At 35.6% G+C, this 57,671-nt stretch carries 47 protein-coding genes and 1 rRNA gene (1 of these 48 running past the window's edge); 21 read left to right on the forward strand and 27 right to left on the reverse strand.

What is annotated here, in order from left to right:
- The 6 genes from rrf to C1631_RS22220 form a co-directional block, all read left to right on the forward strand.
- Window positions 1-72: ribosomal RNA gene (gene rrf / locus C1631_RS25130) — 5S ribosomal RNA — on the forward strand; the annotation flags it as partial.
- A gap of 299 nt (window positions 73-371) precedes the next feature.
- Window positions 372-1,538, forward strand: coding sequence for a T9SS type A sorting domain-containing protein (locus C1631_RS22200; RefSeq protein ID WP_109714291.1), 1,167 nt, complete (start codon window positions 372-374; stop codon window positions 1,536-1,538).
- A gap of 125 nt (window positions 1,539-1,663) precedes the next feature.
- Window positions 1,664-4,315: a 4-alpha-glucanotransferase gene (locus C1631_RS22205; protein ID WP_103247584.1), complete on the forward strand. Its 2,652-nt coding sequence runs from the start codon at window positions 1,664-1,666 to the stop codon at window positions 4,313-4,315.
- Between the two features lie 140 nt (window positions 4,316-4,455).
- Window positions 4,456-5,487 carry a hypothetical protein gene (locus tag C1631_RS22210; RefSeq protein ID WP_109714293.1) on the forward strand — a complete coding sequence of 344 codons (1,032 nt, stop codon included), beginning with the start codon at window positions 4,456-4,458 and terminating at the stop codon, window positions 5,485-5,487.
- Between the two features lie 179 nt (window positions 5,488-5,666).
- Entirely contained in the window at window positions 5,667-6,113 is a 447-nt protein-coding gene (locus C1631_RS22215) for a hypothetical protein (RefSeq protein WP_109714295.1), read from the forward strand.
- A 127-nt stretch (window positions 6,114-6,240) separates the two neighbouring features.
- Complete coding sequence (locus tag C1631_RS22220) at window positions 6,241-6,750, forward strand: ferritin (RefSeq protein WP_103247586.1); 510 nt, start codon at window positions 6,241-6,243, stop codon at window positions 6,748-6,750.
- A gap of 76 nt (window positions 6,751-6,826) precedes the next feature.
- Here C1631_RS22220 and C1631_RS22225 read toward each other — a convergent pair whose 3' ends face one another.
- Window positions 6,827-8,116, reverse strand: coding sequence for an MFS transporter (locus C1631_RS22225; protein ID WP_228441448.1), 1,290 nt, complete (start codon window positions 8,114-8,116; stop codon window positions 6,827-6,829).
- Window positions 8,117-8,191: 75 nt separating this feature from the next.
- On the reverse strand, window positions 8,192-11,332 hold the full coding sequence (locus C1631_RS22230; protein WP_109714297.1) for a UvrD-helicase domain-containing protein: 3,141 nt from the start codon (window positions 11,330-11,332) through the stop codon (window positions 8,192-8,194).
- Between the two features lie 183 nt (window positions 11,333-11,515).
- On the opposite strand from C1631_RS22230, the gene C1631_RS22235 reads away from it, so the two are divergent.
- From C1631_RS22235 to C1631_RS22245, 3 genes are all read left to right on the forward strand, one after another.
- Window positions 11,516-12,262 (forward strand): hypothetical protein, encoded by a 747-nt coding sequence (locus C1631_RS22235; RefSeq protein WP_103247588.1) that lies wholly within the window; start codon window positions 11,516-11,518, stop codon window positions 12,260-12,262.
- A gap of 5 nt (window positions 12,263-12,267) precedes the next feature.
- Entirely contained in the window at window positions 12,268-13,056 is a 789-nt protein-coding gene (locus C1631_RS22240; protein WP_103247589.1) for a carboxypeptidase-like regulatory domain-containing protein, read from the forward strand.
- Window positions 13,057-13,173: 117 nt separating this feature from the next.
- Window positions 13,174-13,911, forward strand: coding sequence for an SIMPL domain-containing protein (locus tag C1631_RS22245; RefSeq protein WP_109714299.1), 738 nt, complete (start codon window positions 13,174-13,176; stop codon window positions 13,909-13,911).
- 151 nt (window positions 13,912-14,062) lie between these two features.
- Here C1631_RS22245 and C1631_RS22250 read toward each other — a convergent pair whose 3' ends face one another.
- The 5 genes from C1631_RS22250 to C1631_RS22270 form a co-directional block, all read right to left on the reverse strand.
- Complete coding sequence (locus C1631_RS22250) at window positions 14,063-14,575, reverse strand: GNAT family N-acetyltransferase (protein WP_103247591.1); 513 nt, start codon at window positions 14,573-14,575, stop codon at window positions 14,063-14,065.
- Between the two features lie 2 nt (window positions 14,576-14,577).
- A complete protein-coding gene (locus tag C1631_RS22255) occupies window positions 14,578-14,799 on the reverse strand; it encodes a PspC family transcriptional regulator (protein WP_002981826.1) in 222 nt (73 codons plus the stop codon).
- A 148-nt stretch (window positions 14,800-14,947) separates the two neighbouring features.
- Entirely contained in the window at window positions 14,948-16,207 is a 1,260-nt protein-coding gene (locus C1631_RS22260; protein WP_109714302.1) for a DUF2851 family protein, read from the reverse strand.
- A gap of 386 nt (window positions 16,208-16,593) precedes the next feature.
- On the reverse strand, window positions 16,594-17,742 hold the full coding sequence (gene bshA, locus C1631_RS22265; protein WP_103248064.1) for an N-acetyl-alpha-D-glucosaminyl L-malate synthase BshA: 1,149 nt from the start codon (window positions 17,740-17,742) through the stop codon (window positions 16,594-16,596).
- 10 nt (window positions 17,743-17,752) lie between these two features.
- Window positions 17,753-19,471, reverse strand: coding sequence for a glycoside hydrolase family 3 protein (locus C1631_RS22270; RefSeq protein WP_109714304.1), 1,719 nt, complete (start codon window positions 19,469-19,471; stop codon window positions 17,753-17,755).
- Between the two features lie 116 nt (window positions 19,472-19,587).
- On the opposite strand from C1631_RS22270, the gene C1631_RS22275 reads away from it, so the two are divergent.
- The gene (locus C1631_RS22275) at window positions 19,588-20,130 is read left to right on the forward strand and encodes a hypothetical protein (protein WP_109714306.1); all 543 of its coding nucleotides are present in this window, start codon (window positions 19,588-19,590) and stop codon (window positions 20,128-20,130) included.
- 166 nt (window positions 20,131-20,296) lie between these two features.
- Here the strand turns inward: C1631_RS22275 and ribA are convergent, their stop codons facing one another.
- The 8 genes from ribA to C1631_RS22315 form a co-directional block, all read right to left on the reverse strand.
- A complete protein-coding gene (gene ribA, locus C1631_RS22280; RefSeq protein ID WP_103248067.1) occupies window positions 20,297-20,893 on the reverse strand; it encodes a GTP cyclohydrolase II in 597 nt (198 codons plus the stop codon).
- 19 nt (window positions 20,894-20,912) lie between these two features.
- The gene (locus tag C1631_RS22285) at window positions 20,913-21,371 is read right to left on the reverse strand and encodes a hypothetical protein (protein WP_103248068.1); all 459 of its coding nucleotides are present in this window, start codon (window positions 21,369-21,371) and stop codon (window positions 20,913-20,915) included.
- Complete coding sequence (locus C1631_RS22290) at window positions 21,368-21,982, reverse strand: DUF4254 domain-containing protein (protein ID WP_103248069.1); 615 nt, start codon at window positions 21,980-21,982, stop codon at window positions 21,368-21,370. The genes C1631_RS22285 and C1631_RS22290 overlap by 4 nt, the downstream gene beginning before the upstream one ends.
- A 15-nt stretch (window positions 21,983-21,997) precedes the next feature.
- Window positions 21,998-22,210: a twin-arginine translocase TatA/TatE family subunit gene (locus C1631_RS22295; protein ID WP_103248070.1), complete on the reverse strand. Its 213-nt coding sequence runs from the start codon at window positions 22,208-22,210 to the stop codon at window positions 21,998-22,000.
- Between the two features lie 31 nt (window positions 22,211-22,241).
- Complete coding sequence (locus C1631_RS22300; protein ID WP_103248071.1) at window positions 22,242-23,804, reverse strand: peptidoglycan DD-metalloendopeptidase family protein; 1,563 nt, start codon at window positions 23,802-23,804, stop codon at window positions 22,242-22,244.
- A complete protein-coding gene (gene lolB1 / locus C1631_RS22305; RefSeq protein ID WP_109714308.1) occupies window positions 23,801-24,643 on the reverse strand; it encodes a lipoprotein insertase outer membrane protein LolB1 in 843 nt (280 codons plus the stop codon). Before lolB1 ends, C1631_RS22300 begins: the two co-directional genes overlap by 4 nt.
- A 112-nt stretch (window positions 24,644-24,755) precedes the next feature.
- Window positions 24,756-25,772 (reverse strand): sugar phosphate nucleotidyltransferase, encoded by a 1,017-nt coding sequence (locus C1631_RS22310; RefSeq protein ID WP_103248073.1) that lies wholly within the window; start codon window positions 25,770-25,772, stop codon window positions 24,756-24,758.
- Between the two features lie 149 nt (window positions 25,773-25,921).
- Window positions 25,922-27,349, reverse strand: a complete 1,428-nt coding sequence (locus tag C1631_RS22315; RefSeq protein ID WP_109714310.1) for an oligosaccharide flippase family protein — start codon at window positions 27,347-27,349, stop codon at window positions 25,922-25,924.
- Window positions 27,350-27,556: 207 nt separating this feature from the next.
- Here C1631_RS22315 and C1631_RS22320 point away from each other — a divergent pair, with 207 nt between their 5' ends.
- Together C1631_RS22320 and C1631_RS22325 are read left to right on the forward strand one after the other, a co-directional pair.
- Window positions 27,557-28,894 (forward strand): dihydroorotase, encoded by a 1,338-nt coding sequence (locus C1631_RS22320; RefSeq protein WP_103249985.1) that lies wholly within the window; start codon window positions 27,557-27,559, stop codon window positions 28,892-28,894.
- A 261-nt stretch (window positions 28,895-29,155) separates the two neighbouring features.
- On the forward strand, window positions 29,156-30,103 hold the full coding sequence (locus C1631_RS22325; RefSeq protein ID WP_123966766.1) for a tetratricopeptide repeat protein: 948 nt from the start codon (window positions 29,156-29,158) through the stop codon (window positions 30,101-30,103).
- A 145-nt stretch (window positions 30,104-30,248) separates the two neighbouring features.
- On the opposite strand, the gene C1631_RS22330 is transcribed toward C1631_RS22325, so the two are convergent.
- Complete coding sequence (locus C1631_RS22330) at window positions 30,249-32,546, reverse strand: GH92 family glycosyl hydrolase (protein ID WP_103246969.1); 2,298 nt, start codon at window positions 32,544-32,546, stop codon at window positions 30,249-30,251.
- Window positions 32,547-32,672: 126 nt separating this feature from the next.
- On the opposite strand from C1631_RS22330, the gene C1631_RS22335 reads away from it, so the two are divergent.
- From C1631_RS22335 to C1631_RS22345, 3 genes are all read left to right on the forward strand, one after another.
- Window positions 32,673-33,554, forward strand: a complete 882-nt coding sequence (locus tag C1631_RS22335) for an SDR family oxidoreductase (RefSeq protein ID WP_103246968.1) — start codon at window positions 32,673-32,675, stop codon at window positions 33,552-33,554.
- A gap of 79 nt (window positions 33,555-33,633) precedes the next feature.
- On the forward strand, window positions 33,634-35,835 hold the full coding sequence (locus tag C1631_RS22340; protein ID WP_103246984.1) for a M1 family metallopeptidase: 2,202 nt from the start codon (window positions 33,634-33,636) through the stop codon (window positions 35,833-35,835).
- A gap of 106 nt (window positions 35,836-35,941) precedes the next feature.
- Window positions 35,942-36,769, forward strand: a complete 828-nt coding sequence (locus C1631_RS22345; protein WP_103246967.1) for an endonuclease/exonuclease/phosphatase family protein — start codon at window positions 35,942-35,944, stop codon at window positions 36,767-36,769.
- Window positions 36,770-36,773: 4 nt separating this feature from the next.
- On the opposite strand, the gene C1631_RS22350 is transcribed toward C1631_RS22345, so the two are convergent.
- Window positions 36,774-37,460 (reverse strand): response regulator transcription factor, encoded by a 687-nt coding sequence (locus C1631_RS22350; protein WP_103246966.1) that lies wholly within the window; start codon window positions 37,458-37,460, stop codon window positions 36,774-36,776.
- Window positions 37,450-38,811, reverse strand: coding sequence for a sensor histidine kinase (locus tag C1631_RS22355; protein ID WP_109714314.1), 1,362 nt, complete (start codon window positions 38,809-38,811; stop codon window positions 37,450-37,452). Before C1631_RS22355 ends, C1631_RS22350 begins: the two co-directional genes overlap by 11 nt.
- A 210-nt stretch (window positions 38,812-39,021) precedes the next feature.
- Here C1631_RS22355 and C1631_RS22360 point away from each other — a divergent pair, with 210 nt between their 5' ends.
- Both C1631_RS22360 and C1631_RS22365 read left to right on the forward strand, forming a co-directional pair.
- Entirely contained in the window at window positions 39,022-41,391 is a 2,370-nt protein-coding gene (locus C1631_RS22360) for an outer membrane beta-barrel family protein (RefSeq protein ID WP_109714316.1), read from the forward strand.
- Between the two features lie 108 nt (window positions 41,392-41,499).
- Window positions 41,500-43,365, forward strand: coding sequence for a M1 family metallopeptidase (locus C1631_RS22365; RefSeq protein WP_103246963.1), 1,866 nt, complete (start codon window positions 41,500-41,502; stop codon window positions 43,363-43,365).
- Between the two features lie 40 nt (window positions 43,366-43,405).
- Here C1631_RS22365 and C1631_RS22370 read toward each other — a convergent pair whose 3' ends face one another.
- From C1631_RS22370 to clpB, 9 genes are all read right to left on the reverse strand, one after another.
- Window positions 43,406-44,791: a phosphatase PAP2 family protein gene (locus tag C1631_RS22370; RefSeq protein WP_109714318.1), complete on the reverse strand. Its 1,386-nt coding sequence runs from the start codon at window positions 44,789-44,791 to the stop codon at window positions 43,406-43,408.
- Window positions 44,792-44,925: 134 nt separating this feature from the next.
- Entirely contained in the window at window positions 44,926-45,927 is a 1,002-nt protein-coding gene (locus C1631_RS22375; protein WP_109714320.1) for a zinc metalloprotease, read from the reverse strand.
- 426 nt (window positions 45,928-46,353) lie between these two features.
- A complete protein-coding gene (locus C1631_RS22380) occupies window positions 46,354-47,376 on the reverse strand; it encodes a zinc metalloprotease (RefSeq protein WP_109714322.1) in 1,023 nt (340 codons plus the stop codon).
- A 235-nt stretch (window positions 47,377-47,611) separates the two neighbouring features.
- Window positions 47,612-48,253 (reverse strand): response regulator transcription factor, encoded by a 642-nt coding sequence (locus tag C1631_RS22385; RefSeq protein ID WP_103248396.1) that lies wholly within the window; start codon window positions 48,251-48,253, stop codon window positions 47,612-47,614.
- Window positions 48,250-49,035, reverse strand: a complete 786-nt coding sequence (locus tag C1631_RS22390; RefSeq protein WP_103248397.1) for a sensor histidine kinase — start codon at window positions 49,033-49,035, stop codon at window positions 48,250-48,252. The genes C1631_RS22385 and C1631_RS22390 overlap by 4 nt, the downstream gene beginning before the upstream one ends.
- Window positions 49,014-49,628, reverse strand: coding sequence for a hypothetical protein (locus C1631_RS22395; RefSeq protein WP_228441451.1), 615 nt, complete (start codon window positions 49,626-49,628; stop codon window positions 49,014-49,016). Before C1631_RS22395 ends, C1631_RS22390 begins: the two co-directional genes overlap by 22 nt.
- Before the next feature lie 59 nt (window positions 49,629-49,687).
- Complete coding sequence (locus C1631_RS22400) at window positions 49,688-50,215, reverse strand: hypothetical protein (RefSeq protein WP_103248399.1); 528 nt, start codon at window positions 50,213-50,215, stop codon at window positions 49,688-49,690.
- Window positions 50,216-50,403: 188 nt separating this feature from the next.
- A complete protein-coding gene (locus C1631_RS24245) occupies window positions 50,404-50,556 on the reverse strand; it encodes a hypothetical protein (protein ID WP_165828357.1) in 153 nt (50 codons plus the stop codon).
- A 139-nt stretch (window positions 50,557-50,695) separates the two neighbouring features.
- Complete coding sequence (gene clpB / locus C1631_RS22405) at window positions 50,696-53,290, reverse strand: ATP-dependent chaperone ClpB (RefSeq protein WP_109714324.1); 2,595 nt, start codon at window positions 53,288-53,290, stop codon at window positions 50,696-50,698.
- A gap of 391 nt (window positions 53,291-53,681) precedes the next feature.
- Here clpB and C1631_RS22410 point away from each other — a divergent pair, with 391 nt between their 5' ends.
- The 4 genes from C1631_RS22410 to paaA all read left to right on the forward strand — a co-directional run.
- A complete protein-coding gene (locus C1631_RS22410; protein WP_103247227.1) occupies window positions 53,682-54,260 on the forward strand; it encodes a TetR/AcrR family transcriptional regulator in 579 nt (192 codons plus the stop codon).
- 266 nt (window positions 54,261-54,526) lie between these two features.
- A complete protein-coding gene (locus C1631_RS22415; RefSeq protein WP_109714326.1) occupies window positions 54,527-55,843 on the forward strand; it encodes a phenylacetate--CoA ligase family protein in 1,317 nt (438 codons plus the stop codon).
- Window positions 55,843-56,928: a 2Fe-2S iron-sulfur cluster-binding protein gene (locus C1631_RS22420; RefSeq protein WP_103247225.1), complete on the forward strand. Its 1,086-nt coding sequence runs from the start codon at window positions 55,843-55,845 to the stop codon at window positions 56,926-56,928. Before C1631_RS22415 ends, C1631_RS22420 begins: the two co-directional genes overlap by 1 nt.
- Window positions 56,929-57,004: 76 nt before the next feature.
- Window positions 57,005-57,671: the 5' portion of a 1,2-phenylacetyl-CoA epoxidase subunit PaaA gene (paaA, locus tag C1631_RS22425; RefSeq protein WP_109714328.1), read on the forward strand. 272 nt of this gene lie beyond the right edge of the window; the window shows 667 of its 939 coding nt (coding positions 1-667); its start codon is at window positions 57,005-57,007; its stop codon lies off the right edge, out of view.

A 57,671-nucleotide genomic window follows, 5' to 3' on the forward strand; every position in this document is an offset into this window, starting at 1 on the left:
TTCCGAACACAGAAGTTAAGCCCACCAGCGCCGATGGTACTGCTAACGCGGGAGAGTAGGCCGCCGCCAGTTTTTATTTTATTTTTAAAAAGTCCTTTATCGAATGATAAAGGACTTTTTTTGTTTTTATCCCTACCCCTAAGAAATGAATAATGAATCACCCGGCATTATCCATTTTCAATTCTCAATTATCAACTTTCAATTATTCTTATCTCCGGTATTCCTGATATATTCTTCCTTATGGATCTACATTACAATTAATAGTAGAGAACAGGCGAATTTGTTAGATGATCTGTTTATTTTTTCTTTTTAATTTGAAAATTATGTAACTTAGTCATATCAAAATAATTACGAATCTAAAAATATTTATTATGAAAAAACTTTTATTCCCTCTTTTCTTGTTGGTATTAGGTATGAATGCTCATGCACAACAGGATTTTTTTGCAATTACAGGAAAAGATACTCAAAGTATTACTTTCAATGATGTCCGTACTTTAGATGTGGCAAATGGAGTTTCAGGTGAAAAGATATTTACTGCAGATTCTTCTTTAAGGGTTTTTTCACAAGCTAGAAAGGGGATTGTTAATGAGGATAAGAATTCTTACAACAATTCTCAAGCTGTTACAATGGCAGCATTGGCTTATGACCCTTCTAACAATAATCTGGTATACATGCCTATGTTTTCTTCTAATATTTATGTTTTAAATCCGCAAACAAAAGATATTACATTAATTGATAATAATGTAGGAAAAATTTCTTCTTGTGACATCAATTCCCATATAACCAGGATGACAACAGGATATGATGGAAATATCTATGCTGTTAATAATTCGGGTACACAATTTTTGCAGATTAGTAAAAAGGGAGGACAATATGTAGTAAATGATTTGGGAATTATCAAAGACGATGCTGCTAATGGTAAAAACTCTTTCACTGAGATACAAACAGGTTTTGGAGGAGATATGATTGCTGATGCTGATAATAATTTCTATGTTTTTGCTGCTTCCGGAAATATATTCAAGGTTTCAACTAAGGAATTAAAAGCAAAATTTGTAGGAAAAATCGCAGGCATACCAGACCAGTATTCTGTAAACGGTGCTGCAGTAAATGCACATGGAAAAGTTGTTATAGCCAGCGCAAAGGGAGCTTCAATGTATGAGGTGGATCTTTCTACTTTACAGGCAAAACAAATTCCAGGTGAAGAGAAGCTGCATATCTATGATTTGGCTAGTAAATACTTTGTTAATGACAGAAAGTCTTTAACAAATACTTTAGCCGGGAATCTTGAAATTTATCCTACCAGAGTTAATGAACATTATATCAATATTGATGGTGGTGAAAATTTAAAAGGGAATAGTAAGCTAAGTATTTTTGATATGTCGGGTAAAAATGTAATGACTCAGAATCTGTCTTTAAAAAATAATTCTTTGGATCAAAAAATAGATCTTAAAGGTCTTGTGATTGGAGCATATGTTGTGAGTATTGCTGACGAATCCGGCAAAGTATTGCTCAATAAAAAGATTCTTATAACCGAATAAAGAATAACTGGAATTTCAAGTATATAAGACCTTTTCAAATCATTTGAGAAGGTCTTTTAATGATAATTTGATATGCATAAATTTTATTTTTCAATATTAAAATGTAATTTTAAAAAAAAATATAGATGAAGCTATACTTTAATGTAGGATATGTTGTAAACGCTGGAGAAAATCTGGAGCTGGTTATTGGTGAGGAAGGATCTGCTAATCAGATTCACACCATGTTTTGTGGCGAAAATGGATTATGGAGATGTGAGGTTGATTATTTTTCAAAGGCTATTTCTTATCATTATCGTGTGGCAGGTGTTAAAGGAAATACGTTAAGAGATGAGTTGGTTAAACATCATCTTAATTTTCCTCATAATTACAAAGAGTTTATCATTTTTGATGAATGGAATAATAAAAACTTCCCGGAGAACTATTTGAATAATAAGATTCTTTACAATAAACTTCATGATTTTATCCCTGAGAAGTTAACCATTTTAAAAAGGCATACTCATTTATTTAGAATAGAAGCTCCTATTTATAATCCGGACTGGAGAATTGTCCTGTTTGGGAGTACAGCTTCTTTGGGAGAATGGAGTTATGAAAGAGTGATTCATTTGTCTCAGACCAATTTTGGAGTTTGGGAAGCTTCTGTTGAAATTCCCGAAAATGAATTTATCCAGTTTAAATATTGTATTTATGATGTTATCGAGAATAGAGTAATTGATGTTGAGACGGGTGAAAACAGGTTTACGATTGCCAATCCTATACAGGATGTTTTACAGATTGTTTCTAATCATTATTTTAGATTTAAAGGATATCAGATGTATCATGATGCAGGGGTGGCAGTTCCTGTATTTTCTTTGAGAAGTGAAGATGGGTTTGGAGTAGGAGAGTTTGCAGATATCAAAAAACTGGCTGACTGGACCAAGGAGACCCATCTTGGAATTATTCAGATTTTACCGATTAATGATACTACTGCTAATTATTCATGGACAGATTCTTATCCTTATGCGGCAGTATCCGTATACGCATTACATCCTCAGTATATTTCATTAGAAAAACTTGATTTTCCATTACCGAAAGAATTAGTTGAATTGTACGGTGTTGAAAAAAAAGAACTTAATGATCTTGAACTCATTGACTATGAAAAAATGATTTCTGGTAAATGGAAGTATTTAAAAGCTATTTTCACGGCTGAAAAGGATAAGATATATAAGGATCGGAATTTTAAAAAGTTTATTAAAGATAATGAGCATTGGTTGGTTCCATATGCTGCCTTCTGTGTTTTAAGGGATAAATATAGTACTCCAAATTTCAATGAGTGGAAAACTCATAAAAAATATATTGCGGGAAAAATTGCTCAGTTTTTTACCACAAAGACTAAAGACTATGATACTTCAATGCTTCATGCCTGGGTACAGTATCAGTTGCATTGTCAATTGAAAGATGCTGTAGAATATACCCATAGTCTTGGGGTTTCATTAAAAGGAGATTTACCCATCGGTATTTATAGATATTCTGTCGAAGCATGGACCGAACCACAATTGTTTGGAATGGATTTTCAGGCAGGTGCTCCACCTGATCAGTTTACCGAACTTGGGCAAAACTGGGAATTTCCAACTTACAATTGGGAAGCGATGAAGGCTGACGATTACAGATGGTGGAAAAACAGATTTAAAGCATTGGAACAGTATTTTGATGCTATGAGGATTGACCATATTCTGGGCTTTTTCAGGATCTGGAGAATGCCTATTTCTGCTGTTCAGGGAATATTGGGATACTTTTATCCTGCTGTTCCTATCGTTTTGGAGGAATTTAAAGCATGGCAGATTCCATTCAGTTTTGAGAGATATTGTAAGCCATTTATCAACAGTAAAATCTTATGGGATTATTTCGGGGAGGAGAGTGAGAAAGCACTTGAATTTATGAGTAATAATGAGGATGGAACTTACTCATTCAAAAAGGAATTTGATACACAAAGGAAATTAGCTGATTATTTCAGGAAAAAGCCACATGGAGCCCTTGAGGAACAATTGATTTCACTTTGCGCAAATGTTTTATTTTTAACGGAAGAAAGGAAAGGAGAAACAGTTTATCATCCAAGGTTTAACGTGTATCATACTGAATCATATAAATCTCTTCCGGAATCTGTGCAGAAAAGTATTTACGAGTTGTATCACGACTATTTCTTCAGAAGACAGGATCATTTATGGTCTGAGAAAGCTATGGAGAAACTACCGGTCATCCTGAATGCTACTAAAATGCTGATTTGCGGAGAGGACCTGGGAATGGTTCCTGCCTGTGTACCTGTGGTAATGGATGAACTGGCAATTATTGCTTTAAAAGTTCAAAGGATGCCTTCGGAAAATATTCCGTTTTATAATCCTAAATATGCTCCTTATATGAATGTGGTTACTGCATCTTCTCATGACAGCTCTACATTGAGGCAATGGTGGAGAGAAGATCGTATACTTACACAAAGGTATTTTAATCAACAATTGATTCAGTATGGAAAAGCCCCTGTGGAACTGAGCCCTGATCTTGCTGAGATTATTATGAAACAGCATCTCTATAATGAAGCAATGTTGGCCATTTTTCCGATTCAGGAATTCCTTGCTACAGATGCTGAACTTACCAATAAAAAAATTGATAATGAAAGAATTAATAATCCTGCCGTTTTTCCACATTATTGGCGCTATAGAATGCATATAAAACTTGAAGATTTAAAAGGAAAACACTCTTTCAATGAAAAAATTGCTTTTTGGGTGAAAGATAGTGGGAGAATGTAAAATTTATAGATTGATTATCAATTGATTACAAATATTTTAAAAGAAGTTTTATCTTTGGATTTAACTTCTTTTTTTAATTTGTATCAAAAAGATAGAATGAGGATATTCTGCTATATATTAACCAATTAACGACTAGAGAGATGAAAAAAATATTTTTGGGATTAGCTTTTGGGCTGGGCGTCTTGACGTCGGCTCAGCAATATCCGAATAATGGCTGGGGAGATGATGGTTATTATCAGAATGACGGAGGTTACTATGGAAATGAAGATGACAGAAATAATTTTCCTGATGATTATTATTACAATTATCCTCAGGATTATTATCCAGGTGATTACTATCAGAATTATTACAACGATTATAGAAATAGTATTGTCAATATCAATTGGAACGGATTTTTTGTACAAAACAGATTAAGTCGTTGGCAGATTGATCAGATTCTAAGATTAAATAATCTTTATGCCAGCTTCACAGCCTGGGATAATTTTTACAGATACAATCCGGACAGATGGTACTATGACAGATTTTATGCGTTGGAAAGAATATTAGGACCAAGGGTTTTTGTAGTTTTCAGAAACGATTATTATCGCGGTATGAACCCGGTGGTTTATTTCCAAAATTACAGAAGAACATATTATGTTCCAAGATATGCGGTAATGCCAAGATACAGAAATGTAAATATCAATATTTACAGGGTAGACAGGTCAAGATTCCGTAGAATGGATAACCCGACGTTTGATATTATCAGAAGAGATGACAGAGCCAATAATAATGGTTTTAGAGGTCCTGTAAGAGATGGTAGCAATAATTCCGGAGGTTTTCGTAATGATAATGTTGGAGGAAGAGAAAATTCCAATAACGGAGGTTTCAGAGGAGATTCGGGTAACAATGGCAGTTTTAGAGGAAATGCAGATAATAACAATGGAGGTTTCAGAGGAAATAGTGATGTGAGAAGAGATGCTCCTAAAAGACAAGATAACGGAGGATTCCGTGGTAATGAAGGCGGAGGTTTCAGAGGAAATAATGAAGCGAGAAGAGAAGCTCCTAAAAGACAAAATAACGGTGGTTTCCGTGGTAATGATGGGGGAGGTTTCAGAGGAAGATCCGAAAATTCAGCTCCAAGACAAGAAAACCATGGTAATGGAGGCTTCAGAGGGAGTTTAGTTAGAAATTAATTTTCATATATTATATTTAAGTGGTGTGAAGGACAGGTTTTTATTAATCTGTCCTTTTTTTATTGTTGAATTTAATTTTATTTAGTTAAAATTTAACATTATTTATGAATTTGTTAATTTAACTTAGGTTTTAATTAGGAATCAAAAAGATATAAACAATTAATTAAAATTTAAAAGAAATGAAAAAATTAGTTTTAGCAATAGCATTTATCGGAATGGGAAGTTTTGCAATGGCACAACAAACTACTCCACAGGACAGAGAAGCAAGGAGAGCAGAAATGCAACAGAAAATGCAACAAAAAGAACAGGAACGTTTGGCACAGATGCAAAAAGATCTTAATCTTAACCAGTCTCAGGTTGCACAGATACAATCACTTCAGGACAAAAGAAAAGCTGAAATGAAAGCTGAGTTTGAAAAGAATAAAATGGACAGACAAGCTAAGATGGATGCAATGAAGGCCAAAAGAACACAAATGGATGCTGATATGAAGAAAATTCTTACTCCTCAACAATATGATAAATGGCAGGCTGACAGAGAGGCGAAAATGGAACAGAGAAAGGTGGCAATGAAAGAAAGAAGGATGATGAAAAAGCCTATGAATACTGGAGCCGTTGAAACAAAATAGGCGCTTATAATTTCAATTTTTGAATGTATAAAGGATGGAGCTTTTTCCATCCTTTTTGTATTAATTTTAAGTAAAGCTTTTGTTTTCGGGCATATATTCCTTATTTTTGACTATAAATTTAATACTTATGGTTAGCGAAAAAATTGCAAAATTAATTAATGAACAAATAGCTCACGAACAATATGCCGCTCAATATTATCTTTCAATGTCTGCCTGGTTTTCAGGAAAGGATCTTGACGGAATTGCCAACTACTTCAGAGTACAAAGCAAAGAAGAATTGATGCATGCAGATAAAATGTTTGATTATTTGAATGATGTAGGTGGAGAAATCATCATCGGGGAAATTGCAAAACCGCCACATGAGTTCGAAAATGCTACGGATATTTTCGAGAAAGCATTAGCACATGAGAAAATTGTAACTAAAAGTATTTTCAATATTGTAAAGAATGCCAATGAAGAAGGAGATTTTGCAACGACATCTTTTCTACAGTGGTTCATCAACGAACAGGTAGAAGAGGAAGCAAGTGCTTCTCAGTATGTGACAAAGATTAAAATGGTATGCGATAACCCATCTGCATTATATCTTTTTGACCAGGAACTGTCTCAGAGAGTATTTACTCCTGATCCAACTGCCTAAGGTTAAGAACCCCTTTGCAAAAAATATAAAAAGAACCGCTATTCAATGAAATAGCGGTTTTTTATTGGTAGAAATTTTACTTCTTATTTTTTTTAATAGTGCGAAAACCCAGGTACACTCCCAGTATAGCAAGAAATAATACATAAAATACTATTCCCTGCGGGTAATCTTTTGCCATGAGAATGATAATCATCGGAGTGATACCTCCAAAAATAGCCTGACCTAAATTGTATGAGAATGAGATACCGGAAATCCGTACGGAAGCCGGAAATCTGTGGATCATGATATAAGGAATACATCCCAGCACCCCGCCGGCAAACAACCCTGTTGTAGCGTATAATACTGATAAACCTTCAGGTCTCATATGGATGAGCTTTTGTAAAAAGAACCAACTGCAGATCCCAAAACACATACTCCATAGAATGAGCATCCGGCCCGCTCCTTTTTGATCACACATTATCCCTCCCAGGACAGCTCCAAGACTAATGGTAATCAAGGTATAGCTTTGCATGGTGATTGCTTCCTTCCTTGGAATATTAAAAAAATCACTCATTAAGTTGGGAATCATCAGGGTAAGAAGGATAGAACATCCTGTAAAAATCCAGGTCAGCAGAATTGAAAAACTGATATCCGGCAAATGAGATTGAAAGATCTTTTGCAATGGTATTTTTTCACTTAGAGTCTTCTTCTCTTTCATTTCAATGAAAACAGGAGTTTCTTTAAGATACCTTCGGAGAAAGATGGTGACGATGCCAAATATGCCACCCAGAATGAAGGGATACCTCCAGGCCCCGCTAGAAATTTCTTCCGCAGAAAAAGAGGTGTTGATATAAAGAGTAATGGCAGAGCCCAATAATACACCCATAGAAAGACTGGCGGTAATCATGGAGTCTGCTAGTCCAACACGGTTTCTTGGGACGTGTTCGGCCACAAATACCCATGCTGCAGGAATTTCTCCACCAATAGCAAATCCTTGTAAAATTCGTACAACAAGAAGTAGTATGGGGGCTAAATAACCGATTTGATGATAGGTTGGCAAAAAGCCTATGGCTAATGTTGGAAACACCATCAGAACAATGGATAAGAAAAACATTTTTTTCCTTCCGAAAAGATCTCCGAAATGTGCCATTACCATTCCTCCTATTGGCCTTACAAAAAAACCTACTGCAAATGTCCCGTAAGTATTCATCGAAGCCCAGAAAGAATCTAAGGTCGGCGGAAAGAAATGATCTCCTATAATTTTGGCGAAGAAAATAAACACCACAAAATCATAAAATTCCAGCATTCCCCCAAAAGAAGATAGAATTAAAGTTCTGATATCATGTTTGTTCAATTGCCTCGATCGGGTAAAAGTGGGCATCTCCATAGTAATTTGGTATCTCTATATTTTAATCTAAGATATACAAATTATAAAATACCATTGCTATGGCCGGATTAAAAGTTAAAGATAAATAACCTGTGTTTTCAGAACTGTTCTACCCAGGCGTTCCAGAATATTCTTATACCTTTCAACCTGCGCTTCATCTTTCATTTTTTCCTCCCCGGTTTTAAAATCAACAATAATATATCCTTCATCACTTTTTAAAATACGGTCGGGTCTTGAAATATAACTTTTACCATTTTCGGAGATCATAATATCTTTTTCGTTGATGACCTCCCATTTTTCGTCAAAGAATTCAGCATAAGTTCTGACAATTTCCTCCAGTTTGTCCTGAATTTCACTCTTTTCTTCCAGAGTAATCTGCCCCTCTAAAGCATAGCCTTCCAATACTTTGGAAATATCTTTTTCGGTATTGATTTTGGAAAGAAGTTCGTGAACGAAAAGTCCGATTCTTACTTTTTCATTTCTTACCTGATAATTTTTTGAGGGAGTAGCAATTTTTATGGAAGTACTCTTTTCATTTACATTTTTCAGGTTTTGAATATTTTGTGTTTTAAATGGTGAACTTTTATCCCGGGAATGTTTCTTCAACATCTCAGGATTCACTTCATACAAATCAAACTCATTGGCTTCTTCAGTATTTTTTGTCTGAAGGAATTCCAGTAATTCCAGGTTATTGGATGTTTTGTTGGCTTTTTGAATATAGAAAAACAGCTGCTCCACAGGTCGGGTGGTGGCAACATATTGCAGACATAGCCGATCAATAAGGTTTTTGTACGAGTTTTTCTTGTTGAATACCTGAATTTCTTCGTCATACGCTTCCAGGTTTTTGCTGAACTGGTTGATATTCACAGATTTTAAAGCAGCACTTTCACTCGTGTCAAACCAATTGGTAAATTCACTGTCGCGATTCTTATTCATCATAGGAATAAAGACAACGGGAAACTCCAGTCCTTTAGACTTATGAATGGTCATAATCTGGATGGCATCAATATTTTCAGACGCCTGAATGGTGTAAGATGAAGCTTCTTCATCCCAATATTTCAAAAATTCCTTCGTACTTGCTCCTGCATTTTGAGTGAAGTTAAAAAGCATTTCCATAAAATTGAGAAGGAAATCGGTTTCTTTATTTTCAACAGAAAATTCATTGATATAATATTCTATAAAATTGTACAGGTTAAATCTTGGGAAATTGTCCTGTTTAAGCTGTAACGAGTACTTTTGCTGAATAAACTGAAGAATTTCTTCATGGCTTTCAATTTCCAGAACCTCTTTCATTTCCAACGTGAAATCTGCCATGTGAATTTTACCCAGTGTATTCAGATAGTACATCATCATGATCAGACACGACTTATTTTTAGGATTGATTTCCCATCTCAGAAATTCTATAACTCCTTTCAATGTATTGGAAAGCTCCAGAGTAAGTCCTTTGTCAGAAATTGTTTTAATATTGGTTTCTTCGCCTCGATACTTTACTTTCAGATTACCCAGTTTTTGAGAATAGCTGAAGATGTCAAAATTTCCGCGGCAGAGAATGGTGATGTCAGAAAACGTAAAGCCATTGTCCAGACATTCCTGAATATCCTTACCCATTCTTTCTGAAGTATCATCATAAAACTCTTCGTTGGTAAGATTCTCAATCAAGTTTACTTTTACCCGTCCTTCCAGTTGAGATTTTGGACTTTGCTCAGCATCGGTTCCAAAAATATTTTTATGTTCTTCCTCCAACCCTTCGGAATGAAATCTATAGAGCTCATTATTAAACTTTACGATATTTCTGGCACTTCTCCAGTTATCTTTTAAAACAAGAAGATCTGCTTCTTTGGGCGAAAATTCTTTCTTATTAATAATATCCAGCATCAGCTTACTCTCACCACCCCGGAATCTGTAGATACTTTGCTTAGGGTCACCCACCAATGTAAATGAAGTGTATTCCGAAGAAACACTATGATCTCTCAATGGAACAAAATTTTGCCATTGAAGCTCCGAAGTATCCTGAAACTCATCAAAGAAATAGTGCTGAAATTGTGAACCTACTTTTTCATAAATAAAAGCAGAAGGCTCATTTCTAAGATTTTCATTGATCAGGATATTAAATTTGGACAACAGCACAAGATCATTTTCTTCCTCAATTTTTTTAAGTTCATCCTGAATATCTTTATTGACCTTCAGGGGAAGAAGAGCAGATAAGACTTTCTCCTTCTTCTGGGTTTCAATATACGTAAGGATAAGCTGCATTCTGTTCTCAAGAAGCTGATCAAGGATTTCAAAAATTTCCGTTTCTTTATGTTTGGATTTTGAAGAAGCTCCCTTTCTGTAATTGTTAACTACAGATTCTTCCTGTGTGGTTGGAAAAGGAAATCCGGCTCTTTTCTGTTGATAAAAATCAATAACTTTCGTAAAAAATCCTCCGATACCGTTTTTTCCCTGGGCGAAATCTTCAATTTCGATATTCCTTGACTTAAATAGGTCGATAGATTTTGCAGCAAGTTCTGCTGCTTGTTTTTTATTCTGAACAATCTCTTTACGGAGTGTATTTTTTATATTTTCGTAATGAACATCATCAAAGTCGCTGTTATTTTTCAGATGCTCATAATGAATATCTTTTACAAATTCTTTTGCAGAATCATAAAGGTTTTTGTTGAGATTAATTCTTTCATTATTTTCAAGACTATAATCTACATAATCCATGAAAGAATTGGAAATTGTTTCGTTTTCACCAATCTGATCAAGCATTTTATCTACAGCTTCAATCAGGAATGGTTCAGCTTCAATTTCAAGATTGAAATTTTTTGCCAATCCCAATTCGTAAGAAAAACTTCTTACCAGTCTTGAATTAAAACGGTCAATCGTTCCGATATTCAACGTAGAGTAATTATGAAGAATATAGTCAAGCAGTTTTTTTGAACGAACATGAAGTTCGTCAATTGTAATTTTCAACCCTTCAGCTTCAAAGGCTTTCTGTATATTTTTAAGATCTGTATTCCCGGCGAAATCAGAGTTAGAAAAGTTTCCCAGCCAGGATAAAATTCTTTCTTTCATCTCATTCGCTGCTTTATTGGTGAACGTAAGCGCGAGAATATTCCTGATCGATTGTTGTTGATTAGGATAACGGAGACAGATCATCAGAAGCCTTTGGACCAGGGCATATGTTTTTCCTGATCCTGCAGATGCATTGATGACTGTATAAGAATTTTGCATTGTAAAAGGTCGAATTGAGACTGCAAGTTAACTAAAATTTAAAATAAAATTTAACAATTTGAATAGGCTATTTAACAGTTTCAAAGAGAAAAACAGAAAAGAAATATTAAAACACGTTAACTGTGGTTAAACTTATGGTATAATGTAAAAATAACTTTAGATTTGTTTGGTAAAATATAGCCTGTGAAACTTAAACTATTCTTTTTTCTTTCCCTTGTTTTTTTTATTAAAACCCATGCCCAAAGTTATATTTTCGGAAAAATAACTTCCGAGAACGGAACGGAAATGCAGGATGTCAATGTGATCAATATAAGAACCGATGAAATGGTACTTTCCAACAGTGATGGGCATTTTATGATTTCCGGAAGGGCGGGTGATGAACTGCGTTTTATAAAAGCGGGGTATGACCGTTTATCCAAAAAGATATCTCAGGAAAATATACAATCTCCCCTCAATGTGAGTCTGGTACGTACTACGATAGAAATTCCTGAAGTAGAAGTGAAACAGGGGCTTACAGGAAATTTAAAAATAGATTCAAGAAGCTATAATAAACCTAAAAAGGTTGAAAAGCTCACGAAAGATATAGATCGCTACATTGCTCAGAAATCGGACCCAAGAGTATTAGCGGCAAGACCCGGAGAGTTTGTACAGCCAAAAGGAGAGGGGTTTTCTATTGGGAAAGTTAAGGATAAATGGGATGATGTTGATTTAATAAATTATATCAAAGCAAGTCTCGGAGATGATTATTTTACCCACCTTAAAATAGAAAAACCATTGATAGATCATTTCATTTCTTATGTTCTTGCCGGAGGTTTTGAAAGGAAGAAAATCTTGAAATATGGATATTGTAGCGATGCCGATCTATATAGATTCCAGCGTTTTGTTTTGATAAGAATCTCATCCTACCGTACACCACAAATCCGGAAGTAATATTTATGAAAGTTTTTATCAAATTATGGATATGTCCAATATTATTTCTACTATCTGCAAATATTTTCTCTCAACAAACAATAACAGGACAGGTTATTGATGAGAGTGGTGGGAGCTTAAGTGCTGTGACCATTGTTAATATGGCTACTGATAAAAAAACGTATTCCAATTCACAAGGAATGTTTTCTATTGATGCTTCTCCCAATGATGAGCTAAGGTTTGTGAAAGAAGATTTCAGGAGAGTTTCTAAAACAGTTCTTACGGACGGTATTAATTCCCAATTGCTCATTACACTGTTCCAGATTCCCAAAGATATCGGCGAAGTGAAAATCGTAAAAAAGCTATCGGGTGATCTGGAACAGGATTCAAGAATCGTTGCCAAAATTGATAAAGGAGAACAGGTAAGAAATGCAGTAGGCCTTCCGCAGCCTGTTGGAAAAATGAGAGAAAAACCTGCAGAAGTGAAAAGCGTCCTTTTACCTATCCTTTTGGGAAATCTGAATGTACAGGGACTATACGATCTGATCAGTGGTAAAGCCAAGAAACAAAAAAGGCAATATAGATATGATGATCTACAGGAGCATATTTTGTGGGTTAGAAATAGAGTAGAAGATGATTATTTTGTAAAAGCAGGAATTCCAGCCGCCAGAATTTCAGAATTTATAGAATTCTCTTTCGTTGCAAAACCTCAGGTTCGAACCTATGTAAAAGCAAGAAACCTTGCAGGAGTTTTGTTGAGGTTGGAAGAAACAATTCCTCTTTTTTTGCAAAGGCTACAGCAGGATAAAAAGTAAACAGTTTTGAAACTCTTTCCTCTCAACTTTCCTTTTCAGGATTTCAATGTTAAAAATTAAAATACTGGAACAAAAATTGATGCATTTGTGTAAAACAAAACCCAATTCTCAAATTTTATGAATAAAAATAATATTGCAGTAGCGGTGGTAACGGCTTTAGGCTTCATTATCGGTCTGGGATTTTTAGGAAATGCCATCAAGAATCGTAATAAATCCGAAAATACGATTTCAGTAACCGGTCTTGGAACTAAACAATTTACCTCAGATCTGATCACCTGGTCAGGAAGTTTTTCTAAAAACAATATTGATTTAAAATCTGCTTATGACGAGCTGGCGCTGGATAGAAAAGTGATCAATGATTATCTGGTTTCAAAAGGAATTAAACAAGGTGAGATTGTGTTCTCTTCAGTAGATATCCAAAAGCAATTCAGAAGTTATAACGATGCAAACGGGAATTATGTACAGGGAGAATTCTCAGGATATAATCTGACTCAGAAAGTATCCATCGAAAGTAAAGAAGTTGGTAAAATTGAAAACTTATCCAGAAATATTACTGAAATCATTAACCGTGGAATAGAGTTTACTTCCTCTTCACCTTCTTATTTTTATACAAAGCTGGCAACTGTAAAGCAGGAAATGATTGCCGGAGCAACAAAAGATGCTAAAGAGCGTGCCGAAAAAATTGCTGAAAACTCAGGAAGTAGTTTAGGTAATCTTAAAAAAGCGACAATGGGTGTGATCCAGATTACGGCTCCCAATTCAAATGAAGATTATTCTTACGGGGGCACTTTTAATACTTCTTCTAAAGAAAAAGAAGCAAGCATTACCATAAAGCTGGAATATGAGGTGAACTAAAAAGGCTTAATGGGGGAGAATAAGCATTATTATATAGTACCATCATGAGAGGAGTGGATTTTAGCCAAAGCTTAAATGATACTGTACAAGCAGATTGCTGTTTATATATACAATAAAAAATAACGCCGGAATTGCTCCGGCGTTTTATATTTTATGGATATACAATATCACAAATTTCTTTTTTGAGCTCTTCTACATCATCAGGAGCATAATTGGCTAGCAACCATAAATGTAAAGATTGTTTTCCTTCGCCATAGCTTGGCTGAATGTGTGCTGTATCAATCAGACTGAAATTATTCCTTTGATAGAAAGAATAACGTCTGGCAGCATCTTCACTCAAATCAGCAGGTTCAATTTCTAAAATAACTTTCGGATAATTTTCAGTTAAGTGACTTACAATATGAGATCCTAGTTTTTTACTTCTGAAGGCTTCAAAAACCTCAAAATGTTCCACAAAAACAAACGAACTCATTTTCCAAACGATGAGATATCCAATAGGTTCTTCTTCATGTACCACAGACATAAAGTCAACCAGTGGATTCGAAAATAAATCCAGAAATTGATCTTTATCTCTTTGCTCATTTACAGGAAAAGTGCTGATGTAAGAATTATAGATTTCCTGAACTCTATCATCCTCAGCATAAGTAATCGGTAAAAATTCCATAATTATAAATCAAAAACGCTCGGTCGTCTTGTAATGAAAATATCTTTAATCCAAAGGGTAAATGCCAATCCCAAATAAATCAGAAAGAAAAAACCGGCAGTGGCAAAAGTAGAGTAGATAAAGAAAACCCTTAATTTAGAAACAGGAATTCCCAGTTTAGCGCCCATTCTTGTCAGAACACCAAACCATTCTCTTTCCATTTTATGACGGATATTACTTAGCATTTCAAGATTTTTTATTTAATCTGATACTGCAAGATACGCAATTTTTTTGATAAAGGCCTTTCACGAGCGTTGACACAGATCTGATGATACACTATAAATTTAGTTCATCATCTCTAATGACTAGCCTTGGATTATGTGCGGGAATTTTTTATTCCTTTAAAATTTGAAATCCGATACTACATGCAAGGCAGTTTTTATGTTCGCAATAGTTTTTATGATGGTAGATCATACTTTGGCTTTCCAATGCCGTATGAATATTCACGCCAAGCTTTTTCCAGCCTTTGGTAATCGAATTTTTTTCTGCTGCAACATGTTGATAAAATTCAATAATTTGATCTGCCGCTTCCTCATGATGATACCTGTGATAGGAATATTTTAAAGGCAGAACGGTATTGAGAAGGACAAGATCAATAAAATCTCTGCTCAATATTTTAGGCTGCATTTTTGAAATTGTACCAAAATTGAAATGAAAATCCCAATATTCGGAAGCTTTTACTGAAGCGAAAATTTCATACAACTGATCTGTATTTTCTACTTTAATGATTTTTGAAAACAAATTCTGATGTTTGTAATAGAGGTCTGCCAGTTGAGACAATCGTATGGTAGGGAAGTTGGGAGGTCTCAATCTTAGGAATTTAGGATAAAATTGCAAATCTGAAATGTTGAACTTCTTCTTTATAAATTCGAATTCTCTTTTTAGAATTTTCATGTATACATCTTCAGGATGATTGAGCCACCCGGAAATTCCAAAAAATAGCGCTTCCAGTTGTAACGGATTTTGACGGATTTTATTAATAATACTATAATCAATACTTTCAGCGATTTGTCTGAAGATATGAGCATTTACTTTCAATCCGAAAGAATAGGCAAAGCTGTGAAACAAAACTGCTTCGAAGTCATTTTTATACCGGGTTAAATGTTGTTCAAGCTCCCGCGATTTTTCATCAAGTTTTTTCAGAATATTTCCTTCGTGAAAATTGAAAGGGATTTTCTCCGGTTTGAAAATTTTTTCACAGGCAATGAATTGATTTCCGTTGATGAGGTTTTCGTATGTAGAAATGATATTTTCATCAATATAATCTTTCAGTTCCAGGGTAGGAATTCCTTTTGTCGTATGCTCACTGATTTCTACATCATAAGTGAAAATGACATGAAGAATAATATTTTTATAATTGGGATCCCGGGAATGATTGTGGAAAATCCAGTCTGAAGAACGAATATGAAGCTCTATATTACCGGCTAAAATAAGCCCGTTGGTTTTAATTTTAGCATCCAGAAAATCGGGGCCTGCATCTTTATTCCATTTTCCAAAGTGTAGGATCTCAATGGAATTTCCTTCAATATCTTTGAAGTCATAATTTTTGAAAACTTTATAGTTCCAGAGATATTGAAGTAGCTTTTCTGTCATAAGTGTGACAATAAATATAAAGAAAACCTTATATTTTCATCTATATGTCTGGTAAATTTTCCGGCTCTGTCCTGTATAAATTCCTTTCCATAGAAATCCAGTTTTTAAAATAAGAAATTATGTTCTGTTTATACTATTTTTTTGTTTTTTTGAATAAAAATAAAAAAACCTCCCATACAAATTATGGAAGGTTTTTTGTTTCAGTTTAATGAATGACAACTGACAATTTTTAAGGTTTTTTACATAGAGTGGATATTCCTCCTTAGTGGCTTTAGCTTTCCCGAGATCAATATCGTGTGATGCAAATTGATTTTCTGCTGAAGATGAACTTAATAACCTTCCGGAATTGATCTTCAATGTGATTGAAAGAACTTCCTTGTATTGGATTAAGCTTTTGTAAGCTCCCCTTTAAATTTTTCTATCGTTGTTCTGTACATTTCTTCATAAATAGGAAGAATGTTTTTCAGATCAAATTTAATAGCCTGATCTTTCGCATTTTGCTTCATTTTGGTTAAAAGCTCTTCATTGCTCAATAACTTAATGGTGTAGTTACTCATCGCTTCTACATTTCCGATCTCAGCAAGGTATCCTGTTTCTCCCTGAATATTTACTTCAGGAATTCCTCCTGCATTGGAACTGATAACAGGGGTGTAAGCTGCCATAGCTTCCAAAGCTGCCAGACCAAAACTTTCCTGTTCTGAAGGAAGCAAGAATACATCTGAAAGTTGTAAAATTTTATAAAGATCATTGACCTTTCCTAACAGGCGAATTTTTGAAATAAGATCCGGATTTTCTTCAAGAAACTGATTGACCTTTTCCATGTCAGGTCCTTCACCGATAATGATAAGCTTAGATTTTACCTTTCTCTCAACGTTTTTAAAGATCTGCAGTACTTCATCTACTCGTTTCACAGGACGTAAATTGGACACGTGAATCAGAATTTTTTCGTCAGGATTGGCAAACTGAGTTCTCTGACATTCCGAGCAATCATCAAATTCAGTATTATCAATAAAGTTGGTAATTACCTGAATTTCTTTTTTGATGTTAAAGAATTGAAGGGTGTCTTTTTTCAGACTTTCAGACACTGAAGTAATTGCATCTGATTTATTGATGGAAAATTCTACTGCATGTTTATAACTCGGATGTTGCCCCACCAGCGTAATATCCGTACCGTGCAATGTCGTTACCAAAGGAATATCATTATTATCTTCTTTAAGCATCTGTTTTGCAGTAAATGCTGCATATGCATACGGAATGGCATAATGAGCGTGAAGAAGATCCAGTTTATAAAGGTTTACAACCCTGTAGATCATAGAGCTTAAAGCAATATCATAGGGCTGGTACTGAAAAAGCGGATAGGTTTGAACATTTACCCTGTGAAAGAAAATGTTAGGATTGGTGATATCTAATCTTGCAGGAAGTGCCGAACTTATGAAATGAACTTCATATCCTTTATTAGCAAGAGACATTCCCAGTTCTGTTGCTACAATTCCGCTTCCTCCGTAGGTAGGATAGCAAAGTATGCCTATTTTCATTAGATTATGGTTATTTTGATGTTGTATTATTGATGGATGGAGGAATAGGTCTGTCTATACCCATTCCTGCTTTCAGTTGTTCATTGACTAATACAGGAAGCCTTCCCCAGATTTTTGTTTTTCCGTTTAAAGCATCGGCCGTTGCATTCATTGAATCGTCGTTGTTTTCATAAGCCACAAGAACCGTAGATACTTTTGAAATATCAATATCCTTTAGAGCATAAGCACTTCCGAATACAGTAAGGATTACCTTTTGATTTTTAGTAAGATCTGCAAGTACTTTTTTAGATTCTGCAGAAATTTTATAAGGTTTGTAAGCCGTAGAATTATCCTTATGGAAACCTACTATGACAGTCGAACCTGATGGAATTGTATTGATTTCAGAAGCTTTTTTAATGATAACATTTGATCCTAGTCGGTTGGCAAAAGTCTGGTAAGGAGCTTCTTCCAATGGAACATAATATACTTTTGTCTGTCTCCCGGAAACTGGAAGCAATCTCTGATCATCTTTAATCAAAGTCAGTGCATTGGCATAAAGATTTTGAACCAATATTTTATGAGAGTCATTATTCAGATCGGAGTTAATGTTTTCAGGGTTTTTAGGAGTATACTGAGTAAGTCCCAGGAAATATTTTGTTATTAATATTTTCTTTACACTTTCTTCCACTCTGGATTGGGGAATGTCCCCTTTATCAATGGCTTTCTGAATCAGTTTTTTCCCTTCAGAAACACCTTGTGAGAAAAGCATAATATCATTTCCTGCATTGAATGCCAGGGCATCAAGTTCTCCTGGTTTGTATTTATTTGCTACAGCTCCCATGTTTAATGCATCAGTGATGATTAAACCTTTATATCCCAGTTTATCTTTCAATAATCCTGTAATAATGTTTTTAGAAACAGAAGCCGGGATACCTTTTCCGGATTCCAGGTTTGGAACGTACAAATGAGCAACCATTACACCACCAATCCCTTTATCCATTAATGCCTTAAAAGGGGCAAGTTCAGTAGTATTAAGCCTCTCAAGATTATGGGAAACCACAGGAAGATCAAGATGAGAATCGGTACTGGTATCACCATGTCCCGGAAAATGTTTGATGGCAGCCAATATATTATGATCCTGAAGACCATTAGAGTAGGATAGGGCAGAACTGATCACATTAGGAACTTCTGAACCAAAACTTCTGTTCCCTATAATAGGATTGTTGGGATTGGTGTTCACATCAACTACCGGTGCAAAGTCCCAGTTGATTCCCATTCTATGGCAGTCTTCTGCAATTTTGGCAGACATCTGGTACACCAGGTTTTTATCCTGAATCGCTCCCAATGTCATGGCCCACGGAAACTTGTGTGCTGTTGCAATTCTCTGGAATAAACCCCATTCTGCATCCATCCCGATCATCAAAGGAATTTTAGATTTTTGCTGAAACTCATTCACAAGGGTAATTTCCCTTGCAGCATCATCCTGCATTAAGATTAACCCTCCGATTTTATCATTCACTACAATATTCCGTACCTGGTTGATAAAATCCTCGCCTTTATTAGTATATAAGGCAACGATGAAGAGCTGTCCCAGCTTTTCATCCTGAGAAAGGTTTTTGTAAGTCTTTTCAACCCATTGCTGAGCCTTTTTCACATCTTCGGGAGAAGTATTTTTGGGCTGGTACTGAGCCTTTACTTTAGGGCTTATGAATGCAGCAATAAAGAGAGAAGTATATAATAATTTCTTCATGACTTTTTGAATAAGAACAAAAATACAATTAAAAAAATTGACAAAAACAACGTTTTTGAAATTTTTGGTATATGATTTGAATACGCATTATAAATAATAACTAAACTTTTATAGAAATGAAAAAAATTCTTCCATTTATATTATTAGCCGGTATTGGTTTCTTATCATATAGCTGTGACAATAAAGATGATGTTATCGTACAGCAGAATGCCAACTTTCAAATGAAAGATATTACTGGGACTTTTACGGGAGCAAATAATGCGAACTGGACAATTTCTCAAGGGCTTGGAGTAAAATCTACAGATGTTCTTTTAGTATATAGAAATATTAATTCAAATTCGAGTTCATCTGCTATCTGGCAGCAAATTCCGAAAACTTATTTCTTATCAAACGGTAGAGAATTAGATTATAATTTTATTTTTAATAATCAAAATGTAGATATTACCAGTCGTGCGAATTTTGATCAGAATACACTGACTCCTGCTGAAGCACAGACTTATTTAAATAACCAAACATTCAGAATAGTCATTGTTCCTGCTAATCCAAACGGTTCAAGTAATAAATCAGCAAATGCGCCTGTTGATTACAGCGACTATAATGCTGTGGTGAAATATTACAATCTTAATGATTCTAATGTACCATCAGTACGAGTAAATTAAGAAATATCTTTTCAGTTTTTTATAATTAAAAAAAGCTCCCGGAGGAATTATTCTTCCGGGGCTTTTGATTTATGATGGTCTGTTGTTTGGATAATGACTCAGAACGTTTTCATATAATGTGAGCAAATAAAAAAGCTCCAGAAAAATTCTGAAGCTTTTGATTTATTTAGTTATCATTGTCATCGAGAAGATGTCCAAAGAAATCTTTTTTTGTTTGCAGGTATCCTTTACTTATTTCATTGGCCGGAATCTGTAATGGAACTCTTGAGTTAAGATGTACGTTGCTTTCTACTACATGTTTTACCTTTTCAGGATTGTTGGTAAGAAGGTTGATATCTTTTACATCCAATACATTAAGGATTTCGATGGCTACGCCAAAATTTCTGTCGTCGGCTGGTAATCCCAGTTCAAGATTAGCCTGTACTGTATCCAGACCTTTTTCCTGTAAAGAATATGCTTTTAATTTATTGATAATACCAATATTCCTGCCCTCCTGGCGAAGATATATGATGATACCTCCATTTTCATGGATGTATTTCATGGCTGCGTCCAGCTGTTGGCCACACTCACATTTTTTTGAATGGAAAACTTCTCCGGTAATACATTCAGAATGAAAACGAACATTAACGGGCTTAGAAAAATCTGTATTTTCTGCAATAATGGCCATATGTGGCATCCAGTCGTTTTCGTTTTCGGAGAAAGCGATCATTCGGAAAGTGCCGTGTTCTGTTGGAACATTGGCTTCCGCCTGAATTTTAATCATTGATTGTTCAATTAGTTTTTTAACTTCCTGGCAAAGCATCTTCAATGACAGACACATTGGTTTTTAAGCGAACCAAATATCTGTTGAGAACCTCGTCATCATCCTTATCAAGTTTTTGCCTTGATTTTTGGATTTTTTTGTATGATTTTTCGAAACTTTTCAGTGCTCTGCTTTTTCCTGTAGAATTATTTGCGTCAATAGCATATAAATAATTCTGTAAGCTGTATTTCATACTGGTGACTTCATCATTCAATCCGTTGTTCTTAAACTTTGGAAAGGTAGAAATCAGGTTTGAAATCTCAGATGCATTTACATTTTCCTTGATATTGATATTAAAGCCTTTTTTTGAGCCTCTATCAGAATCAGAGCCTTTTGTTTCACTGTAAAAATTATTTGACAGCGGAGAAAGATTAAGCTTTTCCGTTGCGCAGGAAGATGTTAATATGATAAGTACTCCAAAAAAAACTAGTCTTTTCATTTCTGTTGCCCTTTTTGATAAAGGATTGGATTAAGACTTTCATCGTTATACATTTTCATTTGTTTGTATACCTTCATCTTAATATTACCGTTTTCAATATCAGCAAGCAATTGATCAATAGAAGTTGATAGATCTTCTTTCTGAGTAAGCAGAACATCCAGTTTAGCCTGGCAATTTTTTCTGTGCTCGTCAGAAGCGGATTCTCTATGAGCTTCTAGTGACATATGATAAACCTTTAGTGCAAGAATCGATAGCCTGTCTACTGCCCAAGCGGGAGTTTCCGTATTTATTTTTGCGTCAGGTTTAGGAGTTATATTTTCAAACTTATTAAGGAACCAGCTGTCAATATATTCTACCAGATCAGTTCTTTTCTGATTGGAGGCGTCTATTGTTCTCTTGAGTTGAAGAGCTTCAGCCGGATCAATATTTTCATCTCTAATTATATCTTCCAGATGCCATTGAACGGTATCAATCCAGTTCTTTGCATACAAAATCCGTTCCAAACTATCTTTTTCGAAAGGGTTATTAATTAGAGTATTAACGTCATCAGACACGTGATAGTCTTCAATACATTGATTGAAGACTTTCCATGCAGTCTCAGTGAAATTCATTAATTATAAGGAATTTTAGTTACTGGTAGAATTATTATTTGTAGAAGAAGTTTTGTTCTCAGAACCTGGTTTATCTTCTTCTTTTACCGCATCTTTAAATTCTTTGATTCCTGAACCAACTCCTCTCATTAGTTCCGGAATTTTCTTTCCTCCGAAAAGTAATACCAAAAGTATGGCTACGATCAGAATGTGTTGCCAAGATAAGGCAAGTATCGTTAGTGTATTCATCTCTTAAAATTTTTACAAAGTTACACTTTTTTTAATATGAAATCCAACCTAATGGATCAACTGGTGTACTTCCGTTCCATACTTGGAAATCAAGGGTATAGGCGCCATCGAAATCCTGGGCAACACTTCCTACAGGAGTACCTGAAGAAACCTGTTGTCCTTTTGATACGCTTACGTTTCCTAAGTTGGAATAAATCGTAAAATAACTTCCGTGTTTAATGATGACGGTCTTTGTTCCGTCATTATTTGCCAGTACTGAAGATACAGACCCAGGGAATACACATTTGGCACGTGTCCCTGAAGGTACAGAAATTTTTATTCCATTATTTTCTTCAGTAATATTTTTGAAAACCGGGTGAGGTTGTCTTCCAAAACGGTGGGTAATCTGTCCGGCTCTGTCTGCAGGATACCCTAGTCTTCCTCTGTTATCAGCAAAACTGTTTCCGGATGCAGTAGAAACGCCATAGCTTGTCATAGCTTTGGTCTCTGCAGCTTTTTTGTCGTCTTCTTTTCTCTTCGCCAGAGCAGCTTCTGCGGCTCTTGCTGCGGCTAGTTTGTCAGCTGCTTCTTTAGATCTTGCAGCAGCTTCATCAGATGCTTTTTTAGCAGCAAGTTTTCGGGCTTCATCCCTTGCATTGGCTTCAGTTCTTGCGGCTTCTTCATTACGTTTTCTTTCTTCTTCAGCCCTTTTTGCGGCTAATTCTGCTGCTCTCTTGGCTTCAGCCTCTGCCAGTCTTCTTTCTCTTTCAAGAGCTTCGGCTCTGGCTTTCGCTTCAGCTTCAATTCTTGCTTTTTCTCTTTCAGCAGCTATTTTAGCTAAACGTATTTTTTCTGCTTCTGCCTTTTTTCTGGCTTCTTCTTCAGCTTTTGCAATTCGGATTTCTTCGGCAATAATAGATCTGATTTGTCCTTCCAGCACTTTAGACTGAGTTTGTTTCTGTTTCAGCTCAGCAGTAAGTTTTGATTCGTTCTTTTTAAAATCAGCCACCAATTGCTCTTTCTGTGCTCTTTCTGCATTAATGGTCGCCAGATCTTTCTGCTGATTTACCAGAAGACTTTCTTTCTCTTTTATGGAGTTTTGTCTCTGGGTAATGGTCTTTTTGATCTGGTTAGCAGCGTCAGTAATTTCAGCAGCTTTTTTATCCTGATAATCTGAATATTGTTTTAGATACTGTACTCTTCGGATGGCTTCACCCAAATTTTTGGAAGAAAGGATGAAGGTTACTTTATTTTGTACTCCTTTATTTTTGTAAGCATTGACAAGTACTTCAGCATAATTTTTTCTAAGAACAGCGAGTTCTTTGTTCTGGCGATTGATCTCAAGCTGACGCAGATAAATATCGTCTTCAATAAATCTCTTTTCTTTTTGAGTGTTATTGTAGACCTTTTCTCTTAAAACCAGCTTTTGATTAACGCTGGTAAGGTAGGCGATAGAAAGTTTAGATTCGCTTCTTGTTTTAGCTAAATCTGTATTTATTTGTGCAATTTGTTTTTTAAGTTCGGCATTCTGCTTCTGCAGTTGTTCTTTTTTCTGCTGTCCTTGGTGCAGTCCGAACAAAAGAACACCTATTAAAAAGCTAAATTTTTTAATCATTTAATCTCAATTTTCTTATAACCGGATGGTACTACATAAGGTGTTTCCATCCCCGAAAAGTCAAATTTCGTGTTTTCCAGTAAAATTTGACTAGATTTTGAGCCTTTTATAATTATTTTAACATTTTTAGGAAGGCGTATGCCATTGTATTCATTCCATTCACTGTAAGAGATTTCCAGCTCATCTGTGGATAAAACATCTTTCAGATTAATACTTAATAGATCATAATTGGTATCATATTGAAGAACAATTTTATACTCTCTGTTTTTTTCGTCGGTGGTAATTTTCTGGTTGGCATTGGAAACCATTTTATATCCCTGTGCATTCTGAGTCAAAGTAAACTGAGAATCGCTGATTTTTACGAATGTTCTGCCTAATAAAATTTTCTCCAAGGATTTATAATCAATGAAATTGACATTCAGTAAATGATTGAGATAATCAAAGTCAGAGTCAATATAAGCTTTATTTATTTTATCCTGTCCTTTGATCCCTTCGGGAGTTGCAATTCCTCGTGCTACATTGATAAACAGAGCTCTCAGATTCATCCAGACTTTTTTATCATTTTCAATATAGATGGTTGCGTCCAACGGAGGAATATAGTTGCCGGTTTCTACACGAACTTTACTGTCAATCTTAATTTGATCAAACTTTAGTGGAACCACTACATGTTCGTAAAAAGCGAATTTGTCTTTCACTGGTTCATTTACGTCTTTTGGATTCTTGGTATTTTCTGTGCTGGCAATACTGTCCCGTGAAGATGTACTATTTTGTACAGCATTACGGGTCTTACATGATGATAGGGCAAGAAGTAATAAAAAGAGTGGTATCCAGTTTTTCATGTATTTGATCTTTTCAATTAAAAATTACGTTGCAATATTAACGCCAAACCACACAAAAAGTTTTGTGTGGTTTGATTATATCTTATTTATGTTAAATAAATTCTGTTCTTAATTATTTCGACAGAAAATCCAAAACCGAATAGTCTCCCAGTGAAATTTCTCTGGCAACCCCGAAATACTGGGCAGAGTTACCAATCATCGAGTTAGAAAGGTTTCCATGGTTAATTCTCGTGTTTTCCTGAATCAGAGAGTTTTCAATATTTGAATTAACAATCGTGGTATTGTTACCTAGTGACACTCCCGGTCCTACTTTTGAATTGGAGATTTTTACATTTTCACCAATGAAGCAAGGAGGAATAATCAATGAGTTTTCAATTGTTGCTGAAGCGGGATATTGTGACATTTCTTCTTTTTCATAAGCAAGAATTTTACTATTGGTTTCTACTGTAGCATTCTTGTTACCACAGTCCATCCAGTCATTTACTTTTCCTAAAGTAAATTTTGCCCCTTTTGCTCTAAGGTTTTCCAAGGCCATTGTCAGCTGATATTCTCCACCATTTTTAATATCATTATCCATGATATAGTTGATCTCATCCATTAATTTCTCAGCACTATTGAAGTAATAGATTCCAATAATGGCCAGATCTGATACAAAAGTTTGTGGCTTTTCAACAAAATCAGTGATAAAGCCATAATTATCCAGCTTTACAACTCCGAAAGCAGATGGGTCTTCTACACTTTTTACCCAAATTACACCATCTGAATTTTTATCCAGTTGAAAATCTGCGCGGAAAAGTGTGTCTGCGAAAGCAATCACTACATCACCCTTCATAGATTGCTCCGCACATTTAATAGCGTGAGCTGTTCCAAGAGGATCGTTCTGATAATATAAGCTTCCTTTTGCACCCAGTTTTTCAGCAATCTGAAGGAGAGATTTTTCAATCTCAGGACCAAAATCTCCAATGATAAAAGCTACTTCTTCAATCTCTTCTCCTGCAACTTTAGCAATATCCTCTACCAGTCGTTGTACAATTGGTTTTCCTGCAATCGGGATCAGAGGTTTTGGAACAGTCAGGGTATGTGGACGTAATCTGGAACCACGTCCAGCCATCGGAACAATAATTTTCATAAATGGTATAAAGATGTTTTTGTTTAAATGTAGTTTATTTTTTGTTAAATATAATAATTAAAACGTTTTTTTAAACGTAATGTTTATCATGTTTTAACGCCTTTGTTTAATTTTTTAAGCTAAGTAATGATCAAAAGAGAGACCAAAATTTAGTTCTTTCGTATTCTTGATACTATCATGTCCTTTTCCGAATAGATTAAAATCCCGACAAATAATAAAAAAAGAGCATTGCTGGTCAGGATATTATAGTTGAAATATTTTACGATAATAAAACTAAAGAATCCTAGTAATACAAGGAAAAAAGACATTTTCTTCATCCGGTACGGGATAGGATAATATTTTTGGCCTAAAACGTAGGAGATAATCATCATGATAACATAGGCTCCGAAAGTTGCCCATGCAGAGCCGATCATACTATGATAGTAACTTAATGCCAGATAATTTAATGCGATATTAATTCCTGCTCCGATCCATGAAATAAGGGTTCCTACGCTGGTCCTGTCTGTTACTTTATACCATGTGGAGAAGTTATAGTAGATCCCGAAACAAAGATTGGCGACAACAATAATAGGGATGATATCTATGGCGATCCAATATGATTTGTTAGGGATAAATACATCCTTTAACCAGGAGATATTGGCGATAATTCCTAAGGCAACAGCACATGCAAAAAAAGCAAAATATTCTGCTACCTTAGCATAGGTTTTCTTTGCATCTCCCTTATCCATTTGTTTAAAGAAAAATGGTTCAATACCCATTCTGTAGGCTGTTACAAATAAGGTCATTAATACTGCCAGCTTATAACAACCTCCATAAGCTCCGGCCTGTTCGTCTGAAATATGATTTCTCTGGATTGATTTATCAAAATTTTCATTCACCATGAAAGCAAGACCCGCCAGCATGAGTGGGAATGAATATCGAATCATACGTATAAAGAGAGAGCTTACGAACTGAAATCTTACTTTTAATATAATAGGAAGCAATAATAAAAAGCCCAGCGCACTTCCTGCTAAATTACTAAAGAAGGGATAATCTACATTTTGATCTAATCCAAAACTTCTGGATACACTTTCCGGAATCCAAAAGAACAAAGCTGCGGTAAAGACGGCCTGAAATATAGCCTGAAAAATCCTTACTGCAGAATATTTGATCGGCTTATTATGAAAGCGGAGCCACGCAAACGGGATAACCAGTAAATTGTCGAAAAAGGCAATTAAAGCAAACCATTTAATATATTCAGGGTTGTTATGATATCCCAGATAATCTGCAATGGGCTGATTAAACAGATAACACAATGTCAGAAAAAGGGTAGAAGTGAAAAATAAAAACCAAAACGAAGTGTTGAAGGTTCTTTTCTCATTCCCTTCTTCAGCAGAAAATCGAAAATAGGCTGTTTCAAAACCGAATGAAAGTATAATATTAACAAACGAAATCCATGCATACAATTGGGTGAAAATCGCAAAACCTTCATTGGGGATTTTATAAATCAAAAGTGGGTTGAGGATAAACAGAATGATCCTTGGTGCTATTGCTCCTGCTCCATAAATGATTGTCTGTCCTAATAATTTCTTATACAATTCGAAAAATTTTATGCAAATGTAAATATTTAGAAATTGATTTGTGATGAGTGATATTAAAATTCATTCATAAACCTTAATTTTGCTTTTTATAGAAGTTAGAAACCTGAAGTTAGAAATTGTTGATTATGTTTCACATCTCATCACAAATTATAACCCGAATGTTTTAGCTTTTGTCTCAAAATCTATAATTTCTAAAAAAGTACAATGAAAATCCTTATCAAAAATGTGCATATTGTCAATGAAGGAAAAGTCTTTCAAAGCGATATCTTAATAGAAAATGATTTAATTTCTAAAGTAGCTTCTGATATTTCTGAAAATGCGGATCAGGTTATCGATGGTTCCGGAAAATACCTTCTTCCGGGAGTCATTGATGATCAGGTTCATTTTCGTGATCCGGGACTTACTCATAAAGGAGATATTGAAACTGAGTCCAGATCAGCAATTGCCGGAGGAGTAACAAGTTTTATTGATCAGCCTAATACGGTACCGAATGCGGTAACTCAGGAATTGTTAGCCAACAAATATGAAATTGCATCTCAGAAAGCCTATGCAAACTACGGGTTTATGATGGGAGGAACGAATGATAATCTTGAAGAAGTGTTAAAAACAAATCCAAGAAATGTTCCCGGAGTAAAACTTTTTTTAGGTTCATCTACAGGAAATATGCTGGTAGACAATCCTGAAACACTGGAAAATATTTTCAGTAATACAAAAATGCTGATTGCTGTTCATTGTGAGGATGAAGCAACCATCAGAGCCAATACTCAAAAATACGTTGATGAGTATGGAGATGATATTCCGGTAAAATTTCATCATTTAATCAGAAGTGAAGAAGCTTGTTATAAATCATCTTCAAAAGCAATAGAGCTGGCACAGAAGACAGGAGCGAGACTTCATGTATTTCATCTTTCCACAGCAAAGGAAATGGAGCTTTTCAGAAATGATATTCCTCTAAAAGATAAAAAAATAACCGCTGAAGTATGTGTACATCATTTAACTTTTACCAATGAGGATTATGAAACAAAAGGAAGCTTAATCAAATGGAATCCTGCTGTGAAGACTCAAAAGGATAAAGATGCACTTTGGGAAGCACTGTTGGATGATAGAATTGATGTGGTCGCAACAGATCATGCTCCTCATACTGCTGAAGAGAAACAGAATGTATATACAAAATGCCCGTCAGGAGGTCCCTTGGTACAACATTCACTGGTTGTAATGCTGGAAAATTATAAGACAGGAAAAATTTCTCTTGAAAAAATTGTGGAAAAGATGTGTCATAATCCGGCGATCCTTTTCAGAGTTGAGAAAAGAGGATTTATCAGAGAAGGCTATAAGGCGGATCTTGTTTTAGTTGATTTAAATGAAGACTGGACGGTTTCTAAAGAAAACCTTCTCTACAAATGTGGATGGAGTCCGTTGGAGGGTATGAATTTTCATTCTAAAGTTACCCAAACCTTTGTTAACGGGCACTTGGTGTATGATAACGGAAAAATTGCTGAAAAAAAATTTGGAGAGCGTCTGCTTTTTGAAGTGCAGGAGTAGTCAGGATAAAAATTCAAAATCGAAAGTATAGTCCGGATGATACGGAGGCTATTACAAATCAATAGAAGCGGGCTTTAGCCCGCTTTTTAATTTATATTTTTTCTAGCTTTAAATTTATGTAGTTTTGCATAGAAAAAATAATGACCAATATTTATGTATAAACTTTTCTTCATTTTATTTCTATCAGTTTCTTTGCAATTTAACTCACAGATAAATACTCAACTATTGTCAAATTCCTCATGGACAAAAGTAAAATCTAATATGCTTGACGGTAGCCGGGATCTTTCACCAACATCTTCCCGATTTTTGGTATGGAAGATTAATGGAAACAAAATTTGTGAATATAGTAATCCATGGGCTATAGAAACGAAAGAGTGTACAAATTTTAAATATGATAAAAATCTGATAGTATTATCTGATAGGTTAGCTTTTCAAATCGAAAGCCTTACTCCTGATTCATTAATTGTTATGCAGAAAGTGGATGGTATAACTTTTCCAGATAAAATTAGGAAAATGTGGTTTGTAAAAACTTCTACTCTTGTTAAAAATTTTACTGATAAAACAACAGGGGATTCAATTATAATTAATTCTCGAAATGTAACTCCAATATTGAAAAAAGAAATAATTAGTGAAATGATGGAGGCTTATATGAATAAAGGATATACTCACGATATTAATATGAATGGAAAAATTTTAATTTTTCCTAAGAAACAAGAAATTGAAGTCATAACCGATTTTAAAAAACAGAGTAAAGATAATCAAGCAGGCATTGATTTATTCAAAAAAAATTTAGAAAAGAATTATAAGATGTGGGATATCACAGGATTTGAGAAATTTGAAAAAATTATTATACCTTACCATTTCAGTAGTAAAACAGTAGAAGGAAGTGGTAGTCTGGGTTTTTCAAATAAGGTTTCTGATGGTGTAGATCAAGGAATTGTAATCAATATAAAAAATAAGAATACATCTCTTGAAAATTTTAACAAGGGAGTGGAAGCTGCTAACAAGAAAAAATTTGATAATGCAATATATTATTTTAATAAAGCACATGAAGATGATAATACCAACACAGATGCATTGTACAATGTAGTGTCAATTTCATTAGCTTTGAAGAATGTAAATGAGGCATGTTCAGCTTTAAAAAAATTAAATGATTTGGAACAGGTAAATGGAATCAAATTATATAAAGAGAAATGTGAAGGAAATTAGTCAAATCAATATAAGCGGACTTTAGCCCGCTTTTTAATAATAAATATTCCATTGGCTTTAGCCAAAACTTATCAACAAGTTATTGAAAACAAAAAAGACTACAACCCTGTAGTCTTTTCTTATACCTCATGCCTGAAAATAAGCTCTATTTATTGGGTTTGTTTCCCATATAAAATGTCAATTTTCCGCCATTCATAATTTCAGAATGTTTCAGGATGAAGTTTTTAATTTCTTTACCGTTTAAAAGAACTTTCTGTACATATACATTTTGAGGACTTTGATTGATGGCTTCGATTTCAAATGTTTTTCCGTTTTCCAGATTCAGGATTGCCTGATCAATAGCAGGGCTGCCGATAGAATAATCTTCAGACCCCGGTGCTACCGGATAAAAACCCAATGAACTCAAAATATACCAGGCACTCATTTGTCCGGCATCATCATTTCCTCCCAATCCGTCAGGAGTAGCTTTATATTGCATCTCCAGAATATGGCGGATCTGTGACTGTGTTTTCCATGGTTGCCCTGCCCAGTTGTAAAGATAGGCAACATGATGAGCCGGTTCATTTCCGTGAACGTAGCCTCCAATAATCCCTTCTCTCGTAATGTCTTCTGTATCTGCAAAAAACTCATCGGAAAGATGCATGGTAAATAACTCGTCCAATTTTGAAGCAAATTTTTTCTTACCACCCATCAACGTAATCAGTTCGCCAGGGTTTTGTGGAACAAAGAAACTGTAGTTCCATGAATTTCCTTCAATAAAGCCTTGTCCATGAGTACTTAATACATCGAAATCTTTTTTGAAACTTCCATCAGCTAAGCGTGGACGCATAAATCCTATGCTCTTGTCAAAATTATTTTTCCAGTTTTCAGAACGTTTGATAAACTGGTTGTAGATTTCTGTTTCTCCAAGATATTTAGCCAGCTGAGCGATTGCCCAGTCATCATAAGCATATTCCAGAGTGTTTGAGACTGAGGTTCCACTTTTCTCTGCAGGAATGAAGCCGAGATCAATATATTGTCCGATTCCTTCATAATTTCTTTTGTTGGCAGTTTCTACACAGGCTTTCAAAGCTTCTTTCGGATCACCGTCATAATTTCCTTTTATAATAGCATCCGCCACTACGCTTACACTATGATAACCACTCATGCACCAATTGTCATTAGCGTAATGGGACCATATTGGTAACATTTTCATAGAGAACTGGTTGTAGTGAGCCATCATAGACTTCACCATGTCATTGTTCCTTTTGGGTTGAATGATGTTAAAGAACGGATGTAGTGCCCGATAGGTATCCCATAGAGAAAATGTGGTGTAGTTGGTAAAGTTTTCAGCTTGATGAACATTTTGATCCAATCCTTTATATTTGCCATTGACATCCATATAAACCGTTGGGTTGATAAAGGTATGGTACATGGCAGTATAGAAATTGACCTTTTCAGTCTCAGAGCCTTTGATGATGATTTTTTTTAATTCTTTATTCCAGTCTTCCTGAGCTTTTGCTTTAATTTCATTAAAAGATAGATTTCCTGTTTCTTTTTCAAGATTTTCCAGAGCATTAGTCTGGCTTACCGGAGATATAGCCAGTTTTATTTCAATGGCTTCATTTTCATCAGTATCAAAATCAAAATACATTTTCAGGTTCTTCCCTGCAATTTCGGGGAAGTTTTGGGTCTGGTCGAATTTTCTCCAAAATCCTTTATATACCTGCGTACCATCATAATTTTTCTGACCGTAAGACTTGAAAGGTTTTGAAAACTTCATTGCAAAGTATACCGTTCTGGTTCTTGCCCAGCCATTGGTTTGTCGATAGCCGGTAATGGTATTATCATTTTCTACACGGGCATAGGTCCATACATTTTTTCCGTCATAATTATAAATCCCGGCCATTAGATCCAGAATAATATGGGATTGATCAGATTTAGGAAAAGTATAACGATGTACACCTACTCTTGAGGTGGCTGTTAATTCTGCTAAAATATGATGATCATCCAGCTTGACCTGATAATATCCGGCTTCTGATTTTTCGTTCTGATGAGAAAACCGGCTTCTGTATCCTTTTTCTGGCTGAGATGCGGTTCCCGGATTTAGTTGAAGTTTTCCCACTGTCGGCATGATAAGGAAGTCTCCCAAATCAGAATGTCCAGTACCGCTGAAATGAGTAGAACTGAAGCCTACGATTGTTTTGTCTTCATAACGGTAACCGGCACAGTATTTATAAACTTCACCATTATACTTTCCGTTCAGTTCATAGGATATTGTATCTGTTTCAGGACTTAATTGTATAGCACCAAAAGGAGCGGTAGCACCAGGATAGGTATGTCCCATTTTTTCAGTTCCAATCAACGGATGTACATACTGATATAATTTTTCAAATTTTTGAGCTTTGAGAGGTAAGTTTAAGATTGCGAATAACAGAAAAACAGATTTTCCCGGATTTTTCATGAGCAGGTAAGTTTATTATGTGTAAAATTAGGTAAAAAAACAAAGAATATTATTTATGGCATTATTTATACTGTTATTTTAATCCTCATCCATTCAATATTTATTATTTTTAAGAAAAAATATTTTATGAGTCTATATACAAAACCAATGCTTCGTGAAGGGGCATTAAAAGATAAAGTCGCAATTGTAACCGGTGGGGGGAGCGGTCTTGGGAAGGCGATGACAAAATACTTTCTTGAATTGGGGGCTAAAGTAGTGATTACGTCCAGAAATCTGGAAAAACTACAAACTACGGCTAAGGAATTGGAAGATGAAACCGGCGGTAAGGTGCTTTGTGTATCATGTGATGTAAGAAATTGGGATGAGGTAGAGGCTATGAAAGAAGCTACCCTGAAAGAGTTTGGTAAAATTGATATCCTTTTGAATAATGCAGCAGGTAATTTTATTTCTCCAACAGAAAAATTGACTCATTCTGCTTTTGATTCTATTTTAGATATTGTTCTAAAAGGAACAAAAAACTGTACACTTTCTGTAGGAAAGCATTGGATTGATTCTAAGACTCCCGGAACAGTACTGAATATTGTGACAACTTATGCATGGACAGGGTCTGCTTATGTGGTGCCTTCAGCTTGTGCCAAAGCAGGAGTATTGGCAATGACCAGGTCCTTAGCGGTAGAGTGGGCGAAGTACGGAATCCGCTTTAATGCTATAGCTCCGGGACCATTCCCTACAAAAGGAGCGTGGGACAGACTTTTGCCTGGTGATCTTCAGGAAAAATTCGATATGAAAAAGAAAGTTCCGTTGAGAAGAGTAGGAGAACATCAGGAGCTGGCCAACCTTGCAGCGTATCTTGTATCTGATTATTCAGCCTATATGAATGGTGAAGTAGTAACCATTGATGGAGGTGAATGGCTTCAGGGTGCCGGGGAATTTAACATGCTTGAGGCTATTCCCCGGGAAATGTGGGATGCCCTGGAAGCAATGATAAAGGCAAAGAAATCAAATTAAATTGCATTTATATAAAAAAAGACTCCCGGATTTGTGACAATTCCGGGAGTTTTTTTTACCTATGTATAAACTTTTTCAAATGAATTGTAAACTTCCAACTTTAGTTTCTGCAGTTGTATCCTTCCTTTTTTCAGGATCTGTGCTTGCTCAGGAAACTCCAAAGTACGATTATGTAGAAGCTTTTAAGCCCTTTTTCTATCCACAAACCGGTACGGAAACACGCTCAGCAAGTGGACAACCGGGACATGCCTATTGGCAAAATTCAGCAGATTATCACTTGAATGTGAGTCTGAATGAAGATAAAAAAGAGATTACAGGTACAGCCGAAATTACCTATACAAATAACAGCCCTGATCAACTGAACTTCTTGTGGCTACAGCTGGATCAGAATTTATTTGCAAAAAACTCCCGGGGGAACACAGTCATTCCGCTTTCAGGAAGCAGAAACGGAGCAAATGGAGAAGACCTTGATGGAGGATATAAAATCAAATCAGTGAAATTAGATGGTGCAGAGGTAAAATATATGGTTATTGATACCAGAATGCAGATTGATCTTCCAAAAGAATTAAAGGCTAAAGGAGGTATAGCAAAAATTAAAATTGAGTATTCTTTTATCTCTCCTGCGTACGGATCAAACAGAATGGGAATACAGAACACGAAAAATGGGAAGATTTTTACCATCGCGCAATGGTACCCGAGAATGTGTGTGTATGATGATGTGATGGGCTGGAATACACTACCTTATCTTGGAGCTTCTGAGTTTTATCTCGAGTATGGCCGTATTACTGCAAATATTACAGTTCCTGCCAATCATTATGTGGTAGCTTCCGGAGAGCTTCTTAATCCTAAAGATGTATATAGTAAAGAAGAGAATAACCGTTGGGAGCAGGCAAGAAATAGTGATAAGACGGTAATGATTCGCACAGAATCCGGGATGAGTAAAAACCAGTCTTCAGGTACAAAGACCTGGAAATTCAAAATTGAACAAGCTCGCGACTTTGCCTGGGCTTCTTCATCTGCATTTATCTTAGATGCAGCAAAAATAAACCTGCCGGGTGGTAAAAAATCTCTGGCTATATCTGCTTATCCTGTTGAAGTTTCCGGTGAAAGGGCATGGGGAAGATCTACAGAATACACAAAAGCAGCAATAGAACATTACTCACAAAAATGGTATGAATATCCTTATCCTGATGCGACAAATGTAGCAGGGAATGAAGGAGGTATGGAGTATCCGGGAATTGTATTCTGTCATATGAATTCTGCAGGAGAAGACCTCTGGGGAGTGACAGATCATGAGTTTGGACATACCTGGTTTCCTATGATTGTGGGATCCAATGAAAGGGTTTTTGGATGGATGGATGAAGGTTTCAATACCTTTATTAATGAACTATCCACGAAAGCATTTAATAATGGGGAATATTATAGCAAGGAAAAAGTATCCAGAGCCCAAAGTTATATGATGAATGATAATGCGGCGGAACCGATCATGGTAGGGGCAGACAATATGAAAGAAAGAAGTATTGGTCCTCTTCTCTATTTTAAACCCGGAGTTGGGATGGGAATTTTAAGGGAAGCTATTCTTGGTCCTGAAAAGTTTGATAAAGCGTTCAGAACTTACATTAACCGTTGGGCTTTCAAGCATCCGACACCGTGGGATTTCTTCCATACGATGGAGAATGTTTCGGGAGAAGAGTTGAACTGGTTCTGGAGAGGGTGGTTCTTCAATAAATGGAAAATTGATCAGGCGGTTAAAGAGGTAAAGTATGTTAATGGAGACTTTAAAAACGGAGCTCGGATTACTGTTGAAAATCTTGGGCAGCTACCTATGCCTACTACTGTTCAGATAAAATTTAAAGACGGAACAACAAATACAGTGAAATTGCCGATCGAAGTCTGGAAAAGAAATGCGGAATGGACATTCAAAGTAGATTCTAAAAAGGAAATTGATCAGGTAAGCCTTGATCCGGATGCTGTGGTTCCGGATGTGAATATGAAAAATAACAAATGGTCATCTTCTGATGCCAGGCCTACGGAAAAAATTAATGTAAAGGATTTTACAGGAACGTATGGAAATAAAGAATCTAAGCTTAAAATAATACTTACTGATAAAAATGGGATGCTGTACGGAAGTGCAGGAGGGGAGCAAAGTTTTCCGCTGGAATATGCAGGAAATAATACATTTACTTTCGAAGATGGTCATTTAACGCTGACTTTCAGTAAAGATAAAAAGACCATTAGTCTTGCCGAGGGCGGAAGAGAATTTAAATTCAATAAAGAATAATATTTCTGTTTCTGTAGAAAGAAATAATTTAACATTATTATTATACTTGTAAGGCTTTTCTATTGCAGAGAAGTCTTATTTTTGTTTCTAATTGATAAAATAAACTATGAATTTCAGATTTTTAATTGTTTTCCTTATGCTTTTTGCATTGGGATTTTCGCAGGATCTTACCGTAATGAGTTTTAATATCAGGCTCAATGTCGAATCAGATAAAGAGAACTCATGGCCCCAGAGAAAACAGGATGTCACCGATCTGTTAACGTATTATCATCCGGATTATTTCGGAGTTCAGGAAGCATTACCTGATCAGATGAAAGATATTAAAAACAGGTTGAAGCATTATGATTACATAGGGGTTGGTAGAGATGATGGTAAAGAAAAAGGAGAGTTTTCTGCTATTTTTTATGATACAAATAGATTTGAAGTAATAAAATCGGGAACGTTCTGGTTATCTGAAACACCGGAAGAGCCTTCAAAAGGATGGGATGCTGCTCTTAACAGGATTTGTACTTATGCTGTATTTAAAGATAAAAAATCAAAGAAGGAATTTCTGGCCATGAATCTACACTTTGATCATGTTGGAAATGTAGCAAGGGTAAAATCTTCGGAGTTAATTCTGAAAAAAATTAAAGAGTTTAATCCAAAGAATTTACCTGTCACATTAAGCGGAGATTTTAACCTGACTGATGATTCAGAACCCATCAAAATTTTGTCCCAAAACATGAAAGATACTTTTTATCATTCAGAAACAAAACATTACGGCCCGGCAGGAACATTTACAGGATTCAACGTGAATGAAGTTCCTAAAGAAAGGATCGATTATATTTTTACCAATGGCTTCAAAATAAAATCTCACAGACATATCAATGACAGACGCGAAAATTTATTGTATCCGTCGGATCATTTTCCGGTAATTACAGAGCTTTCTTTCTAATATATCAATAGTCTGGAAAATCGATATCAAATCCAATTCCTCTCAGGGATTGGATTTTTATTTCAGGGTCGTCACTGAAATACTTACGGAGTCTGCTGATAAAGACATCAAGACTTCTTCCGGTAAAGTAGTCATTGGTTTCCCAGATATTATCGAGAATCTCATCTCTTGTAATGGCAGAGTGGTTATGTTGCAAAAGATATACAAGAAGTTGCTGTTCCCGTATGGTGAGCCGTGCATTTCCATTGGGATGGGAAAGCAAAAGCTTTTTTGTGTCTAAAGAATATTGTCCGATTTTGATCAGGGTTTCAGTAACTGCAGGTGTTGTTCTTTTTATGATGTTTTTGATCCTTAGAACCAGTTCTTCGGGATCACAGGGTTTTGAGATGTAATCGTCCGCACCAATTTTCAAGCCGGTTAGGCGATCTATTTTCTGATTTTTAGCGGTTAAAAACAAGAGTGGAAAATTATTCTTTTCCTTTAAAATCATTTTAGCCAGTGAAAAACCATCAATATTGGGCATCATTACATCCAGAATGCCCATATGGAAAGGAAAATAAGAGGTAAGTCGACTGACAATACCTTCAGGATTCTGAAACCAGCTGACCTCAAAATCTTCCAGTTCGAGATACTGCTTTAAGATCATTCCGAAATCCGGATCGTCTTCTGCTAAAAGGATTTTAGTTTTCATCAGTAGTTGTTTTTTCTTGTGGAAGATCATCAGTGTCGTAAGGAGCTGATATTCTAAATGTGCTTCCTTTACCCGGTTGGCTGAAAACCTCTATAGTACCGTGATATTGGGTTATGATTTTCTTTACCATGTACAAACCTAGCCCAAGTCCTTTGCTGTTGTGGATATTGTTGCTTTGTATCCGGTAGAATTTTTCAAATATATTTTTTAATTCTTTAGCTTCCATACCTTGTCCATCATCTGAAACTACAATCTGTAAGTTTTGTGAGGCTGTAGTAAGATTGATAGTAACGATGGAGGCCCCATATTTTACACTGTTTTCACACAGGTTTTTAATAACGGTTTCCATCAGGTTTTTATCAAAAGGAAGTTCCCCGGTAATGGTATTGTCAAACTTAAATTCAACCTTTGGGTAAGTAAAAGACAGATCATGAACAAAGAAATTCCAGTCTTTTGGCTGTATAAAAACAGGTTCCTCCGGATTTTCATCCTGATGAAGCTGAAATACGAGACTCTCAAGACGGGAGATCTGCCGGTCAATAAGAGGAAGTGTTTCAGGGTTCCAACCTTTTTTTAAGGTTTTAGAAGCAATTTTTAAAGTGGCAATAGGTGTTTTAAACTCATGAGAAATATTATCAACTACCGTATGGAGTACCTCTACTTGCTTTTGTTGTTTGATGAGGTTTTTGATGGTTGAAATATATATCAGAAGCACACATGAAAGAAGAAGGATACAACAGAAGATCAGCAGAGCAAGTTCTTTAAAGACAATGCTTTTGATATTGGTGATTTCAAAATCAATCTGGCTTTTCACATAGAAAGTATCGCGCCTTTCAATTTCTTTATGATCACTGTCTCTTTTTTTTGAGGACGTAGTTTCCCAGCTACTGGTATTTCCTATTTTAGGATTTTTTACTTTTTCTTTTGTTTCAAAAACAATAAAGGGTTTGTCAATCAGTTTCGTGCTGTCCGGAAGATGGATAATAGAGGTATATTCAATCCTTGCAGATATTTTATAACCATCTTTTTGAAGGCGGTTGTCAATATAATGGCTTAGTCTTTTCCTGACTGCGTATCTGTTGTCGGTAAAATTTTTAATAAAATCCTTTTTGCTGATTTCCTTATTGTAATACTGAATGATAACTTTTTGAAGGGCATCATCTTTTGTCTCCTGAGCGCGTTGAGTACTTTCCTCCGTGTCTGTATAAGCGGGAAGGCCATCGATCACTGACCTGTAAATATCCCGCTCCTTTACCTGATAGGTTTTATACATAAAATATACCTGTATTCCCAGTAAAAGAAGGAACAGGGCAGCAAATACAGAAATAAGAAATTTATTCTTGGAAACCATTAAAACAAAGATAAAACTTTAGCTATTCTCACGAGATGATTATTTTGACGTTAACCTTTCATTAACCTGAGGTCCGGATTTCGACTGAAACGGGAAAAAGCCATTAACCTGCCATTAACCGTCTGTTAACCGAAATTCTCCTGCTCAATCCAGAATTTTGTACACCAGAACAACACATATGATTGTTCAGAATTATAAAAAAAAACAGATATGTATAAAATTCTTCTTTTGCTATGTCTTCCTGTAATGCTGTTGGCTCAAAAGCAAAAACTAGCGGGAACAGTAATGAACAACGACAGTGAAAAACTTCAGGCAGTACAGATTGAATTATATGATTCTAAAAATGAACTGATCACTGAGTTTAAAACGGATGCTGATGGAAACTTCACATGGGAGGGCATTTCTGAAACTGACGTAAAAATTGTTGTAAAGAATAAAGGCTATTCTCTGTTTGAAAAAAAACTTGATCTTGAAAAGACTAAAGCTCTACAAATTATTCTTAGCAAAGAATCAAACAAAATAGGAGAGGTCATTATAACCAAACGGAAACCTGTGGTGAAACGGAAGGTAGACCGTCTGGAGTTTAATGTCGAAAATAGTAATATTTCATCTTTGAATGCCTGGGAAATTCTTAAAAATACACCGGGAGTAACCACTAATAATAATGTGCTAAGAATAAAAGGAAGTAGCGGTATTCTGGTAACCATCAATGACAAAAAAGTAATGCTGTCCGGAGATGAGCTAAAAAATCTTCTCGAAAATACCCAGGGAGATGAGGTAAAGTCTGTAGAGGTCATTACCAATCCACCAGCAAAATATGAAGCATCGGGTAGTTCTGTACTCAACATTGTCATGAAAAAAAATAAGATTGAAGGATATAGAAGTATTCTTACCTCCAAATATATTCAGACACAATATGCCAAAGCGGTTTTCGGACTTTCACAATATTACAAAAAAGATAAACTTTCGGTGATGGCAAGCTATTTCAGAGGTTTGGGAACTTATTACCGCGAAGGAACAGACCACGTCAATTACCCGGAAAGCCAGACAAGATGGATAAGTACCATGAACAGAAAGGATAAAAACACTAACCAGAATACCCTGAATTTTAATGTGGAATATGAGTTGGATAGTCTGACCAACTTGAGTCTTAACTATTCAGGGTTTTTCTATCCGAAGTCTTACGGAACCTATCATGTGCCTACACTGATTTATAATAGTCAGGATGTGGCGGAATCCAATTATACGACGGTCAATGACCACCGCAACCGTGTTACGAATAATGCTTTGAGCTTTCAGGTGGACAGAAAACTGAATACAAAGAGTAAATTATCCTGGATAAATTATTTAGCCGGAAATAATTCGGATAAATTCCAGAATGTGAATACATATCTCAACTTTGCCGGGCAGCCTCCGAGAGAAGAAAATTTTCAGACGCAAAATAATTCGGATGTTCAGTTGTATTCTTCACAGTTAGATTATCAATGGAAAAATGACAAACTGGAATTTGAATCGGGAGCAAAATACAGCTTTGTAAAGACCAGAAGTACACTTGATTTTTCTGATAATGAAAACGGGCTTTTACAGTATAGACCCGAAAAAAGCAGTGTTTTTGATTATAAAGAATATAATTTTGGCCTCTATTCTTCACTCTCATATACTCTGGGAAAATGGAGTTTCAAAGGTGGACTTCGCGCTGAAATGACCAATCTGGAAGGAATCGTTTCCGAGCCTTATGAGCTGAATGAAAATAAATACTGGAAGTTTTTTCCCACTTTTTATGCACAATACACGACAGATGATAAACATGAGTTTGGCTTTTCTTACGGGAAAAGGATCACCAGACCTTTCTATTCATGGTTGAATCCTGCCAAATCTTATTATAACCTGTTTTCCTACTATCAGGGAGATCCGAAATTAAAAGCCACAATTACCCATAATCTGAATTTTACTTATTCATGGAAGGAATGGAATATAGATTTGTATTACCGGAAAGAAATCTATCCGTCAATGGAAATCTCATATCAGGAGCCAAGTACCCACAACCTTATTTATTATTTTACCAATATTGAGAATGGCGAGGCTTTTGGGCTGAGCTTATATAAAAGCTTTCAGGTGAAACCCTGGTGGAATATCATTGTGTCTGAAAATCTAGAGCATAATGAAAACAATTTCAAGGGAACCGACGGGGCGCTTTACAAAAATAAGGTCTGGAATCTGGATTCTAATGTTTCTACCAGCTTTACCCTGAATAAAAGCAGTGACTGGAAAATGGAAGTGGGGCACCGTTACAACTCCCCGGGCATTCAGGGAACTTTCAGGATTTCCGGAGTATGGTCAGCCTATTTTGTGATGAACAGAAAGTTTTTTAATAAAAAGCTCGAAGCAAGCTTATTTTTTAACGATATATTCAGAACCACAGGAAAAAAAGTAAGTACAAAATATGCCAATCAGGATAATTATTATCTGGATTATGGCGATGCACAGGGTTTTACACTTTCTCTGAAATACAATTTTGGAAATCAATCCGTAAAAAATGCCAAAACAATAAAAAAGACAGCAGAACAAGATCGTTTATAGTATGGTTTTAATGTAAAATAAATAGTAATAAAATATTATTACGTAAGATATGTCTCTTCTGTGTTACATTTTCGCTATTTTTGATACTTATCTCTAAAAAAGATCGTTATGAAGAGAATTTTTTCCGGAATGTTGGTGGCGGTTTCATTATTGCAGTTGCCAGCTCAGGAACTGTATATGCCGAGAAATATCAAAAAAGCTTATGAAAAGGGAACACGTGATATTTCCGGGGCACCTGGCAAGAACTACTGGCAGAATAAGGGAGTATATAATGTAGAAGTGAAAGTGGATGCCACAGCTAAGACGGTTTCCGGAAAAGAGACTATTGTTTATACCAATAATAGTCCTGATAATCTTAATGATTTAGCGATACGATTTGTCAATAATCTTCACAAACCACAATCTCCAAGATCAGGATATGTTTCCAATGACTTTTTATCGTCAGGACTTAAGATCAAGTCATTTGTTGTTAATAATGAAAAATATGATATCAACAGTGACGACTGGGGTACTGTGGAAAAAGTGAAATTAAAATCTGCTTTAAAATCAAAATCAAAGTCAGAAATTAAAATAGAATGGGAATATCCGCTTTCAGTACAGAGCGGGAGAGAAGGTCAAATTGATCCTGAAACTTTCTACGTAGCCTACTCTTTCCCAAGAGTTTCCGTGTATGATGATTATAACGGGTGGGACATGCTTCCGCATTCCGACAGACAGGAGTTTTATAATGATTTTAACGACTATAGTTTTGAGATTTCCGCTCCAAAAAATTATGTGGTTTGGGCGACCGGAGATTTTCTGAATCCTGATGCTGTTCTTCAACCGGAATATCTGAAAAGATATAAAGCTTCATTGAAAAGTGATCAGGTGATGCACATTGCTACGCAACAGGAAATGAAGTCCGGGAAAGTAACCAAACAAAACAAATGGAATGTGTGGAAGTTTAAAGCCAGTCATATCACAGATTTTTGTTTTGCAATGAGTAATCATTATGTCTGGGATGCAGCCAGTGTACAATTAAAAACCAAAAGAGCCAGTGTGCAGGCAGGTTACCAATCCGGCGCTAAAGATTTTGAACAATATGTAGGTTGGATGCGTTATAATCTGGATTGGTTTTCTAAAAACTGGCCTGGAGTAGAATATCCGTATAATGTAATGACGGCCATTCAGGGATATGCTGATATGGAATACCCAATGATGATCAATGATAGCAGTATTCCTGATGATCTTAAAGATGCGAGACTTACTGCAGATCACGAGATCGCCCATACTTACTTCCCTTTTTATATGGGGATCAATGAAACCAGATATGCTTATATGGATGAAGGTTGGGCCACCACACTGGAATATCTTATCGGAATTGATGAAAACGGTGAAGCCGCAGCTAAAGACTTTTACAAAAACTTCCGTGTCAAAAAATGGATTAATGATCCATCAGCTGAGCAGGATCAGCCGTTAATCACAATGAGTACTCAGGTAAGTGGCTCAGGATACGGAAACAATTCTTATGTGAAAGCTTCTTTGTCTTACCTGGCACTGAAAGATTATCTGGGAGATGAGGTGTTTAAAAAAGCATTACATCATTATATGGATAACTGGAACGGAAAGCATCCGGTTCCATGGGACTATTTTAATTCGATGAATACAGGATCTGGTAAGAACCTGAACTGGTTTTTCCAGAATTGGTTTTATACCAATAATTATATAGATCTGAAAGTGACAGGTGCATCACAAGTGAACGACCTGCTTACGGTAAATGTTGCCAATGTGGGAGGATTTGCCATTCCATTTGATGCAATATTATCTTATGAGGATGGAACTACGGAGAAGTTACATTTTTCACCCTCTGTTTGGGAAAAAGATCAGAAGCTCACGGATCTGGTAATCCCGATCAAGAAAAAAGTGAAATCAGTACAATTGGATGGAGATTTATTTATGGATTATACTCCGGAAAATAATACTAAGACTTTATAAAAAAATAAAGCCTTCAGATCAGTTCTGAAGGCTTTATTTTTTAAAAGTACGCGGTGAGTCTTAATCCAAGAGTGAAATAATTGATCTTTTCTTTAGCAATCAAATTATTAAGTTCGTTATTAAGGTCTTCACTTGATTCTATAGCATCACTAAAATGATATCGGATAGAAGATTTAATTTGATTATAGTCAGAATATAAAGTAATTCCCAGTCCCGGGTTGAATTTATAGGTAAGAGAAGCTCCCGTATTCCAACGAAAGGCTGGCTTTGGTTTATATCTTGCAATTTCAAGCTCATGTGTAGCATTATCAACATTATCACTTTTTATAAAAACTTTTCCACTTGCAGTGGCAGAATAGCCAGCTGTTGCTTTTAAGGTAAGCTGCCATTTATCAGAAAACTCATGAGAGTAATAAGGACCTATTCCTGCACCAAGAAATCCTAAAGACTGTGTTATGATAGTATAATCTCCAAAATCTTCTCCATCATCTAAAGTTGCTTTTAACGGCTTGATAGGGAAACTGCTGAAACTGATATCTCCACCTACACCCCATTTTTTTGAAAAGAAATAAGCCCCTTCCAATCCTCCTTCAAAACCAACTTGCTTTTTATCATCAAGATCAGATTCTTTCAGGAAGTTGGTTGTTCCAAGGGCTGTCCCAAGTTTTATAGAAAGAAAAGAGGGATTGTCATTTCCCTGTATTCTTGATAAAAGACTTAAATTGTCTCCTTTGTTTTTATAAATTTTATCAATAAAAAAATATCCTAATTCTGTGGATAAAATCCCGATTCCGGCGCCTGCCAGAACATCAGGAAGCCAGTGCCTGTTATTTAAATTACGGCCAAGTCCTGTAAGTGCTGCACTACCATATCCGGCAATGCTATAGCCTGGGTTTACCATACCATATTCTTTGTGTAGAAAGCTTGCATTAGTAAAAGCCATTGCAGTGTGGCCAGACGGAAATGAATTATTTTTAGATCCATCCGGGCGTTCCACTTTTGCCGTGTATTTGATGGAGTTGACCAAAATTCCCATGATTGCTAAACTTGTTACATAAGAAAGTGTGGCTCTTCCCAGATTATTTCTTCCTTTTACACCTGCGAATTTTAACCCATACACGGCAGCAGCAGGAGCGTATTGAAGATAATCATCATACTTTGCCTTGAAGGTAGGAAGATAACGATTGCGGACTTCACGAATATTTTCTTTCTCCCCCCAGGTTGCTGCGGCTGCCGTAAAAAGAATGGCAGGAGCAACAGATTTTTTTACCCATTCCTTCTTAAAAAATGGTGTTTTAATGTGAGTTGTGCTGTCAACTTTAATGAGAGCGAGGTCTTTCTGGAGATTTCTGGATTGTAAAGTGTCTTGTGCCTGATAGCAACATAGGTTTAATAATATACCGGTTGCTATTACTATTTTTTTCATCGTTAAGGTTCCTGATTTAAAACTGCGTAAAATTATAAAAAAAATCTATCTCAGTGGCTGAGATAGATTATATTTAATGAAATAAGTGATTTTTTTTAAAAATAGTAATGAATCTGTATCTTTGAAATACAGACTTAATAAAGTCTTAAACCAGATCGTGGGCCGGAAGCAGAAACAACGGCTTGCATTCTTTGTTTTTGGTTTGCTGTAAACATATGCATTACCTTATCGTCTACATAATCCATATAATTCATGAAAATTTGTGACCGGCTCACTCCTCCACAAACTCTGTTAAGAGGATAGGACGGAACTCCGAAATTTGGACCAGGTGAAGCAGGAGTGTCATTTGAGTAGTCGGTTTGACAACCCGTGTTGCTCGATCCCCAAAGGTGTGGTAGGTTTAGATAATGTCCCACTTCATGGGTTGTTGTTCTCCCCAAATTATAAGGCGCTGCTGTACCGGAGCCTGTTCCTATATATGGAGCTGCAATAACAACTCCGTCCAAAGAAGCAGTAATTGTTCCCGGATAATAAGCATAACCAAGTGTACCATCAGTCATTTTGTTAACAATCCAGATATTCAGATAATTATCCGGAGAAGTAGCAGCGATTCCTGTTGTTGAGGATTTCATTTTGTTGTCATCAGGATTCCAAATGGTAGTACTGCTTTGTTTTCTCACTGTTTTAGACAGCTTGAATCTGATTTTAGTATCTCCTGCTTTTACAGGTACAAATTCAGCAGGAGTATTGTTGATATCCGAATTTGTGGCCCCAAAGTCTTTGTTTAAAACATCGATTTGGGATTGTAGTCGGGCATCAGATACATTTTCACTGCTTGTATTGTACACGACATTGAAAACAACCGGAATTTCTACGGTACCATCAGCAAGAACCTTACCCACTTTAATGTCGTTAAGACGTTTTTCAGTAAGTTGTTCAATAGCTTCTACTCTGGCTCTGGCAGCTGGATCTTTTTGTAGAATTTCTTCCCTCATTGCATCTGAAGGGCATACTCTTTTACCTGCAATTTGTGTTGTTGGTGTTTCTGCTGCTGCTGTTTGTTCGTTCACAGAATTCATGTCGTTGTTACAGGAGCTGAGGAAAATAATTCCTGCTCCCAATAGTACTCTTTTCATATAATGTTATTTTTGGTTGGGATTGTGAAATTAATTCAAATTAGTGTGATGTGCAAATATTTTCTACTTTTATTTGATTTTTGTTACTATTATGCTTTAAATATTGGTTTTTCTTCAACTTATTTGTATTTATTATGTTTTTTAATTAATTTAATATTTTATTTATATATTTTGTTTTTGTTTTTATTTTTTTTAGTATAAAATTTAATAAAATATATTTTTCATAGAAAATTTTACATATTAAAATGGATTTTCTTATATGAATAAGTTTAGAAAATGTGTTGGATGTATCGTTATGAGGAATAAAAAATCCTTCCTGTAATGAGGAAGGACTTCAGGTAAAAATAATTAGGATAACATTTAAAAATAAAAGAAATCCATCTTACTTGAAGATGGATTTCTTAGGTATTTAAAACAAATTGATTATTACAAAACTCTTAATCCTGATCTTGCACCAGAAGATGCAACCACTGACTGCATTTTTGTTTTTTGTCCAGCCGTAAACATATACAATGTATCATCATCAGAATAATCCATATAATTCATAAACATAACCGATCTTTTTACGCCATAACATGTATTATAGAGTGGGTAAGTTGGCTTGCCTACATTATTCGTAGTTTGGGTAGGAGTATCAGCAATCAGATCATCTCCGCAATTTGCATCGCCCCAAATATGTCTAAGTCCTAAATAATGTCCTACTTCATGAGTAGCTGTTCTTCCAAGATTAAAGGGAGAAGACGCTCCGGTTTTCCCCACGAAACGAGAACCAAGAACTACACCATCTTCCCAGGTTCCGGCACTTTCAGGAAAGGTAGCATATCCAAGAATCTCTCCTGTAGGGGATGGCATAGTACCTACAATCCAAATATTAAAATAGTTGGTAGGATTGGTAGCATCTATTCCTCCGGTAGATGCCCTTTTCATATTTTTATTTGTTGTCGTGCTGGTGCTTCTCCATTCTGTTTTGGTTGTAGATTTTCTTATAGTATTTACCAATCTGAATTTTACTTTTACGTCGCCGGCTTTTACTCCTTGAAATTCTGTAGGTATTTTAGAAACATCACTATTTGTACCGGCATAGTCCGCATTTAATACGTCAATTTGTTCAGCGATTCTTGCATCAGAAACATTTTCTGCTGCGGTTCTGTATATTACATTTACAATTACCGGGATTTCAACGCTTCCATCTGCAAGAACCTTTCCGAACTTTACATCATTCGCAAATCTTGAGGCCTGAGCTTCTATCTCAGCAACTTTTTGTCTAAGTGTGGGATCTTTCTGTAATGCCTCTTGTCTCATTTCTTCGGACGGACAGATTCTTTTTAAATCTGTAGCATTAGAGGTTATCGCTGCATTAGCAGATTCTTCATTTTGATTTGAAATGTTGTCACTGTTACAAGCTGACATGAAGCCCAGCATAAGAGCTCCAAATAATAGTTTTTTCATATCATTATTTTTGTTAAGGATGTGAAATTATATTATTTGAAATTAATATGCAAATTAATTTAATATTTTTTTAGACATTTAATAATCAATAAGGAGTTTTAATGTGTATTGTTTATTTAAATTGAATTTTTATTGGTTTTTAAGCAATATTAATCTTTTGTGTTTTGATATTTCATCATAATGTGTTTTTGGTTAAATAATTTTTTTAAATTATTCAATTAACAGAATATTTTAATTACCCTGCAAATCCATTTTTAATTGCAAAAACAGCCAGTCCTACACGGGTTTTTAATTCCAGTTTCTCACATAACTGATCACGATAACTCTCCACAGTTCTGGGACTGCAACACATCCTGTCAGCAATTTCTTTATAACTAAGTTCTGTAACTGTATATTTCAAAAATTCCTTTTCCCTTTCTGAGATTTTTATCGTAATTTCAGTTTCCTGGCCTTTATTGAGGTTAGAAAATATAATTTTTGAAGCCCATTCCGGGTAATAGAATCCATCACTATTCAATCTGATAAGGGCTATTTCCAGATCTTTCGGATGCGTATTTTTTAGCAAATACCCTTTGGCTCCGCTTTTGATCATTTTGATGACACTATTGTCGTCTCCTTGCATGCTTAATGCCATCACCTTAATATCGGGTTGGTTTTTGGTAAGCCAGACAGCCGTTTCAAATCCGTTCATAATAGGCATACTGATATCGAGAAGAATGATATCCGGAATTTTATTTCCTTCTTCAAGTTTCTGGATCAGATCTTTACCGTTTTCGCAGACATAAATTACTTCGAACTCTGCAAAATTACTAATAATTCCCTCGAGGGCTTTTGCAATCAATATGTGGTCGTCAACAATGACTATTGTTTTTTTCATGATTGTTTTTTTAAGTTAATATTGAGCTGGGTTCCCTGATCTTTTTGGCTTTCAAGGTGAAAATCTGCTCCAATAATTTTGGCCCGGTTTTTCATATTGGTGAGACCTATTCCATTGGATCGAAAGTCCAGAGAATCAAATCCAATTCCGTCATCATGTATTTTAAGCTCCCAAAGGATGTTTTCGTAAGTGTTCAGGCTGATGAAAATATTTTTACAATGGGCATGCTTTAAACTATTCTGTATAAATTCCTGTGTAATTCTGAGGAGCACATTTTTATGAACGAAACTCAGATCCAGTTGATCAATATTGTGTTCAAAACTAATATTACATTTTTTGAAAGAATTGGTATTGTCAACCTCCTCCTGAATCAAAGTTACAATTTCCTTTTGATTGATATTATCATCCGTCAATGTTTTTGAAAGGCTCCTGAGATCCTGTAAAGACTGGTTGATAATTTGGGAAACCTGATCAATTCTTTCACTGGCTTCGGAAACTTTATTCTCATATAGCATTTGTTGAACATAAAGACTTACCAGAGTCAGTTTCTGACCAATGTTATCGTGGAGTTCTCTGCCGATTTGTTGCATGGTTGCCTGTTGAATTTCCAGTTGAGTAGCTAAAAGCTCTCTTTGATGGAGTTCATTCTTCATCTCAATCTCATTCAGATATTCTTTTTTTCGCTGTCTGTAATTCCGGATATAGATAAATACGGCTGCTACAAACATCAAAAAAAAGATGTTGAATGAAATAATGGTTATTAAGAGTTCTGTTTTCCCCATATAAATGAACTTGCAAATAAAATATACATAACTGCACCTGAAACCTGGAAATATATAAAATAAATATCCCATATTTCTATATACTTCCAAAGAAGAGAATTAAAGATCATGAATGGCTGATTGGCAATATAAAAAAGTGTTACTCCCAGATTGATATAAAACATTTTGTTTTTACTGAAATTGAGTATTTCAGATGAATTAACCTGTTTATAATATTCCATAATAACAAGAGCCATTAAGAGCAAGCAACCTATATTGTAACTGAAAGAAAAGACGACTTTCTTTTCCGGGAAAAAAAAATCTCTGAGTATATATGTTAAAAGATATACTCCCGTCATGATATAGAACAGTTTTGTTTTCTTTAAGGATTCTTTGGCATATAGCCAATAAAAAAATATAAATTGTAATGGAATCACAAAGTAGTTGTAGAAAATTATTCTGTCTATTCTAAGTGGCTTTTCTCCCCATTTTACGGCTGATTCACATAGGAAAATAATGACAAGATAAATCGCCAGATATTTCCACGATTGTTTTTTTTCACGGTTAAAATAAATCAGGGAGACTAATGCTGCAAAAGCTTCTCCCCAATACATGAATGACGAAAAAATTTTTTGAATCTCAGTCATGCTGTGTTTAAGAATATGAAAGGTGATTAATAATATGTTCCTGTTAGGGGTGATGGAGGTATTAGTGTTCCCTGATTTTCACCAACAGTATCATCAGTTAGTTCTTTGACTTGTCTGGCATTTAATGCCAGAGCTGTAGACTCATCTGTTGATTGTAAAGCATTGAAATCATAATCGAGAGTTTCTCCCTTTCCACTGGTCTTTTTTAAAGTAGGAATTAAAACAAGAGTATGTCTTTCTGCATACTCCTGAGGTACAATATGTGATTCCATGATATTCCAATTTTCATTTTTAGGATAGGCGGCATAGTAGAATCTGATCCCCAAATCTTCTTCCGAGGCATCAGGATTGATTTTAGCAGCTTCTTCTTCTATTGTAGCAATGAATTTTTTTAATTTCGGAAGATCAAACCAAATAGAGTGGGCGTCTTGTATTCCTAAAGTGTCATTGATGGCACTCAGGTGGTTTTTTCGATAATTGTCTATCAGATTTTGAATCAGTTTGTTAGACATTTTGCCATTTTGTGATGGATCATTCGTAGATTCTGTTTTCATAACTTAATTTTTTATAAAGGAAATATTTCTCCAATATGCAAATTTCGCAAAAAAATATGTTAGAAAGCACAATAATAGATAGGGAATTATACTATTATTTTACCGTGTTTTTACGGATTGTACATTATGTTATGAAATAGAAAGTAGCAAAAATATTGGTCAAAAAACGGAGAAAATCTCCGTTTATGTTAGATGCATCCATAATGTCTTGGATCTCTGCAAACCAATCCTGCTGTACAACACAGGCCGGTAGGACAGTTCCAGTATTCGTCGCACATAATTAAAGCAGAAGCAATTCCGCCATCAATTTTCTTTAATTCGTTTCTTTTTAACTTTTTCATACTGATTTTTTTAGTTATTAATTTGTTGGATTATAAATATACTAATATTTCACTACGAATGGATAAAATAAAAAAATAAGTGCTGCAGACCAGTCTGCAGCACTTATTCACAAAAATAATGTATATGAAAAAAACTACTTTATTGTTCAGTTGGTCTGAATACCAGACCTGTTTCTACGAAATAATCTAAAGTGATTCTATCTCCGTCATTTACCTTTCCAGCCAGAATTTCTTTTGATAATTTGTTTAATACTTCCTGCTGAATAACTCTTTTCAATGGTCTTGCCCCGAAGGCCGGATCATATCCTTTATCCATCAGATAATCTACTGCGTCCTGAGTGAAAGTCATAATGATATTACGTTTAGCCAACATATCATTAAATCCTCTCAATTGATATTGAACGATTTTTCCGATTTCTTTTTTCCTTAAAGGCTGGAACAATACAATTTCATCAATCCTGTTCAGGAATTCCGGACGTAAAGTCTGCTTCAATAAATCGAAGACTTCTTCTTTTGTTTTTTCAACGATCTCATCCTGATTTTCCTCATTCAGATTTTCAAAATTCTCCTGAATCAAATGCGATCCTAAATTTGAGGTCATGATGATAATTGAGTTTTTAAAATTAACAACACGTCCTTTATTATCAGTTAGACGTCCGTCATCTAAAACTTGTAATAAAGTATTGAAAACATCCGGATGGGCTTTTTCAATCTCATCCAAAAGAACAACTGAATAAGGTCTTCTTCTTACCGCTTCTGTCAATTGCCCGCCTTCATCATATCCTACGTATCCCGGAGGAGCTCCTACCAATCTTGAAACACTGTGACGTTCCTGGTATTCACTCATGTCAATTCTTGTCATATTATTTTCATCATCGAATAAGAACTCTGCCAATGCTTTTGCAAGCTCAGTCTTACCAACACCTGTCGTTCCTAAGAATAAAAAGGATCCTATGGGTTTTTTATCATCACTCAATCCTGCCCTGTTTCTTCTGATAGCATCAGCTACCGCCTGAATGGCTTCATCCTGTCCTACGACTCTATGGTGAAGTTCGGTCTCCAGATTTAATAATTTTTCTCTTTCAGACTGCAGCAACTTGGTTACAGGAATCCCTGTCCATTTTCCAATGACCTCAGAAATATTCTCTGCAGTTACCTCTTCTTTGATTAATTCATTCTGATGATTCTGCATTTCAAGCTCTACTTTGGCAAGCATTTCCTCTTTTTCACGAAGCTTTCCGTATTGGATTTCCGCTACCTTAGCATAATCTCCGGCTCTGGAAGCTCTTTCTGCTTCATGCTTTAAGGATTCAATTTCTTTTTTGATCTGAGTTAAATCTTCGCTTTTCTGCTTTTCTTTCAACCACTTGGCATTGATTTCATTTCTCTGCTCAGAAATTTTGGCAATATCTTCTTTCAGGTGGTCAATTTTTGTTTGGTTGCCCTCTCTTGAAATCGCTGCCAGTTCAATTTCGAGCTGCATTAATTTTCTGTCCAGAACATCAAGTTCTTCCGGTTTTGAATTGATTTCCATCCTCAACTTAGCAGAAGCTTCATCAATAAGGTCTATTGCTTTATCCGGTAAGAAACGATCTGAAATATATCTTTGAGACATCTCCACGGCGGCAATAATTGCTTCGTCTTTGATTCTTACCTTGTGGTGTGCTTCATATTTATCTTTAATTCCACGAAGGATAGAGATTGCTGATTCTGTGTCCGGCTCTTCGACCATGACTTTCTGGAAACGTCTTTCTAATGCCTTATCCTTTTCAAAATACTTTTGGTATTCGTTCAGGGTAGTCGCTCCAATTGCCCTTAATTCTCCTCTTGCCAAAGCGGGTTTTAATATATTGGCTGCATCCATTGCTCCTTCGCCACCTCCGGCTCCAACCAGAGTGTGGATCTCGTCGATGAAAAGAATAATCTGCCCATCAGACTTGGTTACTTCATTTACTACTGATTTCAAACGCTCTTCAAACTCCCCTTTGTATTTTGCTCCAGCGATCAAAGCTCCCATATCCAATGAATATAATGTTTTATCCATCAGATTTTCAGGAACATCTCCATTGATAATTCGATGAGCAATCCCTTCAGCAATGGCCGTTTTACCAACTCCAGGTTCTCCGATAAGGATAGGATTGTTTTTGGTTCTTCTGGAAAGGATTTGTAACACTCTTCTGATTTCTTCATCACGTCCGATCACGGGATCCAATTTCCCTTCCGCAGCTAATTCATTGAAGTTTTTTGCGTATTTATTTAAGGATTGGTAAGTTTCTTCTGAGCTGGCAGAAGTGGCTTTGCTTCCTTTTCTTAATTCTTTAATTCCTCCTTCCAGTAAACTTTTTGTAACGCCCATATCTTTCAGCATTTTGGATACTTCAGAGCTTGTTTCTAAAAGAGAGAGCCACAAATGTTCTATGGTTACATACTCATCGCCCATTTTCTTTGCAATATTAGGAGCGTCCAGCAAAACTTTATTGGCTGATTGTGAAAGATAAATGCTTCCTCCCTGTACCTTAGGAAGTTTTTCAAGACTTTCACGGTTTCGCTCCCGTACTAAATTAGCATCTGCTTCAGATTTCTTTAATAAAAATGGCGATATATTTTCATCCACCTGAAAGATTCCTTCAAGGAGATGTTGAGGTTCGATACTTTGATTGCCCAATTCCATTGCAACCTGTTGAGCTGCCTGGATGGCTTCTTGTGATTTTACAGTATATTGGTTTAAGTTCATATTGTATATATATTTTTGGTAATGATTCGTTTTGGTTGAATTGTAAAAAAGGACATCAAGAAACTCAATTTTCAGGCTCAGTTTCTTAATGCCATCAATTATTTAATCATTTAATCGATGACTGTATCGCAAAAACTGTTCAATTATTAAATTTATAAAAAATATGGACAAAATTTCCGAAATTACTATTTTTAACGTAAAATTAACTTGACAAAATTTCCGGTTCTGTAAATTTTTCTTAAAATCTATGAACAATTAGTCATATCGAGGAAAACGATAAAAGTGTGAAGCTGTAAAATGATTCCAAAAGAAATGTTTTTAAAACTTTATTTCTTTTAGCATCAAAAAAACAACAGATTAAATCAGAATAACTATTTTTGCATTTTTACAGATGGAACTTAAAGAAAAACAAAGGAAAATATTAAATGTGGCAGTAGAGCTTTTCAAAGAGAAGGGCTATATGGGTAGTTCTGTAAGGGACCTGGCTACAAAACTTAATATTAAGGCAGCTTCACTCTATGCTCATATCCGTTCAAAGGAAGAAATTCTGGAATGGATTTGTTTTGGGATTGCACAGACGTTTTTCGATGAGCTACAGGAAGTAAAAAATACTGATATTGCTCCAAAAGATAAATTGAATCTTTTCCTGGACAAGCATTTATCAGTTGTTCTTAAAAATCGCGATGTCACTCACATCTATTCCAATGAGTGGAAACATCTGGAAGAAAGACTTCCGGAATTCGTGGAATTAAGGAAAAATTACCAGCAGGAAGTTGAAGAACTTATTTCAGAGATTTACAAAGCAGAAAACTGGGATTTAAAATCACCATCTTTTACAACAAGATTTATTCTCCATACCTTAAATAACTCTTATTTCTGGTTCAAGAGAAGCAGTGATTCTACGGATGAAATTACCGATGAAATAAGAGATAAAATTCTTTTTGGGCTGCTTGGAAACCAAAAATCGTAGCACTTTTATGTTCCTCCCCGGGAAGTCTCAATGATTTTTATTGAAGATCTTATTGCAGATTTTCTGGCTCCCCCTTATATTTCCCTCTGAATGACAACTGACAACAAGTAAATTAAGTAACATACTTTTAACTTTGTCATCAGGTAAGAGATCGTTCTCTGGCAATTTGTTATTTAGAATTATTCAAAATATGACGAAAGTCATAAAAATTTTGTCAGCTAACAAAATCTTTTTAAATTTACACCTAACAAATGTTAGTTAGTGTTATGGATTTTTCAGTTGAATATCTGGAGCTGGGTCAATTGAGACAGCTTCAATCTGACCGATTGACCAATTTGATGGGATATCTCGGGGAGAAGTCAGAATTTTATAGTAGAAAATTTGATGAATTGAATATATCTCCACAAGATATAACGTCAATTGAAGATATCACGAAACTTCCCATTACCTATAAACAGGATCTAAGAGATCATTATCCGTTTGGATTATGTACTGTTCCGAAAAGTGAACTTCAAAGAATCCACTGCTCAAGCGGAACAACGGGAAAGCCAACGGTAGTAGGATACACCAAAGAAGATGTTGATCTTTTTAGCGAAGTGGTCGCAAGATCTTTACATGCTGCGGGAGCCAGACCGGGAATGCAATTGCATAATGCCTATGGATATGGTATTTTCACAGGAGGGCTTGGGCTTCATTATGGAGCTGAAAAACTAGGGATGAGCGTTCTTCCAATTTCCGGGGGGATGACTGCAAGACAGGTTGATCTGATTATAGATTTTAAACCGGAGGTGATATGCTGTTCCCCATCATATGCCTTAACAATAGCAGATGAATTTGCTAAAAGAGGAATCTTTGCTGATGAAATAAGCTTACAATATGCTGTATTAGGATCAGAGCCATGGACGGAGATTATCAGAGGTCACATTGAAGAAAGATTAGGTGTTCACGCCACCAATATCTATGGATTGAGTGAAATTATTGGCCCCGGAGTCTCAATGGAGGATTTTGAGGAAAAAGGAGGAGCATATATTTGGGAAGATCATTTCTATCCTGAAATTTTAGATCCCGTGACAAAGCAACCGGTACCATTTGGAGAAGAAGGAGTACTGGTGATTACGACATTGACTAAAAAAGCAATGCCGCTTTTGCGTTACTGGACAAACGATATTACCAGTCTTTATTATGACGGGAATGCCAAAAGAACAATGGTGAAAATGAAACCAATTGTTGGCAGGGCAGATGATATGCTGATTGTAAGAGGGGTAAATGTTTATCCAAGTCAGATTGAAGATGCTTTTTCTCATGTAAAAGGAGTCGTTCCTAACTACTATTTGACCCCCATTGAAAAAGAACATATGTGTGTAGCATTGGATATTGATGTGGAGGTTGATGATGATTTTGTAAAAGATCAAAAAATAGGCGCCCATACCGATGATTATTTTAATTTTGTCGGAAACTTTGGAAAAAATATAGAAAACGAAATAAAAAAGCGGGTAGGAATCACTACAAAAGTGAAAGTTCATGCCCAGGACAGCCTGCCAAAGTGTGAAGGTGGAAAAATTAATAGAATACTAAAAAAATAATGAATTCATTTTATAAACTTAAAACAGTTAAAGTTCAGAAAGATACATCGGAAGCGGTAAGTGTGGCGGTGGAAATTCCTGAAGAACTGAAAGATAAGTTCAGGTTCAAACAAGGACAATATCTTAATTTTCGGATGATGATCAACGGAAATGAAGAAAGACGTTCTTACTCAATCTGTAATGCTCCCAGTGAAAAAAGCAATACACTGGAAGTATTGGTGAAGCTATTGGAAGGCGGAAAAGTGTCCGGATACTTCAATGAGCATCTTCATATGGATGAGCTGTTGGAAGTAATGCCTCCGATGGGCGGTTTTAATACGTCCTACCATCCTACCAATGTAAAAACGTATGTAGGCTTAGCAGCAGGAAGTGGAATTACACCTGTTTTGTCCAATATTAAAGAGAGTCTTTATCAGGAACCAGACAGTAATGCTTATCTGTTTTATAGCAACAGAAGCATGGATCATGTTTTAAGAAAGACTGAAATTGATAAGCTGGTGGAACAGTTCAATGGCAGACTTAAGGTGGTTTACCTCGTAAGTCGTGAGAAGCACGCAGATCCTGTTTTTGAAGGAAGAATTTCTGCTGAGAAACTTGAACAACTGTTTGAAAGATATACAGATATTGATGTAAAGGAATCCACCTATTTTATTTGTGGCCCTTCAGAAATGATCAAAGGAATTGCTGACTATCTGAAAAAAGATAAAAAAGTACCAGCAATTCAGGTGTTGTTTGAATACTTCACTGCCCCTGATGAAGAAAATACAGAGGAAATGAGTGATGAATTCAAAGCGATTGCCAACATTGAAAGTATGGTAACCGTAATTATTGACGATGATGAATATTCGTTCCACCTTAATTCTAAAAAAGAGAGTATCTTAGATAAAGCATTGAAAGACAATCTTCCTGTACCTTTTGCGTGTAAAGGAGGAGTGTGTTGTACGTGTAAAGCGGAGGTTCTGGAAGGAGAGGTTTTTATGGAGAAGAACTATGCGCTTACCGAAGACGAAGTAGCCAGAGGTTACGTTCTTACCTGTCAATGTCACCCGACAACGAATGTGGTGATGCTTAATTATGATGTTTAAATTGTATTAACGATTGAATGTAAATTGTATTCATGAATACATTAATACTTTTTACATTTTACAAAAAGACAAAAAAATGGACTTAGAAAAATTTGTTCAATACGTTCACGAAGAAAATAAAGTAGAACCAAAAGATGTAATGCCTGATGATTACAGAAAGTTACTGGTTCGTCAGATATCGCAACATGCTCATTCGGAGATAGTAGGAATGCTGCCCGAAGCTAACTGGATTTCCAGGGCACCTTCATTGAGAAGAAAGATGGCTCTTTTGGCCAAAGTTCAGGATGAGGCAGGTCATGGTTTATACCTTTATTCCGCCACTGAAACATTAGGAGATGGAAGCATCAGAGCTGACCGGGATGCGACTTATGATGATATGCTCGAAGGAAAAGCGAAGTATTCAAGTATCTTCAATTACCCAACGCTGAGTTGGGCTGATATCGGTGCGATCGGTTGGTTGGTTGATGGGGCAGCCATTATGAATCAGGTAATGTTGATGGGGAATTCCTATGGTCCTTATTCAAGAGCGATGGTTAAGATCTGTAAAGAAGAATCTTTCCACCAGAGACAAGGATATGAGATTTTGATGGCACTTTGCCGTGGTACCAAACAACAGAAAGAAATGGCCCAGGCTTCGTTAAACCGTTTCTGGTGGCCGGCTTTAATGATGTTTGGTCCCAATGATGACAGCTCACCCAACTCTAAAATCTCTATGAATTACAGAGTAAAAAGAGAAAGTAACG

This window comes from Chryseobacterium phosphatilyticum, assembly GCF_002899825.2.
GTDB classification, from domain to species: domain Bacteria; phylum Bacteroidota; class Bacteroidia; order Flavobacteriales; family Weeksellaceae; genus Chryseobacterium; species Chryseobacterium phosphatilyticum.

Coding starts and splice junctions, on each gene's coding strand:
- C1631_RS22360 (WP_109714316.1), top strand. CDS start 39,022: ATGTATAAAATTCTTCTTTTGCTATGTCTTCCTGTAATGCTGTTGGCT.
- C1631_RS22275 (WP_109714306.1), top strand. CDS start 19,588: ATGAAAAAAATTCTTCCATTTATATTATTAGCCGGTATTGGTTTCTTA.
- C1631_RS22230 (WP_109714297.1), bottom strand. CDS start 11,332: ATGCAAAATTCTTATACAGTCATCAATGCATCTGCAGGATCAGGAAAA.
- C1631_RS22395 (WP_228441451.1), bottom strand. CDS start 49,628: ATGTATTGGGGAGAAGCTTTTGCAGCATTAGTCTCCCTGATTTATTTT.
- C1631_RS22215 (WP_109714295.1), top strand. CDS start 5,667: ATGAAAAAATTAGTTTTAGCAATAGCATTTATCGGAATGGGAAGTTTT.
- C1631_RS22270 (WP_109714304.1), bottom strand. CDS start 19,471: ATGAAGAAATTATTATATACTTCTCTCTTTATTGCTGCATTCATAAGC.
- C1631_RS22380 (WP_109714322.1), bottom strand. CDS start 47,376: ATGAAAAAACTATTATTTGGAGCTCTTATGCTGGGCTTCATGTCAGCT.
- C1631_RS22285 (WP_103248068.1), bottom strand. CDS start 21,371: ATGAAAAGACTAGTTTTTTTTGGAGTACTTATCATATTAACATCTTCC.
- C1631_RS22340 (WP_103246984.1), top strand. CDS start 33,634: ATGAATTGTAAACTTCCAACTTTAGTTTCTGCAGTTGTATCCTTCCTT.
- C1631_RS22245 (WP_109714299.1), top strand. CDS start 13,174: ATGAATAAAAATAATATTGCAGTAGCGGTGGTAACGGCTTTAGGCTTC.
- C1631_RS22290 (WP_103248069.1), bottom strand. CDS start 21,982: ATGAATTTCACTGAGACTGCATGGAAAGTCTTCAATCAATGTATTGAA.
- C1631_RS22420 (WP_103247225.1), top strand. CDS start 55,843: ATGAATTCATTTTATAAACTTAAAACAGTTAAAGTTCAGAAAGATACA.
- C1631_RS22345 (WP_103246967.1), top strand. CDS start 35,942: ATGAATTTCAGATTTTTAATTGTTTTCCTTATGCTTTTTGCATTGGGA.
- C1631_RS22415 (WP_109714326.1), top strand. CDS start 54,527: ATGGATTTTTCAGTTGAATATCTGGAGCTGGGTCAATTGAGACAGCTT.
- ribA (WP_103248067.1), bottom strand. CDS start 20,893: ATGATTAAAATTCAGGCGGAAGCCAATGTTCCAACAGAACACGGCACT.
- C1631_RS22390 (WP_103248397.1), bottom strand. CDS start 49,035: ATGGGGAAAACAGAACTCTTAATAACCATTATTTCATTCAACATCTTT.
- C1631_RS22260 (WP_109714302.1), bottom strand. CDS start 16,207: ATGACAGAAAAGCTACTTCAATATCTCTGGAACTATAAAGTTTTCAAA.
- C1631_RS22250 (WP_103247591.1), bottom strand. CDS start 14,575: ATGGAATTTTTACCGATTACTTATGCTGAGGATGATAGAGTTCAGGAA.
- C1631_RS22330 (WP_103246969.1), bottom strand. CDS start 32,546: ATGAAAAATCCGGGAAAATCTGTTTTTCTGTTATTCGCAATCTTAAAC.
- C1631_RS22365 (WP_103246963.1), top strand. CDS start 41,500: ATGAAGAGAATTTTTTCCGGAATGTTGGTGGCGGTTTCATTATTGCAG.
- C1631_RS22375 (WP_109714320.1), bottom strand. CDS start 45,927: ATGAAAAGAGTACTATTGGGAGCAGGAATTATTTTCCTCAGCTCCTGT.
- C1631_RS22225 (WP_228441448.1), bottom strand. CDS start 8,116: ATGGAGATGCCCACTTTTACCCGATCGAGGCAATTGAACAAACATGAT.
- C1631_RS22295 (WP_103248070.1), bottom strand. CDS start 22,210: ATGAATACACTAACGATACTTGCCTTATCTTGGCAACACATTCTGATC.
- C1631_RS22355 (WP_109714314.1), bottom strand. CDS start 38,811: ATGGTTTCCAAGAATAAATTTCTTATTTCTGTATTTGCTGCCCTGTTC.
- C1631_RS22240 (WP_103247589.1), top strand. CDS start 12,268: ATGAAAGTTTTTATCAAATTATGGATATGTCCAATATTATTTCTACTA.
- C1631_RS22320 (WP_103249985.1), top strand. CDS start 27,557: ATGAAAATCCTTATCAAAAATGTGCATATTGTCAATGAAGGAAAAGTC.
- lolB1 (WP_109714308.1), bottom strand. CDS start 24,643: ATGAAAAACTGGATACCACTCTTTTTATTACTTCTTGCCCTATCATCA.
- C1631_RS22385 (WP_103248396.1), bottom strand. CDS start 48,253: ATGAAAAAAACAATAGTCATTGTTGACGACCACATATTGATTGCAAAA.
- C1631_RS22210 (WP_109714293.1), top strand. CDS start 4,456: ATGAAAAAAATATTTTTGGGATTAGCTTTTGGGCTGGGCGTCTTGACG.
- C1631_RS22350 (WP_103246966.1), bottom strand. CDS start 37,460: ATGAAAACTAAAATCCTTTTAGCAGAAGACGATCCGGATTTCGGAATG.
- C1631_RS22200 (WP_109714291.1), top strand. CDS start 372: ATGAAAAAACTTTTATTCCCTCTTTTCTTGTTGGTATTAGGTATGAAT.
- clpB (WP_109714324.1), bottom strand. CDS start 53,290: ATGAACTTAAACCAATATACTGTAAAATCACAAGAAGCCATCCAGGCA.
- bshA (WP_103248064.1), bottom strand. CDS start 17,742: ATGAAAATAGGCATACTTTGCTATCCTACCTACGGAGGAAGCGGAATT.
- C1631_RS22300 (WP_103248071.1), bottom strand. CDS start 23,804: ATGATTAAAAAATTTAGCTTTTTAATAGGTGTTCTTTTGTTCGGACTG.
- C1631_RS22370 (WP_109714318.1), bottom strand. CDS start 44,791: ATGAAAAAAATAGTAATAGCAACCGGTATATTATTAAACCTATGTTGC.
- C1631_RS22310 (WP_103248073.1), bottom strand. CDS start 25,772: ATGAAAATTATTGTTCCGATGGCTGGACGTGGTTCCAGATTACGTCCA.
- C1631_RS22325 (WP_123966766.1), top strand. CDS start 29,156: ATGCTTGACGGTAGCCGGGATCTTTCACCAACATCTTCCCGATTTTTG.
- C1631_RS22205 (WP_103247584.1), top strand. CDS start 1,664: ATGAAGCTATACTTTAATGTAGGATATGTTGTAAACGCTGGAGAAAAT.
- C1631_RS22410 (WP_103247227.1), top strand. CDS start 53,682: ATGGAACTTAAAGAAAAACAAAGGAAAATATTAAATGTGGCAGTAGAG.
- C1631_RS22400 (WP_103248399.1), bottom strand. CDS start 50,215: ATGAAAACAGAATCTACGAATGATCCATCACAAAATGGCAAAATGTCT.
- C1631_RS24245 (WP_165828357.1), bottom strand. CDS start 50,556: ATGAAAAAGTTAAAAAGAAACGAATTAAAGAAAATTGATGGCGGAATT.
- C1631_RS22220 (WP_103247586.1), top strand. CDS start 6,241: ATGGTTAGCGAAAAAATTGCAAAATTAATTAATGAACAAATAGCTCAC.
- C1631_RS22335 (WP_103246968.1), top strand. CDS start 32,673: ATGAGTCTATATACAAAACCAATGCTTCGTGAAGGGGCATTAAAAGAT.
- C1631_RS22255 (WP_002981826.1), bottom strand. CDS start 14,799: ATGCTAAGTAATATCCGTCATAAAATGGAAAGAGAATGGTTTGGTGTT.